Annotated in this window: 57 protein-coding genes, 2 pseudogenes and 1 riboswitch (1 of these 60 only partly in view); of the genes and pseudogenes, 25 read left to right on the forward strand and 34 right to left on the reverse strand. The window is 50.5% G+C overall.

Annotated features, from left to right (window positions below):
- A partial coding sequence (locus IMQ48_RS17265) for a GrpB family protein (protein WP_196209985.1) occupies positions 1 to 222 on the forward strand: 222 nt, incomplete at its 5' end.
- A gap of 4 nt (positions 223 to 226) precedes the next feature.
- Here IMQ48_RS17265 and IMQ48_RS17270 read toward each other — a convergent pair.
- Entirely contained in the window at positions 227 to 769 is a 543-nt protein-coding gene (locus IMQ48_RS17270; protein WP_196209986.1) for an AAA family ATPase, read from the reverse strand.
- Positions 770 to 944: 175 nt separating this feature from the next.
- Between IMQ48_RS17270 and IMQ48_RS17275 the strand changes: the two are divergent.
- Positions 945 to 1546, forward strand: a pseudogene (locus tag IMQ48_RS17275) (site-specific integrase).
- Positions 1547 to 1650: 104 nt separating this feature from the next.
- Here IMQ48_RS17275 and IMQ48_RS17280 read toward each other — a convergent pair.
- The 6 genes from IMQ48_RS17280 to IMQ48_RS17305 all read right to left on the reverse strand — a co-directional run bounded on the left by IMQ48_RS17280 (position 1651) and on the right by IMQ48_RS17305 (position 6517).
- Positions 1651 to 2856, reverse strand: a complete 1206-nt coding sequence (locus IMQ48_RS17280; protein WP_196209987.1) for an MFS transporter — start codon at positions 2854 to 2856, stop codon at positions 1651 to 1653.
- Positions 2857 to 2961: 105 nt separating this feature from the next.
- A complete protein-coding gene (locus tag IMQ48_RS17285) occupies positions 2962 to 3435 on the reverse strand; it encodes a DUF2938 family protein (protein WP_196209988.1) in 474 nt (157 codons plus the stop codon).
- 182 nt (positions 3436 to 3617) lie between these two features.
- Positions 3618 to 4271, reverse strand: a complete 654-nt coding sequence (locus tag IMQ48_RS17290; protein WP_196209989.1) for a metalloregulator ArsR/SmtB family transcription factor — start codon at positions 4269 to 4271, stop codon at positions 3618 to 3620.
- A 362-nt stretch (positions 4272 to 4633) separates the two neighbouring features.
- Complete coding sequence (locus IMQ48_RS17295; RefSeq protein WP_196209990.1) at positions 4634 to 5074, reverse strand: GNAT family N-acetyltransferase; 441 nt, start codon at positions 5072 to 5074, stop codon at positions 4634 to 4636.
- Positions 5075 to 5204: 130 nt separating this feature from the next.
- Entirely contained in the window at positions 5205 to 5909 is a 705-nt protein-coding gene (locus IMQ48_RS17300; RefSeq protein WP_196209991.1) for a class I SAM-dependent methyltransferase, read from the reverse strand.
- A gap of 155 nt (positions 5910 to 6064) precedes the next feature.
- The gene (locus tag IMQ48_RS17305) at positions 6065 to 6517 is read right to left on the reverse strand and encodes an NUDIX hydrolase (protein WP_196209992.1); all 453 of its coding nucleotides are present in this window, start codon (positions 6515 to 6517) and stop codon (positions 6065 to 6067) included.
- A gap of 654 nt (positions 6518 to 7171) precedes the next feature.
- Between IMQ48_RS17305 and IMQ48_RS17310 the strand changes: the two genes are divergently transcribed.
- The gene (locus IMQ48_RS17310; RefSeq protein ID WP_196209993.1) at positions 7172 to 8788 is read left to right on the forward strand and encodes an FAD-NAD(P)-binding protein; all 1617 of its coding nucleotides are present in this window, start codon (positions 7172 to 7174) and stop codon (positions 8786 to 8788) included.
- 73 nt (positions 8789 to 8861) lie between these two features.
- On the opposite strand, the gene IMQ48_RS17315 is transcribed toward IMQ48_RS17310, so the two are convergent.
- Positions 8862 to 9296 carry a DoxX family protein gene (locus tag IMQ48_RS17315; protein ID WP_196209994.1) on the reverse strand — a complete coding sequence of 145 codons (435 nt, stop codon included), beginning with the start codon at positions 9294 to 9296 and terminating at the stop codon, positions 8862 to 8864.
- Between the two features lie 151 nt (positions 9297 to 9447).
- Between IMQ48_RS17315 and poxB the strand changes: the two genes are divergently transcribed.
- From poxB to IMQ48_RS17335, 4 genes are all read left to right on the forward strand, one after another.
- Complete coding sequence (gene poxB / locus IMQ48_RS17320; protein WP_196209995.1) at positions 9448 to 11166, forward strand: ubiquinone-dependent pyruvate dehydrogenase; 1719 nt, start codon at positions 9448 to 9450, stop codon at positions 11164 to 11166.
- Positions 11167 to 11202: 36 nt separating this feature from the next.
- Positions 11203 to 12204, forward strand: a complete 1002-nt coding sequence (gene ltaE, locus IMQ48_RS17325; RefSeq protein WP_196209996.1) for a low-specificity L-threonine aldolase — start codon at positions 11203 to 11205, stop codon at positions 12202 to 12204.
- Positions 12205 to 12214: 10 nt separating this feature from the next.
- Positions 12215 to 13645 carry an SDR family oxidoreductase gene (locus tag IMQ48_RS17330; RefSeq protein WP_196209997.1) on the forward strand — a complete coding sequence of 477 codons (1431 nt, stop codon included), beginning with the start codon at positions 12215 to 12217 and terminating at the stop codon, positions 13643 to 13645.
- A 98-nt stretch (positions 13646 to 13743) separates the two neighbouring features.
- Entirely contained in the window at positions 13744 to 14757 is a 1014-nt protein-coding gene (locus IMQ48_RS17335; RefSeq protein WP_196209998.1) for an NAD(P)-dependent oxidoreductase, read from the forward strand.
- Positions 14758 to 14870: 113 nt separating this feature from the next.
- Here the strand turns inward: IMQ48_RS17335 and IMQ48_RS17340 are convergent, their stop codons facing one another.
- From IMQ48_RS17340 to IMQ48_RS17365, 6 genes are all read right to left on the reverse strand, one after another.
- A complete protein-coding gene (locus tag IMQ48_RS17340; protein ID WP_196209999.1) occupies positions 14871 to 15701 on the reverse strand; it encodes an N-acetylmuramoyl-L-alanine amidase in 831 nt (276 codons plus the stop codon).
- The gene (locus IMQ48_RS17345) at positions 15698 to 16021 is read right to left on the reverse strand and encodes a heavy metal-binding domain-containing protein (protein ID WP_001160725.1); all 324 of its coding nucleotides are present in this window, start codon (positions 16019 to 16021) and stop codon (positions 15698 to 15700) included. The genes IMQ48_RS17340 and IMQ48_RS17345 overlap by 4 nt, the downstream gene beginning before the upstream one ends.
- Before the next feature lie 120 nt (positions 16022 to 16141).
- Positions 16142 to 17440: an AppA family phytase/histidine-type acid phosphatase gene (locus IMQ48_RS17350; RefSeq protein ID WP_196210000.1), complete on the reverse strand. Its 1299-nt coding sequence runs from the start codon at positions 17438 to 17440 to the stop codon at positions 16142 to 16144.
- Between the two features lie 286 nt (positions 17441 to 17726).
- Complete coding sequence (locus IMQ48_RS17355; RefSeq protein WP_096756542.1) at positions 17727 to 17900, reverse strand: GnsA/GnsB family addiction module toxin; 174 nt, start codon at positions 17898 to 17900, stop codon at positions 17727 to 17729.
- 294 nt (positions 17901 to 18194) lie between these two features.
- Positions 18195 to 18383, reverse strand: a complete 189-nt coding sequence (locus IMQ48_RS17360; RefSeq protein WP_071888153.1) for a cold-shock protein — start codon at positions 18381 to 18383, stop codon at positions 18195 to 18197.
- A 10-nt stretch (positions 18384 to 18393) separates the two neighbouring features.
- On the reverse strand, positions 18394 to 18606 hold the full coding sequence (locus IMQ48_RS17365; protein ID WP_196210001.1) for a cold shock domain-containing protein: 213 nt from the start codon (positions 18604 to 18606) through the stop codon (positions 18394 to 18396).
- A 573-nt stretch (positions 18607 to 19179) separates the two neighbouring features.
- Here IMQ48_RS17365 and IMQ48_RS17370 point away from each other — a divergent pair.
- The 7 genes from IMQ48_RS17370 to yegS all read left to right on the forward strand — a co-directional run bounded on the left by IMQ48_RS17370 (position 19180) and on the right by yegS (position 24735).
- Positions 19180 to 19695 (forward strand): lipoprotein, encoded by a 516-nt coding sequence (locus IMQ48_RS17370; protein ID WP_115258065.1) that lies wholly within the window; start codon positions 19180 to 19182, stop codon positions 19693 to 19695.
- Positions 19696 to 19921: 226 nt separating this feature from the next.
- A complete protein-coding gene (gene artP, locus IMQ48_RS17375) occupies positions 19922 to 20650 on the forward strand; it encodes an arginine ABC transporter ATP-binding protein ArtP (RefSeq protein ID WP_196210002.1) in 729 nt (242 codons plus the stop codon).
- Positions 20651 to 20667: 17 nt separating this feature from the next.
- Positions 20668 to 21399 carry an arginine ABC transporter substrate-binding protein ArtI gene (artI, locus tag IMQ48_RS17380; protein WP_196210003.1) on the forward strand — a complete coding sequence of 244 codons (732 nt, stop codon included), beginning with the start codon at positions 20668 to 20670 and terminating at the stop codon, positions 21397 to 21399.
- A gap of 6 nt (positions 21400 to 21405) precedes the next feature.
- Positions 21406 to 22122, forward strand: coding sequence for an arginine ABC transporter permease ArtQ (gene artQ / locus IMQ48_RS17385; RefSeq protein WP_196210004.1), 717 nt, complete (start codon positions 21406 to 21408; stop codon positions 22120 to 22122).
- Complete coding sequence (artM, locus tag IMQ48_RS17390) at positions 22122 to 22790, forward strand: arginine ABC transporter permease ArtM (RefSeq protein ID WP_196210005.1); 669 nt, start codon at positions 22122 to 22124, stop codon at positions 22788 to 22790. The genes artQ and artM overlap by 1 nt, the downstream gene beginning before the upstream one ends.
- 179 nt (positions 22791 to 22969) lie before the next feature.
- Positions 22970 to 23701: an arginine ABC transporter substrate-binding protein ArtJ gene (artJ, locus tag IMQ48_RS17395; RefSeq protein ID WP_196210006.1), complete on the forward strand. Its 732-nt coding sequence runs from the start codon at positions 22970 to 22972 to the stop codon at positions 23699 to 23701.
- A gap of 134 nt (positions 23702 to 23835) precedes the next feature.
- Complete coding sequence (gene yegS, locus IMQ48_RS17400; RefSeq protein ID WP_196210007.1) at positions 23836 to 24735, forward strand: lipid kinase YegS; 900 nt, start codon at positions 23836 to 23838, stop codon at positions 24733 to 24735.
- Between the two features lie 21 nt (positions 24736 to 24756).
- Here yegS and fbaB read toward each other — a convergent pair whose 3' ends face one another.
- A complete protein-coding gene (fbaB, locus tag IMQ48_RS17405) occupies positions 24757 to 25809 on the reverse strand; it encodes a class I fructose-bisphosphate aldolase (protein WP_005129139.1) in 1053 nt (350 codons plus the stop codon).
- Between the two features lie 253 nt (positions 25810 to 26062).
- Between fbaB and IMQ48_RS17410 the strand changes: the two genes are divergently transcribed.
- The 3 genes from IMQ48_RS17410 to IMQ48_RS17420 are packed head-to-tail and all read left to right on the forward strand — an operon-like array spanning position 26063 to position 29303.
- A complete protein-coding gene (locus IMQ48_RS17410) occupies positions 26063 to 27340 on the forward strand; it encodes a nucleoside permease (protein WP_196210008.1) in 1278 nt (425 codons plus the stop codon).
- Positions 27337 to 28341, forward strand: a complete 1005-nt coding sequence (locus tag IMQ48_RS17415; RefSeq protein WP_196210009.1) for an ADP-ribosylglycohydrolase family protein — start codon at positions 27337 to 27339, stop codon at positions 28339 to 28341. Before IMQ48_RS17410 ends, IMQ48_RS17415 begins: the two co-directional genes overlap by 4 nt.
- Positions 28338 to 29303 carry a PfkB family carbohydrate kinase gene (locus IMQ48_RS17420; RefSeq protein ID WP_196210010.1) on the forward strand — a complete coding sequence of 322 codons (966 nt, stop codon included), beginning with the start codon at positions 28338 to 28340 and terminating at the stop codon, positions 29301 to 29303. The genes IMQ48_RS17415 and IMQ48_RS17420 overlap by 4 nt, the downstream gene beginning before the upstream one ends.
- Here the strand turns inward: IMQ48_RS17420 and IMQ48_RS17425 are convergent.
- Genes IMQ48_RS17425 through thiM form a run of 3 tightly spaced genes read right to left on the reverse strand, consistent with a single transcriptional unit; the run spans position 29277 to position 31661 of the window.
- Positions 29277 to 30023: a GntR family transcriptional regulator gene (locus tag IMQ48_RS17425; protein WP_196210011.1), complete on the reverse strand. Its 747-nt coding sequence runs from the start codon at positions 30021 to 30023 to the stop codon at positions 29277 to 29279. The two genes, IMQ48_RS17420 and IMQ48_RS17425, sit on opposite strands and share 27 nt — an antisense overlap.
- A gap of 52 nt (positions 30024 to 30075) precedes the next feature.
- Positions 30076 to 30876, reverse strand: coding sequence for a bifunctional hydroxymethylpyrimidine kinase/phosphomethylpyrimidine kinase (gene thiD / locus IMQ48_RS17430; RefSeq protein WP_196210012.1), 801 nt, complete (start codon positions 30874 to 30876; stop codon positions 30076 to 30078).
- Positions 30873 to 31661 carry a hydroxyethylthiazole kinase gene (thiM, locus tag IMQ48_RS17435; protein WP_196210013.1) on the reverse strand — a complete coding sequence of 263 codons (789 nt, stop codon included), beginning with the start codon at positions 31659 to 31661 and terminating at the stop codon, positions 30873 to 30875. Before thiM ends, thiD begins: the two co-directional genes overlap by 4 nt.
- A gap of 32 nt (positions 31662 to 31693) precedes the next feature.
- Positions 31694 to 31790, reverse strand: a riboswitch (TPP riboswitch).
- Between the two features lie 793 nt (positions 31791 to 32583).
- Between thiM and IMQ48_RS17440 the strand changes: the two genes are divergently transcribed.
- The 3 genes from IMQ48_RS17440 to IMQ48_RS17450 all read left to right on the forward strand — a co-directional run bounded on the left by IMQ48_RS17440 (position 32584) and on the right by IMQ48_RS17450 (position 33788).
- Complete coding sequence (locus tag IMQ48_RS17440) at positions 32584 to 32811, forward strand: hypothetical protein (RefSeq protein WP_196210014.1); 228 nt, start codon at positions 32584 to 32586, stop codon at positions 32809 to 32811.
- A gap of 8 nt (positions 32812 to 32819) precedes the next feature.
- Complete coding sequence (locus IMQ48_RS17445) at positions 32820 to 33179, forward strand: hypothetical protein (protein WP_196210047.1); 360 nt, start codon at positions 32820 to 32822, stop codon at positions 33177 to 33179.
- A 276-nt stretch (positions 33180 to 33455) separates the two neighbouring features.
- The gene (locus IMQ48_RS17450) at positions 33456 to 33788 is read left to right on the forward strand and encodes an RcnB family protein (protein ID WP_196210015.1); all 333 of its coding nucleotides are present in this window, start codon (positions 33456 to 33458) and stop codon (positions 33786 to 33788) included.
- Positions 33789 to 33859: 71 nt separating this feature from the next.
- On the opposite strand, the gene IMQ48_RS17455 is transcribed toward IMQ48_RS17450, so the two are convergent.
- The 6 genes and pseudogenes from IMQ48_RS17455 to apbC all read right to left on the reverse strand — a co-directional run bounded on the left by IMQ48_RS17455 (position 33860) and on the right by apbC (position 40615).
- The gene (locus tag IMQ48_RS17455) at positions 33860 to 34837 is read right to left on the reverse strand and encodes a fimbrial protein (protein ID WP_196210016.1); all 978 of its coding nucleotides are present in this window, start codon (positions 34835 to 34837) and stop codon (positions 33860 to 33862) included.
- Between the two features lie 8 nt (positions 34838 to 34845).
- Positions 34846 to 37326, reverse strand: a complete 2481-nt coding sequence (locus tag IMQ48_RS17460; protein ID WP_196210017.1) for a fimbrial biogenesis outer membrane usher protein — start codon at positions 37324 to 37326, stop codon at positions 34846 to 34848.
- Between the two features lie 12 nt (positions 37327 to 37338).
- Positions 37339 to 38021 (reverse strand): annotated as a pseudogene (locus IMQ48_RS17465) (fimbria/pilus periplasmic chaperone).
- 114 nt (positions 38022 to 38135) lie between these two features.
- Positions 38136 to 38678 carry a fimbrial protein gene (locus IMQ48_RS17470; protein ID WP_196210018.1) on the reverse strand — a complete coding sequence of 181 codons (543 nt, stop codon included), beginning with the start codon at positions 38676 to 38678 and terminating at the stop codon, positions 38136 to 38138.
- A gap of 280 nt (positions 38679 to 38958) precedes the next feature.
- Positions 38959 to 39240, reverse strand: coding sequence for a DUF2574 family protein (locus IMQ48_RS17475; protein WP_196210019.1), 282 nt, complete (start codon positions 39238 to 39240; stop codon positions 38959 to 38961).
- A gap of 265 nt (positions 39241 to 39505) precedes the next feature.
- Positions 39506 to 40615: an iron-sulfur cluster carrier protein ApbC gene (gene apbC, locus IMQ48_RS17480; protein ID WP_196210020.1), complete on the reverse strand. Its 1110-nt coding sequence runs from the start codon at positions 40613 to 40615 to the stop codon at positions 39506 to 39508.
- Positions 40616 to 40778: 163 nt separating this feature from the next.
- On the opposite strand from apbC, the gene metG reads away from it, so the two are divergent.
- The gene (metG, locus tag IMQ48_RS17485) at positions 40779 to 42812 is read left to right on the forward strand and encodes a methionine--tRNA ligase (RefSeq protein ID WP_196210021.1); all 2034 of its coding nucleotides are present in this window, start codon (positions 40779 to 40781) and stop codon (positions 42810 to 42812) included.
- 339 nt (positions 42813 to 43151) lie between these two features.
- Positions 43152 to 43613, forward strand: a complete 462-nt coding sequence (locus IMQ48_RS17490; RefSeq protein ID WP_196210022.1) for a YehR family lipoprotein — start codon at positions 43152 to 43154, stop codon at positions 43611 to 43613.
- Positions 43614 to 43656: 43 nt separating this feature from the next.
- Here the strand turns inward: IMQ48_RS17490 and IMQ48_RS17495 are convergent, their stop codons facing one another.
- Genes IMQ48_RS17495 through IMQ48_RS17505 form a run of 3 tightly spaced genes read right to left on the reverse strand, consistent with a single transcriptional unit; the run spans position 43657 to position 46575 of the window.
- Positions 43657 to 44127 carry a DUF1456 family protein gene (locus IMQ48_RS17495; RefSeq protein WP_196210023.1) on the reverse strand — a complete coding sequence of 157 codons (471 nt, stop codon included), beginning with the start codon at positions 44125 to 44127 and terminating at the stop codon, positions 43657 to 43659.
- Positions 44128 to 44173: 46 nt separating this feature from the next.
- The gene (gene btsR, locus IMQ48_RS17500) at positions 44174 to 44893 is read right to left on the reverse strand and encodes a two-component system response regulator BtsR (protein ID WP_115258047.1); all 720 of its coding nucleotides are present in this window, start codon (positions 44891 to 44893) and stop codon (positions 44174 to 44176) included.
- Positions 44890 to 46575: a sensor histidine kinase gene (locus IMQ48_RS17505; RefSeq protein WP_196210024.1), complete on the reverse strand. Its 1686-nt coding sequence runs from the start codon at positions 46573 to 46575 to the stop codon at positions 44890 to 44892. The genes btsR and IMQ48_RS17505 overlap by 4 nt, the downstream gene beginning before the upstream one ends.
- 226 nt (positions 46576 to 46801) lie before the next feature.
- Here IMQ48_RS17505 and mlrA point away from each other — a divergent pair, with 226 nt between their 5' ends.
- Positions 46802 to 47533 carry an HTH-type transcriptional regulator MlrA gene (gene mlrA, locus IMQ48_RS17510; RefSeq protein WP_196210025.1) on the forward strand — a complete coding sequence of 244 codons (732 nt, stop codon included), beginning with the start codon at positions 46802 to 46804 and terminating at the stop codon, positions 47531 to 47533.
- A gap of 52 nt (positions 47534 to 47585) precedes the next feature.
- A complete protein-coding gene (locus tag IMQ48_RS17515) occupies positions 47586 to 47693 on the forward strand; it encodes a protein YohO (protein WP_003027354.1) in 108 nt (35 codons plus the stop codon).
- Here IMQ48_RS17515 and IMQ48_RS17520 read toward each other — a convergent pair.
- The 5 genes from IMQ48_RS17520 to bglX form a co-directional block, all read right to left on the reverse strand.
- A complete protein-coding gene (locus IMQ48_RS17520; protein ID WP_196210026.1) occupies positions 47674 to 48405 on the reverse strand; it encodes an ABC transporter permease in 732 nt (243 codons plus the stop codon). The genes IMQ48_RS17515 and IMQ48_RS17520 overlap by 20 nt on opposite strands.
- A complete protein-coding gene (locus IMQ48_RS17525; RefSeq protein WP_196210027.1) occupies positions 48389 to 49336 on the reverse strand; it encodes an ABC transporter ATP-binding protein in 948 nt (315 codons plus the stop codon). Before IMQ48_RS17525 ends, IMQ48_RS17520 begins: the two co-directional genes overlap by 17 nt.
- Positions 49329 to 50477 carry an ABC transporter permease gene (locus IMQ48_RS17530; protein WP_196210045.1) on the reverse strand — a complete coding sequence of 383 codons (1149 nt, stop codon included), beginning with the start codon at positions 50475 to 50477 and terminating at the stop codon, positions 49329 to 49331. The genes IMQ48_RS17525 and IMQ48_RS17530 overlap by 8 nt, the downstream gene beginning before the upstream one ends.
- 33 nt (positions 50478 to 50510) lie before the next feature.
- Positions 50511 to 51428 carry an ABC transporter substrate-binding protein gene (locus tag IMQ48_RS17535; protein WP_196210028.1) on the reverse strand — a complete coding sequence of 306 codons (918 nt, stop codon included), beginning with the start codon at positions 51426 to 51428 and terminating at the stop codon, positions 50511 to 50513.
- Between the two features lie 230 nt (positions 51429 to 51658).
- The gene (gene bglX / locus IMQ48_RS17540) at positions 51659 to 53956 is read right to left on the reverse strand and encodes a beta-glucosidase BglX (RefSeq protein WP_196210029.1); all 2298 of its coding nucleotides are present in this window, start codon (positions 53954 to 53956) and stop codon (positions 51659 to 51661) included.
- A gap of 232 nt (positions 53957 to 54188) precedes the next feature.
- Between bglX and dld the strand changes: the two genes are divergently transcribed.
- Positions 54189 to 55901 carry a D-lactate dehydrogenase gene (dld, locus tag IMQ48_RS17545; RefSeq protein ID WP_196210030.1) on the forward strand — a complete coding sequence of 571 codons (1713 nt, stop codon included), beginning with the start codon at positions 54189 to 54191 and terminating at the stop codon, positions 55899 to 55901.
- Positions 55902 to 55964: 63 nt separating this feature from the next.
- Here dld and pbpG read toward each other — a convergent pair whose 3' ends face one another.
- Both pbpG and IMQ48_RS17555 read right to left on the reverse strand, forming a co-directional pair.
- Entirely contained in the window at positions 55965 to 56912 is a 948-nt protein-coding gene (gene pbpG, locus IMQ48_RS17550; RefSeq protein WP_196210031.1) for a D-alanyl-D-alanine endopeptidase, read from the reverse strand.
- A 180-nt stretch (positions 56913 to 57092) separates the two neighbouring features.
- A protein-coding gene (locus IMQ48_RS17555) for a Yip1 family protein (protein ID WP_196210032.1) crosses the window boundary here: on the reverse strand, positions 57093 to 57345 show its 3' end. It continues 335 nt past the right edge of the window; 253 of the gene's 588 nt are visible here — the last part of the coding sequence; the start codon falls outside the window, past its right edge; its stop codon occupies positions 57093 to 57095.

A 57345-nucleotide genomic window follows, 5' to 3' on the forward strand; every position in this document is an offset into this window, starting at 1 on the left:
GTTAACCTACATGTTTTTACTCGGGACACCCCTGAAACAGCTCGGCATTTGCTTTTTCGAGATTGGCTTAGACAGTCAGAAAAAGACTGTAAACTGTACGCTGATGCCAAATTTGAGGCAGTTAAAGGTTGCAGCTTTGACATTCAAAAATATCATGAAAATAAAAGTAAAGTGGTACACGATATCTATCAGAGAATTTTTAAACATTTAGGCTATATTTGATGTGCTATATATTGGAAAGGATAAAATCCACACGCTCCTCTACTGAAGCGCATGGTAATTCAATCAACTGATAGTCATACCTACGATAGGTTTTCACCATTGCGTGATATGTCGCGATGGCAACATCGAAAGATTGTTTGCGCTCTGTGTCCTGTACATATATGTCACGCCAGGGTGGTGCAATAAATACGATTCGGTTATAGCGAAATTTCTCGATGGCGTTCTCCAGATGCCTCGGTATGGTAAGCTCAGAAAGACGTAAATAACCCGCAACATCAGGAACACCACGATCAAAGAAGCAGGGTTGTGTTTGCCCCTCCGCTTCATGCCACGAACGCATTTCCCAGGATAGCATCAGCTCTGCAAATGCAGTCTGGTTGGCCCACGGTAATGCATCGCCGCCGATGTTAACCTGGTCTTGTATCACACCTCTTCCAGCTTCTTTAGAACACCAAAACCCTCGTTTTATAATCGTATCAATTATCGTACTTTTGCCTGACCCTGGGCCACCTGTAAGAATGAAACGATGTTGTAAAACTGATGACATTGACTTCTCCTGAATATTTATTGATGCGATGAAGCTGCAATATACCTGTGATGGTTTGAATAACTACATCTTATCCTGAATAACTAAAAAGTGTAATTATCAGGGTGCGAATGACTAAATTTCGCTCTTGAGGGACAACCATACTTAAATCTCCCACATTGCAGGAGATTTAAGTATGAATATGTCACCGTGGAACAAAGACCGTATTATCGGCCAAAAAAAACCACTTCAAATATCTCATATCTGGGGGATCCGAATCAGGCTGGAACTGGAAGGTAAAACGCGTGATTTGGCTCTGTTCAATATGGCCCTGGACAGTAAGCTGCGGGGCTGTGATCTGGTCAAACTCAAAGTATCTGATGTTGCATATGTTAGCTCTGTTTCAAACAGAGCAACGGGGTTGCAACAGAAAACCGGTAGCCCTGTGCAATTTGAGATAACCAAAGGAACAAGAGAAGCTGTTGCTGCATTGATAAAGCTTGGCAATTTGCACAGTAAAGACTTCTTGTTCCGGTCTCGGGTCGGAACTAATCAGCACATATCAACCCGACAATACAACCGTATCTTTCATGGGGGGTAGAAAAACTTGGTCTCGAAGATTCGCTTTACAGCACACATTCCATGAGAAGAACAAAACCTTACCTGATCTACAAGAAAACCAAGAATCTTCGGGTGATCCAACTTCTGTTGGGCCATAAGAAACTGGAAAGCACAGTCCGTTATCTGGGCATTGAAGTAGATGATGCGTTAGAGATCTCTGAATCGATTGAAGTCTAGGGTTGTCAGGGCTGCAACAGCAGCCCTGTGCCAAGAGCGGACAATGATTCAGAATAAAGAGAAATGAGAGTATCCATATATTGTGGATACTCTCCGAAAATGGCCTAAGAGGGTTCCTGACAGCTGTCACATGGAACGGAAGAGTTTGCGTAATTCCGTCTGTCCAGATAACCGCTTATCAGTACAAGAATAACGTTTATCGACACGATTATCCCGGCCACCTCGCCGACACTCCCAATCCCTGATTTCGCGACGACTATGCCGCCCAACCATGCCCCTGCAGCTATGCCAATATTAAAAGCCGAAATGTTCATGCTGGATGCAGCTTCTGTTGCATGAGGAAGGATTTTTTTCGCCTGCTGCATGACATACAGTTGCAAAACAGGAACGTTACCAAAGGCAAAAGCCCCCCATGCAATAATCACAGGGATGACCGCAACTTTACTCGAAGCCGTCAGCCCAAGAGTTAGCAGCGCCAGACTTAACATTACGTAAACCCACAGAAGCGCGGTAATTGCACCACGACGGTCTGCAAGCCGTGCAAAGTAATTATTGCCAAGCATAACCCCTGCACCGTAACAGACAAAAATGAGGCCCACAGAGGTAAGTGAATAGCCCGTTTGGCCCTGTAGTATTTCAGATAGAAAAGTGAAAGCCACAAACGATCCACAATGTCCAATCGTGGTGATTGCAAATACCAAAAGAAGCCTGGGTTTTATTAACACTTCAAACTGGGAGAGGAATGAGGAAGCCCCCGACGTTTTAAGATTTTTGGGCAGCCAGATAAGCATAGCAGCCATCGCAATTACTCCTGTCACCGCAATTCCAAGAAAAGCAGCTCGCCATCCGAATGCTTCACTTATCATTGTTCCTACAGGTCCGCCAGTAACCAGTGCGACTGTCAGACCTGTAAACATAATAGAAATTGCTCGACCCGCTTTTTCTTTTGCCACAAGACCAGAGGCGATGACAGAAGCAATGGAGAAAAATACGCCATGAGAAACCCCGGCAAGAACCCGTGAAATCAGAAGTACTGAGAAGCTGGGGGCGAGCCATGCAATGATATTGGAAAGTATAAAAAGACACATTAGCCCGGATGCAAGCAAACGCCGGTTTGCCTGACTGGTTACCGCAGTTAATACCGGAGCTGATATAGCAACACCCACTGCATAGAGAGTTACAAGCAGCCCTGCACTGGGGACATCAATATGAATATCATAGGCAATAGCTGGCAGGATCCCTACCACGATAAATTCTGCCATTCCCATCGCAAAGGCTGCAACAGCGAGGGCGTAAAGGCCAACAGGCATAATGACTCCCAATTATTTAATTACATTGAATGCCATCCCATTAGGGATATTTACGGCAAAAAATAGCGGGAAGCTGCTTTGTACTACAGCTTCACCAGGTAAACGTTAGAGCGGCATGGTGAAAAATTGAGAACCAAGCCATAGGCCTACCCCAAAAATGGTGTGCACGAAAAGTGAGGACAGACAGTTTTTTAAGGGTGTTGGTGTTTTACGTGCGAGAACACCCATACCCATTCCCGGCATGAGAATAAAAAACGGGGCTACAGCGGTCAGCACACCGAAGGTAACAGCGCTAACGAAGTTCGGTGGAGTTTTAATTAGAAGGCAAATACCGATGTACATGGCCCCATAAACAATGCCGGTCAAATAATGGAATCCCCAACCAAGCGCCACCTCGGAAGACACAGAGGGACTCTCGCTTATTTCAGTATTTATAAGTTTTCCATGGGGAATACCTGCAACCCATCGGCCAACCAAGTTCCAGTGGCTTTTACCGAAAACAAATTTTGATACCAGATCGCTGACAATTGTCGCAACAATACCGGCTCCCACCATGAGTGAAATCGCTTCAGATACCATTCAGAAAGTCCAAATTTAAGTAGTAATACAATTCGTACACCCAGAGTGCTCAGGGTCGTGCCAAGGCAATAACCACAACATCCATTATTCCATTGAACAATGGAATAATGGATGCGGTGATGAGCTAAACATAGAGCTATATACCCGAAATTAAATATATTACTGTTAATTAAGAAAAAATTTTACGCAAATGCCCCTTCAACAGGAAAACCTGCTCGTCGCCATTCACTGATACCTTGAGGGTAGATTGAACACGTAATCCCCTTGGCGGTAAGGCTTTGCATTGCCGCAATCGAGAGAAGGCAGTAAATGCCTCGGCAGTAAATGATCACTTCATGGTTATCATTAAAATTGAGTGCCCAGTCACTCACCTCCTCAACAGGAACAGATTGCGCTCCTGGAATATGGAAGGTTTCGAACTCATCTTTTGGGCGAACATCGACTAATACACAATTACCTGCATCTAACTTATTGATTAATTGATGAAGGGATATCGAATGCTCTGAAACCATATGCAGGGCGGTCTCCGTCTCGGGATAACCTATCTTTGCTGTAATATTCTTTACGTGATCGAGGAGCTGTGAAACCCCTTTATCAGCGATTGAATAGAATACTTTAACCCCGTCCTTGCGGGCGCGAACAACACCTGCATTTTTCAGGATCTGCAGGTGAGCAGAAACTGAAGTGATTCCGACATCGAGACTAATCGCCAGTCTTTCTACAGATTTTTCACCATGAGACAGCAATTCAAGTAACTGCATGCGTCTGCCATTGCCGAGTGATTTTGCGATATCAGAGGCTTTATCAAAAAAATGTGAATCTAATTCGCTAGTCATAGTTTCGCGTGCTCAGGTGTTAAGTAAGGAAATGATACCCATCAGCCTTCACTTCTGCTGGGAACTGATTGCTGAAAGGGTAGATAAGTGTCGTTTATTTAATGTCTGATTCTACATTAATCCATCACTCTATGGAATTATGTAGCATGAAACCTTAGAGACATTTGCTTGCTGCGTTGGCAGAAACAGTATGTTTTGAATAGGTCACTACACGCGTGAACGCATAAATTGCTACAAAATAGAAAGACAAATCCTCATTGAGGAGACAACTTTCGTCCGCTTCTCGCTCACAGCGGACCTTCAGCTCAGTCAGCAATGTCCGCTGCGTGCCAGGAGCGGATATTAAAGAAGAGGATCTTTGCTTAAACGCAGCGGAGTTTCTCCAATCTAATATCAGATTCACTAATATTTTCTTTTTTAACCCAGCCCAGTCGCATGTAAAATTTTGCCGCACGACTGTTTTTGTCGGTTTCAAGCCAGACTGCCTTATGGTGTTTGAATAATTCCTGCTCTGCGAGGTCAACAAGGCTGCGACCTACACCTCTGCCTTCATATTCAGGGAGAACAAAGACCGCAAAAAGACATCCTTCATCTGGCAAAATCATCGAGAAACCAATCACTTTTCCGTCATCTACGGCAACCCATGCGCAATGACTTTTCTCAATCATATCGGTGACAACGCTCTCGGTAATTCCCATCTGCTCCATTTCTTCTCGACTGAGATGATTTTCTTTAACCGAAGTTCTGACTTCAAAAATACCCTCTATATCAGTGGATAGAGCTAATCTTGTCCTTATATTCATTTGTCTTATTCCATGCTTGAGACAGTTTAATTTTGATGATCAGGCAGTGATATTCTCTGAGGATATAGAATCCTGAGTAAAATTGCCGCTGATGTCCGCCTCTTGCTCAAAGCGGATCCAAAGTCAGCTTTTAACCACTCGATACTTGTTGCAAATCACCGAGTGATGAGTTCACCGAACATACCAGTGTGGCATGATCCCACCACGCATTGTTATTCACTCTTATTGCAAGCACGTTAAATTGTGCTTTCTGTATCTCATCAATTAAAGCCGGGAGTGGTTTCAGAGTACGCCAGGGTTGACCATCTTTCACTAAATGGTGCCTGACCGGATCATAAGAGCTAATGTCAGCCGAATAACCGGGGGTTCCGCACATGGAACTGATCACAAAACGACCTCCGGGTTTGAGCAATCTCTTCACCTCTGCGAAAAAGAGAACCCGGTCATTATCTATCAGGCAATGCAAACAACTGCCGTCAATAATCAACTCAAACGTTGAGTCCTTACATTGATGTATACGGCAAACATTGCCAACAAAAAATTGTGCGGAGATACCAGCTTGCTGAAAACGCTTTTCTGCCCATCTGATAGCAGTCTCAGAAAAATCCACACCCCACACAGAATATCCTCGTTCAGCAAGGGACTGTGATGCCATAGCTCCGTTACCACACCCCATTTCAAGTACCGGCGCACCTGACCGGGGTAAATAGTGATGTAAATTGAGCCAATGAAAGATTTTTTCCTGCTGTTTTTTTGCCCTAATATAACCTTCGCCAGCCCAGGCGACAGCTCCGTTTGCTATCAGTTGCCTGTAATGTTTTTCATAGGGATTCATATTGAGACGCCTTTTTTACAACAATCCCCTTCACGTTTTACGCCATTTGTCGATGAAGTGAAGTTTATGGGCCTGGGTGCCAGTAATATCAGTAGACTTCACGACTCTTCAAGGGCCGCTTCATTCCAGAAGCGAAATCTAAGCCGTTCAGAGGGTTAAGTGCTGGGAAAGCCTTCAAGTATGTTAATTATCAAATCGAGTGGGAAGATGATTTCATTGGTCTGTCTGAGCTCTTCTAAGTTCCACCAGTAGTGTTCGCGAATGACTTCTTTTTCGTTGTTACTCCAACCTGATCGGTCAATATCTGATTTATCTGCACTAATAATAAAGAAACGTTCTTCAGCAAGAACGTTCTCACCACTTGGCAGCATCATAGGGAAGGTTCTGGAGGCTATTTGTGGTCCCGTAGTTCTTCTTGTCAGGCCCGTTTCTTCAAATAATTCACGTAACGCCGCCTGCTCAAAAGACTCGTTGTGCTCAAGTCCTCCCCCTGGCGTTGCCCAGTATGTTTTTCCTTCCAGAGCATCATCTTTATGGCAGAACCTGAAGAGCAGAACATGATTTTCAGGTGAAAGGACTATCAATCGAGAGGCTGGGCGAGTACGCATATCTTCCCTCTTAAATAAAATTTAAACTCTTATTTCGGATGTTCATCTAAACATAAATTGCAGTCTGCAAGTGCACATTGAGAATACTTTTTCTTGCCACGTCAACTGCGTTTATCGTCTTCTCTTTGCTCAAAGCAGACTGCCACCAATAACTCAATTTTTTGAAAAAATGGTACTCTTCGCAAAAGTATTCTCGAGTTCGACATTTTCCAACATCAACACCGCCCCCTAAAAAATCCAGCCTATCGCTGGGTTCAGATTGCTGACAAAAGTATCTTCGGGTAGCCCGGCTGGCCGAAGTGCCGCCGGGAACGTCCCCGGAGTCGGTACTGATGCACCTCGTCCGGGCTACTCGGGGATGAGCCCTGATACCGCCGCTTTCGCCGCCAACTCCGGTATCAAACCCGGCTTCCCGCCACCACTTGCCGCTCAAATTCAGCACAGGCGTGCTGGTACGCGGTTAGGTACATAACCCATGGCGTAAAGACTTTTATTTTTAACAGGTTACTGAGAAATTGGTGAATCTGTGTGGGAATCGTAGTCGCAAAAAGGCGAGCATAAACATTTCACCCCTCAATTTTTCAACCACAATTAACATTCACAAACTAATCAATATCCCCGACCATCCGTCGAGCTTTTCAAAAAAGGAGCCCCATGAAAAAAGTGGCTATCATCGGCGTTGGCCCCACAGGAATCTATACCTTCCATGCCCTGGTTGAACGCGGCGAACCGCTGACCGTGCAACTCTACGAGCAAGCGGAAGAAGCGGGTGTGGGCATGCCTTACAACAACGACAATAACGCGGACCATATGCTGGCGAATATTGCCAGCATTGAAATCCCGCCGATTTACATCACCTATCTGACGTGGCTACAGAATCAAAGCGATGACTACCTGACACAATTTGGTATTGAACGTACGTCGTTGCATGAGCGACAGTTTTTACCCCGTGTGATCCTTGGCGACTATTTTCGCGATCGCTTTTTAGCCATTGTCGATAAAGCCCGTGAGTCCGGTTTTGAGATTTGTGTTCATGAATCCAGCGAAGTCACCGATCTTCGCGCAAACCCACAGGGTGTTACGTTGTGGATCAACCACACACCACAGCCTGTCGAGGTTGATTTCGCGGTTATCGCCACCGGACATCTGTGGCCTGAGGGAGACGACACACCGCGAGAGTTTTTCCCCAGCCCGTGGACCGGCCTGATGAGCGCACAAATTAACGCCTGCAAAGTGGGCATTCTCGGTACGTCATTAAGCGCTATCGATGCGGCGGTTGCCGTGGTCACTCAACATGGCGCCTTCACCACCGATGCTGATAGCGTCATCCATTTTACGCGCAAACCCGGCAGCCAAAGCCTGAAGTTGACCCTGATGTCGCGCAGCGGTGTGCTGCCGGAGGCGGATTTTTACTGCCCTTTACCGTATGAACCATTGAATATCGCCACCGGGCAGGCGATTGAACACGTCATTGCACAGGGTCAGCGCGGATTACTGGACCGCCTCTTCCAGCTTATCGTCAAACAGTTGCAAAACGCAGCACCGCAGTGGAGCCAGCAGATAGCGCTTGAGACGCTGACGGCCGATACATTTTCCGACATCTATTTTGCCGACCGAATTCAGCACGGTCCTTTTGACTGGGCGAAACGCAACCTGCAGGAAGTGGAGCGCAACAAGCGGAAGCAACGCACCATCGCGTGGCGCTATACCCTGCTACGGCTGCATGAGGTTATCGAGCAGGTCGTGCCTCATCTTGACGATGGCGACAGAGAACGCTTCAAGCACGGTCTGGCTCGCGTATTTATCGATAACTATGCGGCGATCCCCTCAGAATCCATTCGCCGCCTGCTGGCGCTGTATGACGCAGGGTTGATTGAAATCCTCGCGCTTGGCTCGGATTACCAACGCAAAAATGAGCAAGGCATGACGGTTATCTATCACAACAATCAGCGCCGCGAATTTGATGTGTTTATTGATGCCAGAGGGCAGAAGGCGTTGAAGAGCAAAGATATCCCCTTCCCCACTTTGCGCCATCAACTGCTCGCCTGTGGTGATGAGATCCCGGATATCAGTGAAAATTACACGCTGCACGCGCCAAAAGACGCCGGTGGTCGCATCGCCTTTGGCGGGCTGCCATGGTTAATGCACGACCGTCCTTTTATTCAGGGTCTGGTCGTTAGCGCTGAAATCGGCGCAGCCATGGCAAATGTGCTAACGCAAGGCGCGGTGGGACGTCGAAGGAAACTGTGGAGCAGTGACGACATTGACTAACGGACCTCGTTGATGGGGAGGCAAGCATAAATTTAACCTGTTCTCGCCTCCGCATTTGTCGTCCTATGGCAAACTAGCGCCAGGCCGAATGACCGCCCAACGCGTATTTCCCGGCGCCCAAAAATGCCACCGCCAGTGCGCCAATAAAGAAATACACCAGACTTTCAATAGCCCATGCGCCGGTTTTATCCAACGACCAGGTTTCGCCCATTCCGACCATCAGCCACGCGACAACCATGGTGAATGCCAGCCCTAACGCGGCAGGTCGCGTCAGGATACCGAGAATAATCAGGCACGGTGCCAGCACCTCGCCGAGCAAAACGCCGTAGGCAATGAAACCCGGAAAACCTTTCGCTATCAGCATGCCGCTAATGCCATCAATCCCGGCGAACAGTTTATGCAGACCGTGGAACAGCATCAGTCCCCCCACAGCCAGGCGTAACAAAAACTTGCCAAAGTCCTCATGCGTCAGCATGCGATTTACTGCATTTAATAAATTCGTAACCATTTGAATTCGTTCCTTGTTTGCCATGCCCACAGTCAAGCTACGCGTTATCTTCGCCAAATGTAAGCTGCCGAAAATAAGGGGTAATGAGAAGCATAACTATTATCTTCATCTAAACTTGTAACCGGTATCACATTAAAGGAGATGGAAAACCATGAAACAAACGGTTGCCGCTTTTATTGCTAAAACGCTTGAACAGGCTGGTGTGAAACGTATTTGGGGCGTAACGGGTGACTCACTGAATGGTCTCAGTGACAGTCTCAATCGCATGGGAACGATCGACTGGATGCCAACCCGGCATGAAGAAGTTGCCGCCTTCGCCGCAGGTGCGGAAGCGCAACTGACCGGTGAACTGGCGGTGTGTGCCGGTTCATGCGGACCGGGAAACTTGCACCTGATTAACGGCCTGTTTGATTGCCACCGCAACCATGTCCCGGTGCTGGCGATTGCCGCGCATATTCCCTCCAGTGAAATTGGCAGCGGCTATTTTCAGGAGACCCACCCGCAAGAGTTGTTCCGCGAATGTAGCCACTATTGCGAGCTGGTTTCCAGCCCTGAGCAGATCCCACAGGTGCTGGCAATTGCCATGCGCAAAGCGGTGTTAAACCGCGGAGTTTCAGTTGTCGTGCTACCGGGCGATGTTGCACTGAAAGCCGCGCCGGAAAGCGCCAGCACACACTGGTATCACGCGCCGTTACCGGTGGTCACCCCGGCGGAAGAAGAGATGAGAAAACTGGCGCAACTGCTGCGCTATTCCAGCAATATCGCGCTGATGTGCGGCAGCGGGTGCGCGGGTGCACATAAAGAACTGGTGGAGTTTGCTGCCAAAATCAAAGCGCCGATTGTCCACGCCCTGCGCGGCAAAGAGCACGTCGAATACGACAACCCCTACGATGTAGGCATGACCGGACTGATCGGTTTTTCATCTGGTTTTCATACCATGATGAATGCCGACACGCTGCTTTTACTGGGCACCCAGTTCCCCTACCGTCCCTTCTACCCCACCGACGCCAAAATTATTCAGATTGATATCAATCCGGCAAGCATTGGCGCGCACAGTAAGGTTGATATGGCGCTGGTGGGGGATATCAAAGCCACGCTGCGTGCCCTGCTGCCGCTGGTGGAAGAAAAAACCGACCGTAAATTCCTCGATAAGGCCCTGAGTGATTATCGCGATGCGCGTAAAGGGCTGGATGATTTAGCCAAGCCCAGCGAAAAAGCCATTCACCCGCAGTATCTGGCGCAGCAAATCAGCCACTTCGCCACCGACGATGCCATCTTTACCTGCGATGTCGGCACCCCCACGGTGTGGGCCGCGCGCTATCTGAAAATGAACGGCAAGCGCCGCCTGCTCGGGTCGTTTAATCACGGCTCGATGGCGAACGCGATGCCGCAGGCGCTGGGTGCGCAGGCAACGGAACCTGCACGTCAGGTAATAGCCATGTGCGGCGACGGCGGCTTCAGCATGCTGATGGGCGATTTTCTTTCGGTGGTGCAGATGAAACTGCCGGTGAAAATCATCGTATTCAATAACAGCGTGCTGGGCTTCGTGGCAATGGAGATGAAAGCCGGTGGGTATCTGACCGACGGAACGGAACTGCACGACACCAACTTTGCCCGCATTGCCGAAGCCTGCGGCATCACCGGTATTCGCGTGGAGAAATCATCGGAAGTCGATGAGGCGTTGCAAAGAGCGCTGTCGATTGATGGCCCGGTGCTGGTCGACGTAGTGGTTGCAAAAGAAGAGCTCGCCATACCGCCGCAAATCAAACTCGAACAAGCGAAGGGTTTCAGCCTCTATATGCTGCGCGCTATCATCAGCGGACGCGGTGATGAAGTGATCGAACTGGCGAAAACCAACTGGCTAAGGTAAAACAGTGGGCATTACCTCACTTAAAAAGGAATGCCCGTGATCGACCTACGTAGTGATACTGTCACCCGCCCAAGCCGCGCCATGCTCGAAGAGATGATGGCGGCCCCGGTCGGGGACGACGTCTACGGCGACGACCCTACCGTCAACGCCCTTCAGCAGTATGCCGCTGAACTTTCTGGCAAAGAAGCGGCTATTTTCTTACCGACCGGCACCCAGGCAAATCTGGTGGCGCTGCTCAGCCATTGTCAGCGCGGCGAGGAATACATCGCAGGCCAGGGAGCACATAACTATTTATACGAAGCCGGTGGCGCCGCGGTGCTCGGCAGCATTCAGCCGCAGCCTATCGACGCCGCGCCAGACGGCACGCTGCCGCTGGACAAAGTCGCGGCTAAAATCAAAGCCGACGATATTCACTTTGCCCGTACCCGCCTGCTCAGCCTGGAAAACACCCATAACGGCAAAGTACTACCGCGTGAATATTTGAAGGATGCCTGGGAATTCACCCGCGAACGAAATCTGGCGCTGCACGTTGACGGCGCGCGTATTTTTAACGCCATCGTTGCCTACGGATGTGAGCTGAAGGACGTCACCCAATATTGTGACTCGTTCACCATTTGTCTCTCCAAAGGGCTCGGGACGCCGGTCGGGTCACTGCTGGTCGGAAGCCATGATTACATCAAACGCGCGATTCGCTGGCGTAAAATGACCGGCGGCGGTATGCGCCAGGCCGGTATTTTGGCGGCAGCCGGGCTGTATGCACTCAAAAATAACGTTACGCGTTTGCAAGACGATCACGACAACGCCGCCTGGATGGCAGAACAACTGCGTGAAGCGGGTGCCGATGTTATGCGTCACGACACCAATATGCTGTTTGTTCGCGTGGGTGAAGAACACGCCGCCGCGCTGGGCGAGTACATGAAGTCTAAAGACGTGCTGATTAACGCCTCGCCGATTGTACGTCTGGTGATGCACCTGGACGTCTCGCGTGAACAACTTGCTGAAGTCGCCGCCCACTGGCGTGCTTTCTTAAACCGCTAAGGAGACCGGCGTGCCGCAACGGATTTTGGTACTTGGCGCCAGTGGTTACATTGGTCAACATCTGGTACAAGCGCTCAGCCAGCAAGGACATCAGGTGCTGGCGGCGGCACGTCGCATCGAGCGACTGGACAAGCAGCAACTGCCTGGCGTCAGTTGTCATAAGGTTGATTTAAACGAACCAGATACCCTGACGCCGCTGCTGGCCGACGTTGACACGGTCTATTACCTGGTGCACGGGATGGGTGAAGGTGGTGATTTTATCGCCCACGAGCGTCAGGTAGCGCAGAATGTCCGCGATGCCCTGCGTCATACGCCGGTCAACCAGCTGATTTTCCTGAGCTCCTTACAGGCCCCCAAACATGAACAGTCCGATCACCTGCGCGCACGGCAGATAACAGCAGACACGCTGCGCGAATCCGGCGTATCGGTCACGGAATTACGGGCAGGTATTATCGTCGGAGCAGGCTCTGCGGCCTTTGAGGTGATGCGAGATATGGTCTACAACCTGCCGGTACTGACTCCGCCGCGCTGGGTACGATCGCGTACCACACCTATTGCGCTGGAGAATCTGCTGCACTATTTAGTTGCGCTGCTGGCGCACCCGGCAAGCAGCCACCGCGTACTCGAAGCTGCGGGGCCGCAGGTATTGAGTTATCAGGAACAATTCGAACATTTTATGGCGGTCAGCGGCAAGCATCGCCTGCTCATTCCTATCCCTTTCCCGACCCGCTGGATTTCAGTGTGGTTTTTAAATGTGATCACCTCGGTTCCGCCGACGACTGCCAAAGCGCTGATACAGGGCCTGAAACACGATCTGCTGGCCGATGACACCGAACTGAGGGCATTAATCCCCCAAAAGCTCATCGCCTTTGACGATGCGGTACGTAGCACGCTGAAAGAAGAAGAGAAACTGGTCGACTCCAGCGAGTGGGGCTACGACGCGCAGGCATTTGCCCGCTGGCGACCGGAATACGGCTATTTCGCCAAACAGGCCGGTTTTAGCGTCGAGACCCCCGCCAGCCTGAAGGCTTTGTGGCAGGTGGTGAATCGCCTCGGCGGCAAAGAGGGCTATTTCTTTGGCAATATTTTGTGGAAGACGCGCGCAACTATGGATCTGCTGGTGGGGCATAAACTGGCAAAAGGTCGGCCGGAGCGTCCGCTTTTACAGGTCGGCGATACCGTGGATAGCTGGAAGGTCATTATCGTCGAGCCGGAAAAACAGCTAACACTGTTATTTGGTATGAAGGCGCCTGGACTCGGTCGTCTGAGTTTTACCTTGGAAGATAAAGGCGATCGCCGACGCATTGACGTCCGCGCCTGGTGGCACCCGCACGGCATGCCCGGCCTGTTCTACTGGCTGCTGATGATCCCGGCACATCTGTTTATTTTCCGGGGGATGGCAAAGCGTATCGCCAAACTTGCAGAACAAATCACAGACTAAAGACAAAAAGAGGCTGTAATCTTTCATGTTTCCCATTGCATACAGGCGTAATTCACGGAAGAATGCGCACGAAGTTCTATTAAACACAGCGGAATGATATGAAGGTACTGGTTACCGGAGCCACCAGCGGCTTAGGCCGAAACGCGGTTGAGTTTTTACGCAAGAAAGGCATCAGCGTCAGAGCTACCGGTCGCAACGAAGCGATGGGTAAGCTACTGGAGAAAATGGGCGCAGAATTTGTGCATGCGGACTTGACCGAGCTGGTCTCTCCGCAAGCAAAAGTGATGCTCGCAGGTATCGACACGCTGTGGCACTGTTCCAGTTTTACCTCGCCGTGGGGAACACAGGAAGCCTTTGACCTGGCTAACGTCCGCGCTACCCGCCGACTGGGCGAATGGTCGGTTGCCTGGGGTGTGCGTAACTTTATTCATATCTCCTCCCCGTCGCTCTATTTTGATTATCACCACCATCGCGATATCAAAGAGGATTTCCGTCCGCACCGCTTCGCTAACGAATTCGCCCGCAGTAAAGCAGCCGGCGAAGACGTGATTGCGCTGTTAGCCCAGGCCAACCCGCAAACCCGGTTTACGGTACTACGTCCGCAGAGTCTGTTTGGCCCGCATGATAAAGTTTTTATCCCCCGCCTGGCGCACATGATGCACCACTATGGCAGCGTCCTGCTCCCGCACGGCGGCAGCGCACTGGTGGATATGACCTACTATGAAAATGCGATTCACGCCATGTGGCTGGCAAGTCAGGAAGCCTGTGACAATCTGCCATCAGGTCGCGTGTATAACATCACCAACGGTGAGCATCGCACGCTGCGCAGCATCGTGCAGAAGCTGATTGACGAACTGAATATTGATTGCCGCATCCGCTCTGTTCCCTATCCGATGCTGGACATGATTGCCCGCAGTATGGAGCGTCTGGGGAATAAATCGGCGAAAGAGCCTAAGCTCACGCACTACGGTGTCTCGAAGCTCAATTTTGACTTTACGCTGGACACCACCCGTGCCCAGGAAGAGCTAGGTTATCAGCCTGTCGTGACGCTGGATGAAGGGATTGAGCGTACTGCAGCCTGGCTGCGCGACCACGGTAAGCTGCCGCGTTAGGCTGATTGCCATTGCCGGATGGTGGCGCAGACGCCTTATCCGGCCGAGAAAAACCTGCCCGAATTAACTGTAGACCTGATAGGCGAAGCGCCATCAGACATTAGTGACCTGCGTTAACCTTGCCCGTATTTCTCCAGTAGCGCTTCGGCAATCGCCTGCGTTTGTGCATCCGCTACGCCGTTCCACAACGCCGGGCGGAAGTGCATCTGAAACGCCATAATCACCCGCTGCTGTTCACGCGGCGTCATGTCTGGTTTCACCTCGTAGCCGTAGCGCGATAGCAAATCAAGTAACGATGCGGTGTCCACCGGCGTATGGGGTTCACGTCCGCCAAGATAAAACGCGACGCGCTGTGCATCCGGCCAGGCACCTATGCCCTGTGCAGCCAGTTCACGCCACGGAAACAGCGGGCCGGGATCGTCTTTGCGCTGCGGAGCAATATCCGCATGCGCCACCACGTTCTGCGCCTTGATGTCGTAGCGGGCAATAATGTCCTTTGCCAGCGGAATCAACGCCTGGATCTGCGCGGCTTCAAATGGCGCAAAATATTTCACGCCCGCTGATTTCTGCCAGCCACGGTTTTCCAGCTCAATACCAATCGACGTGTCGTTAATCCGCGTGGCGCCCCGCCAGAAGCTGATCCCTGCATGCCAGGCCAGATCCTTTTCCGGGACCAACTGCCAGATCCGCGGCTTGCCACCGTGCAGCGGCGGAACTGCCGGGATCAGATAGTGCGAGCTGACGTTTTTATCCGTCAGCGTGGCCAGCGATGAGTCAAAATCATCAGCCGTGTAGTGAATAACCAGCACTTTAATGCGTGGATATGCCGCCTGAGCCTGACGTCGGGTATCCAGTTGATACCCGTTTTTATCGACAATCCCTTTCTCACTGGCACATCCCGTCAGTAGCACGGCGAATACCAGCAGCCATAACAGACGCTTCATCGGCGGGTTTTCACCGCGGTACCGCTGACGCTTACCATCAGCATGCTGCCGTCTTTGCCTACGGTTTCGTAATCAATATCGATACCAACGACCGCATCCGCACCCAGCGCTTTCGCTTGCTCGCCAAGTTCCTGAAAGGCAATTTCACGCGCTTTACGCAGCTCTTTTTCATACGCGCCGGAGCGTCCGCCGACAATGTCACGAATACCGGCAAAAAAATCGCGGAAGATATTGGCGCCTAAAATCGCTTCACCGGTTACCACACCGCAGTATTCCACGATGCTTTGCCCTTCCAGCGTAGGGGTGGTCGAAAACTGCATGGTATATCTCCTTATTGCGCTAACAACGCTACTTTAAAAGCATTATCGAACCGATACACTATCATTGAAAGGTTCCGATTGTTCAATTTTCCACACGACCGAAATGAGGCAATAAAAATATTATTGTTCAGCACATTCAGACACGCGAACGGAATCAATGAGTGCGGAAAAATTTTTTAATGAACACATTCCCTGCGTATTTTTCTCATCGCAGGCCGCTAAGGGCAGCACAATTTTTCCAGGGGGTGCTTGCAACGACAAAGGCTGCATGTCACGCATTTCCTGCAAGGTCTGATACATAAAAGAAACCTGCACCCAATCAGAATTATCACTGACTCGTTTCCACCTTTCAAAAACGAACTCCCCGCCCGGTGGCGTATTATCCGGCTGACCAGGCAGCGACACATTAAGGCCTAATGCCCCACTGAGATTGGCAAGATTGGTGTCATGTCCCGCAATAAACAACAAAGAAACGGGCAACTGAATTTCGTATTTATTCTCTATTGATCCCTGTGTTACGAGTGCTGTACGTATCAAATCAAGTAACGGCGTGGCCCTGCTACGGGCAACCTCCGGGGTTTTCTGCAGAAGGTCAAACTGCGCATTATGCAGACTTAATAATATACGCCATTCTTTATCGCCATTAATACGCCCCCAGGCCACCTGCGGCATCCCTTGCGCCTGTTGCAACAGAAAGATTTCCGTCAGGGTTGAAGCCAGTCCCCATGAGCCTGACAACGAAACATTCTCAGGAGAGACATTGAGTTCAGCAGGTAAGACGGCGGTTAACGAACACGGTGTAGACCGCCCGGATGCTTGACACATTTCTGACTGTGAGAAATTTAATACCCGTTCCAGCGCTTGAAATGCGGGTTGGTAGTGGCGCGTGTACTCATCAAGACTTCCGCCAGCCCGGGTCAGGATGGCCTCTTTCACCTGCGATGGGTTCAGCGAACACTGCCCCGCCTTGACGGGATTAAAAAGGGGATCAGATTTTGACTTATCTTGTTGATAATGAACCTGTATTTTACATTCCGGGGCCAGTCCAGTCAGAAACGCTTCGCCCGTTTTACGGGTACGTTGATCAATATCGGCAATGACTGCGATCTGCCCTGCCGTTGGACACGTTTTGTTATCAAGCAGGCCTTTGTCCACCAGACGTAAACGTTGATACCGCCCCAATTCAGCAACAAGCGCCCCGCCACGGGGGGTCAACCACCCCAGAGGAACATCCCATTGCGGCCAGTGATACGGAGTGACTTGCTGCATAAGGGGGGTGAATTTTGTCGGTGCTCTGACGCCGTGTCGACTCACGATGACAACACGCTCAAGCTTCATTCCGCTCTGTTCATCGGCGCGTAATGAAAGAGGGGCCAATATAAGCATTAAGAACAATAAACGAATAATAAGTGTACTCATTACCAGCACCACCTCGTCGTTAATGAATAATCAGAAGCCTGCACACGACAGGGCGAAGGTCTTACCTTGTCGAGAGCAGAATCATCCTACGCCTGTGATGATAAATATCCACCAGGATGGAATACTGGATTATCAGGTACCGCTGAAATTCTTACACTTTCGCCACCGCGACGTTAACACTCAGAAGAGATCGCACTCATAATTTCATCACGAAATTATTAAAATAAAAAAGCACCACCTCAGCTGGACGGCGATGCTCTAACGCATACTGGATTGTGTTTGAAAATTAGATTAGCTTAATTTTGATGTCATAACTTTCAAGCCCGGTCATTTTCTCACGAGCGATAAACTGAATATCAGAAACTTCTTTCCCGGTTTTTTTCTTCAGTTCGACAATTTTCTTTGTGATGAATTCAGATATATCCGCTTCAGTTTTATTTTTTAATTTTTCAACGTCCATTATGCACCTCTTCTGGTCTGTAACGGCATCAACGCGCCAGTAGATAGTATTATCTGTATAACCATGGATATCTATAAACCATACGATAAGAAGAATCAATAACCCAGGCGCAACTGTTCATTACGCACGCAGAAATTGTTTGCATATTAAACGACAAGAGAGGGACTGAAAGCAGGTTCAGAGTAAAAGATATTCTGACTTCACAACGACAACGTCAAGATGACGTTCTCACGACAAACAGGGAGAGTCATCTGTTAAGTCACTAAAAAAGGCCCCTTGAAGGGGCCTAAAAAATTATTTTCTGAAATCCAGCGGAGTCTGGCCGGACTGAATGTACATTGCAACATTATCAAATGTAATCATTTTAGATTTGCAAAAAATACATTTCGCGCCAAACGGATTTCCCTCAGTCACATCGAAGGTCGATGTTCTGTACTGAGAACCATGGCAACATGGGCAACGGAAGTGAATATGATTAGTAATAATAGTTACCTTAAAGCGCCACAACATTAACAGCGGATGGGCCTTTAGGTCCCTGCTCCACATTAAATTCGACTTCCTGGTTTTCATTCAGCGTTTTGAAGTCGTTACTCTGGATAGCAGAAAAATGCACAAACACATCTTTGCTACCATCTTTTGGCGTGATGAATCCAAAACCTTTCTCAGGATTAAACCACTTAACCAAACCAGTCATTTTATTAGACATATATTTTATTCCTTAATTTGAGCCTTTCGGCATATTTGGTTTTTTACAGAATCGACTAAGTGCTTAGCGGAGTGACTCAAAGAAGGGATAAATAGATAAACCTGAAAATGAGAACTGCGGGAGTAAACTACTTTGTAAATCGTCTGTTATTCAAACCGACGTTGCTATTAACGCATGGGGATAACAATTAATCAACTCTTATTTTAGCCATCCGGATACCCTGATAGCCGTTAAATATGAATAACGCTATCTTCAGTTAGCCTGATAAGCGCTCTCGCGACACCCTTAGGCATACCGACGCCATCCGTCGCCCCGCGTTTTATCGTCTCGTAAATAAGCATGCAGATACGTAGATGGTCTATACACTATAGGGAGCATCGTTGGCGACAACATCATGTCACAGTTTGATATACTGAACTGAGGTAAGCAGTCAGTACCCTCTGATGTCCGAAGCGGTGAACCCTGCGAATTTATGTAAGACAAAACAATGTGTTAATCGATTATACAATCATTGAAAGGATAGAATTGTTCATCGTAGAACACTATTAGTAGAAAGCTTATAAGGAAATCACTATGCGCTACTCGAAACTCTCTCTGCTGGTCCCCTGTGCACTTCTTCTCAGCGCCTGTACCACCGTTACTCCGGCTTATAAAGACAACGGCCCGCGTAGCGGCGCCTGCGTGGAAGGCGGGCCGGACAGTGTGGCACAACAGTTCTATGATTACCGTATTCAGCATCGTAGCAACGACATCACCGCCTTGCGCCCGTATTTAAGTGATAATCTGGCGAAATTGCTGACCGATGCCAGCCGCGATAACTCGCACCGCGAGCTGCTGACCAGCGATCCCTTCTCCAGCCGCACCACCTTACCGGACAGCGCCAGTGTCGCCAGCGCCTCGACCATTCCGAATAGTGATGCACGTAACATTCCGCTGCGCGTAGAGCTTAAGCAGGGTAATCAAACTTGGCGTGATGAAGTACTGATGATCCGTGAAGGCCAGTGCTGGGTAGTGGATGATGTACGCTATCTGGGTGGTAGCGTACACGCGCCAGCTGGGACGCTGCGCCAGTCCGTAGAAAACCGTTAACCTCGCCATTCAACCACTTAAATCATAAACCCCATAAATTGTCTGGCATTCTTCATAGAATGCCGACAATTATTCTTACCCTCTGGTGACCCCGCTATTTTGTGCTATGTTTAGTGAAGAATGCGGTTTGCATTTAACTTTTAACGCATAAATATTGCATAACTATTCTGTCAAAGGTAGTATCTGCGGCTTCAATAGCTATCAGACTGCCAGTATACGAGTGTCAATGAGTATTCAATTAAACGGCATTAACTGCTTCTACGGCGCACATCAGGCGCTGTTCGATATCACGCTGGATTGCCCTCAGGGCGAAACACTGGTGTTACTTGGCCCAAGTGGAGCCGGGAAAAGCTCGCTATTGCGCGTACTCAACCTGCTTGAGATGCCGCGTTCGGGCACGCTCTCTATTGCCGGTAACCGTTTCGACTTCACGAAAACACCTTCCGATAAGGCCATTCGTGAGCTGCGTCAGAACGTGGGCATGGTCTTTCAGCAATACAATCTTTGGCCGCATCTTACGGTGCAGCAGAATCTGATCGAAGCTCCCTGCCGCGTACTGGGACTGACAAAAGATCAGGCGCTGGCGCGCGCTGAAAAGTTACTGGAACGTCTGCGTCTGAAGCCCTACAGCGATCGTTATCCACTGCATCTTTCCGGCGGTCAGCAACAGCGCGTGGCCATTGCCCGTGCGTTGATGATGGAACCTCAAGTATTGCTGTTTGATGAACCCACCGCAGCGCTTGACCCGGAAATTACTGCACAAATCGTCAGCATCATTCGCGAGCTGGCGGAAACCAACATTACTCAGGTGATCGTCACCCACGAAGTGGAAGTCGCCCGTAAAACGGCCAGTCGTGTGGTGTATATGGAAAACGGTCATATCGTCGAGTTTGGGGATGCGAGCTGCTTTGCCAACCCGCAAACCGAAGCGTTTAAAAACTATCTCTCTCACTAAGATTCGGGACAATGACAATGAAAAAAGTTCTGATTGCCGCGCTAATCGCAGGTTTTAGCCTTTCCGCTACCGCAGCCCAAACCATCCGTTTCGCTACCGAAGCGTCTTATCCTCCGTTTGAATCCATCGATGCCAATAACAACATCGTAGGCTTTGACGTTGATCTGGCGAATGCGCTGTGTAAAGAGATCGACGCCACCTGTACGTTCACCAACCAAGCCTTCGACAGTCTAATCCCGAGCCTGAAATTCCGTCGTTTTGACGCGGTTATGGCCGGTATGGACATCACGCCTGAGCGTGAAAAGCAGGTGTTGTTCACTACGCCTTACTACGACAACTCGGCGTTGTTTGTTGGTCAACAGGGTAAATACACCAGCATTGACCAGCTGAAAGGCAAGAAAGTCGGCGTACAAAACGGGACCACACACCAGAAATTCATCATGGATAAACATCCGGAAGTCACCACCGTGCCGTATGACAGCTACCAGAATGCCAAACTCGACCTGCAAAACGGGCGTATTGATGGCGTCTTTGGTGATACCGCTGTCGTGACCGAATGGCTGAAAGACAATCCGAAACTGGCCGCTATCGGCGATAAAGTCACTGATAAAGATTACTTCGGTACCGGTCTGGGCATCGCGATGCGCCAGGGCAATACCGAGCTGCAGCAGAAATTCAACGCTGCACTGGAAAAAGTGAAGAAAGATGGGACGTACGAAACCATCTATAACAAATGGTTCCAGAAGTAATATTAGATGAATGAATTTTTTCCTTTAGCAAGCGCCGCCGGGATGACCGTCGGCCTTGCCGTTTGTGCGCTGATCATTGGCCTGGCACTCGCGATGTTGTTTGCCGTCTGGGAGTCAGCTAAATGGCGCCCAGTGGCATGGACAGGCTCGGCTGTGGTCACCCTTCTGCGCGGACTACCGGAAATCCTGGTGGTTCTGTTTATCTATTTCGGCTCCTCACAGCTGCTTCTGACGCTGGCGGATGGGTTTACGGTAAATCTTGGGTTCGTGCAGATCCCAATACAGATGCAGATCGAAAACTTCGACGTCAGTCCGTTCCTGTGCGGGGTTATCGCACTGTCATTGCTGTATGCGGCCTATGCGTCGCAAACGCTGCGTGGCGCGTTGAAAGCCGTCCCGCTCGGACAATGGGAGTCAGGTCAGGCGCTGGGGCTGTCCAAAACCGCGATCTTCTTTCGTCTGGTGATGCCGCAGATGTGGCGTCATGCCCTGCCCGGTCTGGGTAACCAGTGGCTGGTTCTGCTGAAAGATACCGCGTTGGTGAGCCTTATTAGCGTCAACGATCTGATGCTACAAACTAAAAGCATTGCGACGCGTACCCAGGAGCCGTTTACCTGGTACATCGTGGCGGCGGCCATTTACCTGGTGATTACGCTGGTGAGTCAGTACATCCTCAAACGCATTGACCTGCGCGCGACACGTTTTGAGCGGAGACCGGGCTGATGCTTGAGTATTTACCTGAACTGATGAAAGGGCTGCATACCAGCCTGACGCTGACGGTCGCCTCCATTGTGGTTGCGCTGGTTATGGCGCTAATTTTTACCATCATCCTGACGCTGAAGACGCCGGTGCTGGTGTGGCTGGTGCGCATCTACATCACGCTGTTTACCGGTACGCCGCTGCTGGTACAGATCTTCCTGATCTACTACGGTCCGGGCCAGTTTCCTGCGTTGCAGGAGTATCCGGTGCTCTGGCATCTGCTGTCTGAGCCATGGTTGTGCGCCTTGATTGCGCTGTCATTAAACAGTGCCGCGTATACGACACAGCTGTTTTACGGCGCTATTCGCGCAATCCCGGAAGGTCAGTGGCAATCCTGCGGCGCGCTGGGGATGAGCAAAAAGGACACACTGGCGATTCTATTGCCGTACGCCTTTAAACGCGCCCTCTCCTCATATTCCAACGAAGTGGTACTGGTGTTCAAGAGTACCTCTCTGGCCTATACCATCACGCTGATGGAAGTCATGGGTTACAGCCAGCTGTTGTATGGTCGCACTTATGACGTCATGGTCTTCGGCGCGGCGGGCGTGATTTATCTGATTGTTAACGGCCTACTGACGCTGATGATGCGCCTAATCGAGCGTAAAGCGCTGGCGTTTGAACACCGCAATTAAGTCAATAACTGCATAAAGCTGAATAGTAAAGGCGGGCATGTCTCTGGACTGTCCGCTTTTTTTTATTCAACAAAAAATACTTAATCATTTTTATTGCATACAAATTCATTAAATGGCATTGTAAATCAACGCCGCAGACACGGTGAATCATCATAAGATTGACAGACGGGAGTTCCACCATGAAAAAGTTAGTCCTGGCCGCATTACTTGCTACCTTCGCCGCTGGCGCCTCAGCTGCTGATAAAATCAATTTCGGTGTCTCAGCAACCTACCCGCCATTTGAATCGCTGGACGCCAGCAATAAAATTGTCGGTTTTGACATCGATCTGGCATCGGCATTATGCAAACAAATGCAGGCTGACTGTACTTTTACCAATCATGCTTTCGACAGCCTGATCCCCGCGCTGAAATTCAAAAAATACGATGCGGTAATTTCCGGTATGGATATCACGCCAGAGCGTAGTAAGCAGGTCTCTTTTACCCAGCCCTACTATGCCAACTCAGCGCTGGTGATTGCGAAAAAAGACACCTATAAAACCTTTGCCGATTTGAAAGGCAAACGTATCGGCATGGAAAACGGCACCACGCACCAGAAATATCTGCAGGACAAACATCCTGAAGTGAAAACAGTGGCATACGACAGCTACCAGAATGCGATCATTGACTTGAAAAACGGGCGTATTGATGGCGTATTTGGCGATACCGCCGTGGTTAATGAGTGGCTGAAAACCAACCCGCAGTTAGGCGTGGCAACGGACAAAGTCACCGATCCACAATACTTCGGCACCGGCCTTGGCATTGCAGTTCGCCCGGATAACAAAGTGCTGTTGGAAAAACTAAACACCGCGCTGGCCGCCATTAAAGCTGATGGTACCTATCAGAAAATCAGCGACCAGTGGTTCCCACAGTAATACTTTCACAGCCCTACCTGAAAAGCCGCAAACCGCGGCTTTTTACGTTTAACGTCCGCGCTTTCGGTTAGTTCTTACGCCATAAATACATTCCTGGCATACACTTGTTAAAACGATAAAAGTGAGGCCATAGGATGATAGCATTCCCTGCCAGCTTACTGATCCTGAATGGAAAAAGTGCTGATAATCTCTCCCTACGTGAGGCGATAGCGCTGCTGCGTGATGAAGGTGTAGAAATCCACGTGCGCGTCACCTGGGAAAAGGGTGACGCCCGGCGCTACGTGGATGAGGCGCGTCAGCTGGGTGTTGCCACCGTTATTGCGGGCGGCGGCGATGGCACCATCAACGAGGTTTCTACCGCGCTAATCCACTGCCAGGGGGACAATATTCCCGCACTGGGGATTTTACCGTTGGGAACCGCAAATGACTTTGCCACAAGTGCAGGTATTCCGGAGACGTTAGATAAAGCATTAAAGCTGGCCATTGCCGGCAATGCGACTGAGATCGATATGGTACAGGTCAACGATAAAACCTGTTTTATCAATATGGCAACCGGCGGCTTCGGCACACGCATCACCACCGAAACGCCAGAAAAACTCAAGGCCGCGCTGGGTGGCGTGTCATACTTTATCCATGGGCTCATGCGCATGGATACGCTGAAACCCGACAGCTGTGACATTCGCGGGGAAAACTTTCACTGGCAGGGTGACGCACTGGTGATCGGCATTGGTAATGGTCGACAAGCTGGCGGTGGGCAGCAGCTTTGCCCCACGGCGTTGATCAACGATGGTCTGTTACAACTGCGCATTTTTACCGGCGATGAGCTGCTTCCAGCGTTGCTTTCGGCACTCACCCAATCCGATGACAATCCCAATATTATTGACGGCGCATCATCGTGGTTTGATATCCGCGCCCCCCATGAAATCACCTTTAATCTCGATGGTGAACCGCTAAGCGGGCAGGAATTTCACATCGAAATCCTCCCCGCCGCGCTACGCTGCCGGTTACCGCCCGGTTGTCCGCTACTGCGCTAATACACGGCCACACGCGATGACTCAGGCAATAGTAACTTTGTTATCCAGATAAACATCCTGCACGGCGTTAATCAACTTAACGCCGTCAGCCATGGTTTTCTTGAATGCCTTACGTCCGAGGATCAGCCCCATACCACCAGCACGCTTATTAATCACCGCTGTGCGGACCGCATCGCTGAGATCGGTTTCTCCCCCTGCCGCGCCGCCCGAGTTAATCAGCCCCGCACGCCCCATATAGCAGTTAGCCAGTTGATAACGCACCAGATCAATCGGGTTGTCGCTGGTCAGCTTGCTGTAAACGCGATCGTCGGTATAGCCAAAATTAACAGCCTTATACCCGCCGTTATTTTCTGCCATTTTCTGCTTAACAATATCCGCCCCGATGGTGGCCGCCAGGTGGTTTGCCTGCCCGGTCAGGTCGGCGGAAACATGGTAATCCACCCCGTCTTTCTTGAATGCGGAGTTGCGTAGATAGGCCCACAGTACCGTCACCATACCCAACTCATGCGCGCGTTCAAACGCCGCAGAAATCTCTTCAATCTGACGACGAGATTCTTCTGAACCAAAATAGATTGTCGCCCCAACCGCCACCGCGCCCATATTGAACGCCTGCTCCACGCTGGCATACAGCGTTTGGTCAAAAGTATTCGGGTAGCTGAGCGTTTCATTGTGGTTAATTTTTACAAGGAACGGAATACGGTGCGCGTAGCGGCGGGAAACGGAAGCCAGTACGCCATAGGTCGACGCTACGCAGTTACAGCCCGCTTCGATAGCCAGCTCAACAATATTTTTTGGATCAAAGTACAGCGGATTGGCGGCAAAAGAGGCCCCAGCGGAGTGCTCCACACCCTGGTCTACCGGCAGAATCGACAAGTATCCTGTACCTGCGAGTCGGCCCGTGTTGTACAACGTCTGCATATTACGTAGCACGGCAGGCGGACGGTTATTATCTACCATCACGCGGTCGACGTAATCATGGCCTGGCAGGTAAAGTTGGTCAGAAGGAATGGTCATACAACGATGCTGTAAGAGGTTGTCGGCATCTTTGCCAAGCAACTGCGCAATATCAGTCATAGCTATGCTCCCGTAAGTTCCGGTTGGATACCGGAATGTGAAATATCCTGACCCGCCTTGTTGCGGGCAGCCATAAGCCTGGTACCGACTGCGCTTTTTTTCCATCTTTAGCGCACTTTTCAGTCCTTTCCGCTGGCTCGATTCAGGCATTAAAAAATGTTACGGCGGTCAAAATTAAAACACAAAGGTATTTCAAAGGTATTATCAAATGGTACTATCGCGACGTACCTTACCTGTCATGAAGGATTTAAAGATGAAAACTACAGCAAAGCTGTCGTTCATGATGTTTGTGGAGTGGTTTATCTGGGGCGCCTGGTTTGTACCGCTTTGGCTATGGCTGAGTAAAAGCGGATTTACCGCCGGTGAAATTGGCTGGTCCTACGCCTGTACAGCGATCGCCGCGATCCTGTCGCCAATTTTCGTCGGTTCACTCACCGACCGCTTTTTTTCCGCGCAAAAAGTCTTGGCGGTGTTGATGTTCGTTGGCGCCATTCTGATGTACTTCGCCGCGCAACAGACCACCTTCGGCGGCTTTTTCCCGCTATTGTTGGCGTATTCACTCACCTATATGCCCACCATTGCGCTGACCAACAGTATTGCCTTTGCCAACGTCCCGGACGTCGAGCGTGATTTCCCACGCATTCGCGTAATGGGTACCATTGGCTGGATTGCCTCCGGTTTAGCCTGCGGGTTCTTGCCGCAAATGCTGGGCTATAGCGACATATCGCCGACCAATATCCCGTTGCTGATCACTGCCGGGAGCTCCGCGCTGCTGGGGATCTTCGCCTTCTTCTTACCGGATACGCCGCCAAAAAGCACCGGCAAGATGGATATCAAAGTCATGCTGGGGCTGGATGCACTAATTCTGCTGCGCGATAAAAACTTCCTCGTCTTTTTCTTCTGTTCGTTCTTGTTTGCGATGCCGCTGGCGTTTTACTACATTTTCGCCAACGGCTACCTGACCGAAGTCGGGATGAAAAATGCCACCGGCTGGATGACGCTGGGTCAGTTCTCGGAAATCTTCTTTATGCTGGCGCTGCCGTTCTTCACTAAGCGCTTTGGCATTAAAAAGGTATTATTACTTGGTCTTATCACTGCTGCGATCCGCTATGGCTTTTTCGTTTACGGTGGCGCGGAAGAATATTTCACCTACGCGCTGCTGTTTCTCGGCATCCTGCTACACGGCGTCAGTTACGATTTCTACTACGTCACGGCCTATATCTATGTAGACAAAAAAGCGCCCGTGCATATGCGTACCGCCGCACAAGGTTTGATCACCCTCTGCTGTCAAGGATTCGGCAGCCTGCTGGGCTATCGTCTGGGCGGAGTGATGATGGAAAAAATGTTTGCTTATAAAGAGCCAGTCAACGGTCTCACCTTTAACTGGGCAGGCATGTGGGGCTTTGGCGCAGTCATGATTGCCGTCATTGCCGTGCTGTTTATGATTTTCTTTCGCGAATCCGACAAAGAAATCACCGCAATTAACGTGGACGACCGCGATCTGGCATTGAAAAAAGGGGAAGTAAAATGAAAGCAGAGCGTATTCTCGGTGCTCTTTATGGGCAGGCGTTAGGGGATGCGATGGGCATGCCGTCAGAGCTATGGCCCAGAACCCGCGTGAAAGCACACTTTGGCTGGATCGACCACTTTTTGCCCGGCCCCGCGGAAAATAACGCCGCCTGCTATTTTAATCAGGCGGAGTTCACAGACGACACAGCCATGGCGCTGTGCCTGGCTGACGCCCTGCTGGAATGCAACGGGGAAATTGTCCCCGACGTCATTGGCCGCAATATCCTGGCCTGGGCGGAAGATTTCGATGCCTTCAATAAAAACGTGCTAGGCCCCACCTCGAAGATTGCCCTTAAGGCCATCCGCGACGGCAAACCCGTTACTGAGCTGGAAAACAACGGTATCACCAACGGTGCGGCCATGCGCGTTTCACCGTTAGGATGCCTGCTACCCGCACACGATCTTGATGCCTTCATTGATGATGTGGCGCTGGCGTCCAGCCCGACGCATAAATCGGATCTGGCGGTGGCCGGGGCCGTGGTTATCGCGTGGGCAGTTTCGCGCGCGGTCGACGGCGAACAATGGTGCGATATTGTCGACGCGCTTCCCGCCATTGCCCGCCACGCCCAGCAAAAACGGATCACCACCTTTAGCGCCTCGCTCGCGGCTCGCCTCGAACTGGCACTGAAAATCGTTCGTGATGCCAACGGTACCGAGTCTGCCAGCGAGCAGCTATATCAGGTGGTGGGAGCGGGCACCAGCACTATTGAATCCGTGCCCTGCGCCATCGCCATGGTGGAACTGGCACAAACCGACCCTAAGCGATGCGCTATTTTGTGCGCAAATCTTGGCGGTGACACCGACACCATCGGTGCCATGGCTACGGCAATTTGTGGCGCACTGCACGGCGTCGGCGCGATTGACCCTGTGTTGAAACAGGAACTGGATGCGGTCAACCAACTGGACTTTACCCGCTACGCCAGCGGATTAATGCGCCTGCGTGAGCAACGGGAGGCACGATGAGTACCACGCGTTTGCAGGCACTTCTCCCGCAGTTGCGCACCCAGCGCCCGGTGACGGTAGTCGGTGCGGCGGTGATCGATGTGATTGCCGATGCTTATTCCCTGCCCTGGCGCGGCTGTGACATTGAACTCAAACAGCAAGGCGTTAACGTCGGCGGTTGTGCGCTGAACATTGCCGTCGCGCTTAAGCGTTTAGGAATCGATGCCAGCAATGCCTTGCCGTTAGGTCAGGGGGTATGGGCCGATATTATCCGCAACCGGATGGCAAAAGAGGGAATACACAGTCTGATCGACCATGCCGAAGGTGATAACGGCTGGTGTCTGGCGTTAGTCGAGCCGGATGGCGAGCGGACGTTTATGTCCTTCAGCGGCGTCGAAAATCAGTGGAACGCCGACTGGCTGGCGCGGTTGACAATCCCGCGCCACAGTCTGGTCTATCTTTCCGGCTATCAGCTGGCTTCACCGTGCGGCGAGTTGCTGGTGCAGTGGCTGGAGAGTCTGGATGATGTGACGCCGTTTATCGATTTTGGGCCGCGCATCGGCGACATCCCCAATGCTTTACTGGTGCGAATAATGGCCTGTCACCCGCTGGTGTCACTGAATAGGCAGGAAGCAGACATTGCCGCAGAGCGGTTCAGGTTAAGCGTGGATGTCGAGGGTTTTGGTGCTGAGTGGATGAAGCGCTTTGCCGCGCCGGTGGTAGTCCGCCATGATAAAGACGGCGCATGGTATTTCAGTGAAAATACATCCGGCTGCGTGCCTGCATTTCCAACGACCGTGGTTGACACCATTGGCGCAGGCGACAGTCACGCTGGCGGTATGCTGGCCGGGCTGGCATCTGGCTGGTCGCTGGCCGATGCCGTTCTGCTGGGCAACGCGGTGGCGTCGTGGGTGGTTGGGCATCGCGGTGGCGATTGCGCCCCCTCGCGTGACGCGTTACTCCTCGCACACAAAGACGTATAGGTCGCTGCGGCAATAGCTGATGCTGTATTCAATGGGCCGGTGCTGCTGGTCAAGCGCAACTTGCTTGATCACCAGTACCGGCACTTTGCTGTCCATCTGAATATGCGACTGGAACTCCGCATCCGGCATACGGGCGCTGACACGGGAGCGCGTGCGCTGCGGGAAAATATGCTGGCTGCGAAAATAGTCGTACAGCGAGACGCCGATAGCATCCACATCATGAATAAGATGCGCAGGGACCCAGGATTCTTCAATAGAAACGGCATCTTCATCCACATAGCGAATACGTTTAAGCAGGAAGACATCACCGCCGGCGGTGATCGCCAGTTGCTGCGCAACGTCTTCCGGACATGGTACCACGCGTTTATTGACCCACAGCGTATCCGGTTTTTTTCCGCGTAACACCACCTGCTGAGAAAAGCCGCGCGCTTCTTTTAGCGAATATTCAAAGATATTGTTGATTTGCGTTCCATAACCCCGCGCGCGGGTTACCACTCCCTCTTCCTCCAGCGCCTGCATCGCTTTACGCACCGTAATGCGAGAAACGCCGGTCAACTGGCTGAGATCGCGCTCGCCTGGCAGAATATTGCCATGCTCAAGAATGCCGCTGCGTACAGCATTTTTGACCGTTTGCGCGAATTTCAGATACAGCGGCGTGTTATCCGCCGCTGAAATACGTTCATTCAGTTGCGCGATAAGCTGGGTATGCGCTTGTTCCATTTATCTTTTTCCTGGCCGCTGAAACTTCCGCCAGTATACGCATTTCTGTTCGTCACCACCACGCATGGAAATGATGAACGGGACCTATCCCCTCGCCCACTTCCAGGGTATCCGCCTTAGCCAGTGCCGCCGAAAGCCACATTTTGGCCTCCTGCACCGTATCGGCCCAGTTAGCATGACGCGGACGCAGCGCCGCCAACGCCGCCGACAGCGTACAACCTGTACCATGGGTGTTTTTGGTCTTCACTCTTGGCGCGGTAAAACGCTGCTCGCCCTCGCGGGTAAATAGCCAGTCAGGGCTTTGCACGTCATCCAGATGACCGCCCTTCATCAACACGGCTTCGCAGCCCAGCGCCTGCAGAGCGCGCCCTTGCTCCAGCATTTCCCGCTCAGTTCGGGCATGCGTGGTTTCAAGCAACGCCGCGGCCTCCGGCAGGTTCGGGGTGATGATCGACACCTGCGGCAACAGGCGAATACGCAGGGTTTCTACTGCAGAGGGAGACAGCAGCGGATCGCCACTTTTCGCCAGCATCACCGTATCAAGCACCACATTTTGTACCTGATGACGGCGTAAACGCCCGGCGACCGCTTCAACAATATCCGTTTCTGCCAGCATACCGATTTTGGTGGTATCAATGCGCACATCGCTGAACACGGAGTCCAGCTGCGCAGCAACAAAATCAGGTTCAATCCGATACACCGACTGCACACCACGCGTATTTTGTGCCACCAGCGCCGTGATAACCGAGCAGCCATAGGCCCCGAGCGCCGAGAATGTTTTTAAATCCGCCTGAATACCTGCCCCACCGCTAGGATCGGTTCCGGCAATCGTTAATGCGTTAATCTGTTTCATGCCTGCTCCTGCGCGTTCAGGTTATATAAAGCATCAAGGAATGCGGGAATAAAGCTTCCCGGTCCTGTCGCGTGCTTAGTGGCGAATTCACCGGCCTGTTTCATCCAGCTACAGGCAGACGCGACGTTACTCAGCCGATCACCCTGCAGTGCGGTGCTGGCAGCCACCACCGCTGACAAAGCGCACCCGGTGCCGACCACACGCGTCATCAGCGGATCACCGCCATTAACGCTCACAGTTCGCTGGCCATCGGTGACGTAATCCACTTCTCCGGTTACCACCACGATGGTGGCAATCCGACGCGCCAGCGCCTGTGCCGCAGGCAGTGCCGCGGCCGCTGAGTCAGTGGTATCCACACCGCGCCCGCCCCGTTTCATTCCCGCCAGAGCGAGTATTTCAGAGGCGTTACCGCGAACAGCAGCAGGCTGGAGCGAAAGTAACTCCAGGCAAAAACGACGGCGAAACTCCAGTGCACCAACGGCGACGGGATCAAGCGTCCAGGGCGTATTCACCCGCTGCGCCTGCGCGACCGCCGCACGCATAGCAACCGCGCGGCTCTCGGTCAGCGTACCGACATTAATCAGCACAGCATGGGCAACAGTCGCGAACTGGCTGGCTTCTTCAGGCTCGATCACCATGGCAGGTGACGCGCCCAATGCCAGAAGCGTATTGGCGGTAAAGCTCTGCACGACCTCATTGGTCATACAATGCGTGAGCGGAGAAAGGGTTCTAAATTGGTGTAAGGCGTGGGCCGCGAGCACGCGGCTGTGCAGGTCAGGCTGCATAGTTCAGCTCCTGCCCGCGTGAAAGAAGGGACACGAGCAGTGTCAGACTTCCCTACGCTGGCATTATCCAGATCAGGTGGTACGGGTATTTCTCAGCCTTCACAAAGAAGGGCACCCCGAGTCATTGTTACTTGTAAAACAATAAGTTACACATAAATGTGTACTACGATAGTGTAACCGGGTGCACAGACGTGGTGCAAGGAGTTTCAATCAATTTCACAATTCGCACGCTCTATTTCTCCCCGATGACGAAGAGACAATTTATATAGCTGTAATAAATAAAAGTCTGATAACGAAATTAACTAATAAAATGAAGGTGAAAATATTTCAATTTTTATTTTGTCATAATTACATTTTAAATAACTCAGCCAATAGATTTTTACAAATAATTAAAAACGGGTCGAAAAAATTTGTTAACTCATTTTGAAGCCATCCCCCTTTATAACAATATTCATTCCTCTTTTCGGACAAGTCAATCGTTAGCTTGCTATTTAATGTGGATGGATAAAACACCTATTTAAAGTTAACTTATCTACATGTAAACATTAAATAAAACAAATACACACACCCTAAATCCGTAGCCCTGGATGTTTTTTGTGATCTATGTCGACATTTAAATCCTTGGTCTATCAGATAGTTATTTCACTTCACTAAAAAAGATCGTGATTTAAAGATTAATCTATATTGATTTATACCGACAACCGCGGTTAGGCTTTGTATCAATCAAACACTATTGATGTTTCATATGGATAAAATTTTTTTGTCTATACCTCTTAAGGCTAATAGCATAACCAAAGGGGTGATTGTTTCCGCAATCGTTTCTTTATGCTTTGTAGTTCCAGGTATATTTATCAGGTGGTGTACACATCGCCATTTTAAATATAACTAGTTATTGTGACAATAGTTAATTATAGGTTTGGAAATGAAGTATAATAAATTAATGATGATAGCTATCGTGGCAGGTGCTTTTTCACTTTCCGGTTGTAATCTGGAAAAACAATATCTTGATGATTGTGAAGCTAACGGCATTGATCGTACCGCATGCTTTGAGCAATATCATGCCGATAATCGCGCCAACGCCGATCGTTACCAGGCTTACACGGAGAATAGCCGTAAGCTGGACGCGAAAAAACATTCTCATCATAACTAAGGTGTATTATGAAAACTAAATTAGCCCTGATTGCTCTTGTATGCTCTTTCGCCGTTATGCCTGCCCATGCGATTAATGCACATTATCGCGCTCAATTAGAGCGTTCTGGTTGTACACAAGTTAGTGATAGTGATGGGACTTGTGATATTCACAAAACCAAAGCGCAAAATGCGAAGGCTAAATCAGGCTCTAACACATTTACTGCTGATGCCGATCACGTACTAAATCAGCCAATTTCTACCAGTGCTGAATATCTCCTTGCTAAAGGATGGAAACCTAATAACGGTTTATGGAAGAAACAAGGTTATGTACTCTCGCTTAAAGTTGAAGCCGATACAGTCGTAAAAGCCCAACTTTCCAGAGGGTAAACCATCATAAGGCGGCTTAGGTCGCCTTTATTGATTGAAGATAATAACAATGTTGAAATCTTGCGATGTCGTCCTGTGACTACATCACAACAAACTGATGCAAATTGCAGAAGAGCAGCGGTATTGCTGAATTGCGGTTCAACGTTGCCGCCAGCCTGTACTTCACTTACACTTTTTACGAAATAACTGGAGTTCTCACAAAATAGTGCTTGTCAGATATCCTGTAAGCCCGGAATGATACACGACTGTTGTTGACGACCCGAATGAGTAGAGAGGATGGGTATGAAGAATAAAATGTTGCTGGGTGCACTACTGCTCGTAACCAGCGCAGTCTGGGCAGCGCCTGCTGCCACCGCAGCCCCTAAAGGCATCGATAAATATGAGCTGAGCAGCTTTATTGCTGACTTTACCCATTTCAAACCCGGTGACAAAGTTCCACCACTGTATCTCACCGAAGAATACACCATTAAGCAGTGGAACCTGCGTAACCTGCCCGCACCGACGGCAGGCACCCACTGGACCTACATGGGCGGCGCGTATGTGCTGGTCAATGATGCCGATGCTAAGATCATTAAAGCCTACGACGGCGAGATTTTTTATCATCGGTGAAGGTATTTAATTAAAATGAAGAACACGTACTGTCCAATGGGCAATTCGTGTTCTATTTTTTATATATAAAATCAATCATATGCAATAGTAAAAACAACCTTGCTTTGCACTTTCCCTGTTCGTAATGATTCACCATTAATTCGTGCATACCTTGCACTAACTATAAAATTATAATATTTATCAACAACCCCCATCTTTTTTATTCTTTTTAAAACAGAGCCATTTTTTATGGGGATACTAGTATCTGAACCACTGTAGATATTAAACCCCACACCTTGCGCACCATCAGCCAAAGTATTTTTTAGTGTAAGTTCATCATCCGACCAATCGCCAGAAGAAATTTTAAGTGTTACCGGGTTTGTTGCTACATTATTAACACCATTACATTCTAGCTTTAATGTATCAGAAACATTTCCTCCATATCTACCTGCCTGTAAATCATTTATAGAAATGTTAGGTAATGTAATAGAATAATCAGACTGTAGGAATTTACAAGTTGTTGGTTGGTGCGTTACATTAAAGGTTATACTTTGTGCAAATGAAGCATTAAGCCCAAAGCATGCAAGAATATTTTGCCAACTGCAGCTAGAATTTGATGAAAATATAATCGCATCAGAAACAGTAAAGGTGTTCATATTAGAAGACCTCAGATTTACATTACCAGGAGCATCGACATACTCCATCTTAAGTACAATATTTTTTGTATTAAATAAACTTGCCGCCGAATATTGCTTTCCGAATATAGATGAACTTGACGTATCTATCGGGAAATCACCTTCAACAGATGCATTTAACTTTATGTAGATAGATTTCTCACCTGAAATATCATATAGCTCAACTATGTAATTTTGTAACGCATTGACCATATACATTTTATCAGTAGGTAAGTGACAAGTAAAATTACCAGCGAAATTCGTATTGAAGTTTTGAGAACTCGCTCCATCTGTTAAGGTAACACTAATATTATTACTATTTTTTTGTGAACCATTGCAAGTTGCATAAGCCATCATAGGAAATAACATGGTCAATATTATAAGATATTTTTTCATCTACCACCTCACCGACAAATATAAACTTTACTTTCATCAATCGTTTTGCCGAAAGTGATTGAACATGAAAGTCCCTGTTGTTTATCAACCGCCACTTTTATCTCTGATGGCACGTCGTTGGTACGAATAAAGACCTGGCTTCCCTGGCCGACCACACCAATATTGTGTCCATGATTGTCTTCTACTTCATAACCAAACGTCAGCGGTGAGCCATCAGGACGTAGCGCCCGGATGTACCACGGTTTACGTTGGTCGGTCTCAAACGTTGTCAGTACCACCGCCCCACGATACGGCGCGGTGCTGCGGCGGTTGCCCTGCAGGTCGGTTTCACTCCGGGTATTAGACACATCCAGCATCAGGTGGTTTTCGCGGTAAGGCGTCAGTCCATCGTAGACCACCACGCCATTGCGATTGGTGGTGCGGTATTTTTGCCCATTCACATACGCCCCTTCCAGACCCGGTGCATGCATCACGGCAAAGGTTTCTGACAGCCGGTTGGCCAAGTTCACCCCACCGGACCAGGCCACAAGGCCACCGGAAATACTGCCGCCTGCTTGCGTATATTTAGACGACTGGCTGTAGTTGCCGTTTAACGTCGCTATCGGCGCATTCCAGGTCAGATTGCCGCCTGCCGTTGTTTCGCTGTCCTGCCGTTGATGACTGAGATTCACCCCATAGTTAAACTGATCGCGACTGCCTGCGGTGCCGGAAAGTCCGGTATTGTTAGAAGCAAAGCCATCATCATCAAAGGTGGTCGAGTTCGATACATATAGATGCCGGCGCGGAGCGCTAATATCATCTCCCCAATCGAACGGAATAGAGATAAAGACGTTAAAACGCTTATCTTCGTGATGATCCTCGTTGTAAGTCTGACTGGCTGAAAAAGTATAGCTAATCCGTTGCCAGCTATTAGAATAACTCAACTGATAATCTTTACTGTTACCGCTACGCCCCCAGTAATCGCGCCACAGCGTACTGAGCGAAAACGAGCCCCACCCCTGCGGCAAAGACTGGCTGACGTTAGCCGAAAAACTGTTCTTACGACCAAAATCATTCTGATAATAGTCCGCGATGTCGTACACATCATTTTCATCACGATGGTAACTGTTTTTATTATTTGCCCAAACGTGATCGTTAAAAGTGCGATAGTCTTTGGAAGAGTAGCGATACGCCGCCAGGCCAAAACGGGTGGCGGTTTGCGTCAAATATTTATTATAAGCAATCTGGTAGCTCTGCCCGTCAAACACGTCACCGCTGTCCTGCTTACTGTGGGACTTTGTGGCATCGACAGAAATGGCGCCGATACGCGTGTTCCAGCCGGTGCCCAGGGTGAACGCGTTGTAGTTATCCGCCAGCATGGTGCCGCCATACAGCGTTAACAGATTATTCAGCCCGTACTGATAACTCATTTGTGCAAAGTCGGTCTGATTACTGGCCCCTTCAATATGGCTACGCCCGGCGGCAAAATCATATTTTGACACCCCAGGTTGCAGCATATTGGGCACCGCAGCGTACGGCACAAGATAAGTTGTTACCGATCCGTCAGCCTCTTTGATACTGACGTCAAGATCAGCACCACCGCCTGCAAGCTGCAAATCAGCAATAGAGAACGGGCCAGGTGGAACCTCTTTCTGGTAAACGACAAAACCGTTCTGTTCGATGGTGACCAGCGCGTTGCTTTGCGCAATCCCCTGAACCAGCGGCGTAAAATTCTGCTTTGAGTTTGGCAGCATCTGCATATCGCGATACAACCGTACGCCACTAAAGCGCACCGCATCAAAAATATCCGATGAGGTATACATATCCCCGGCACGCAGAGTGCCCAAAAGTTGCGGAATGCCGCGTTCCAGATACAGGGTATTACTTTTCCATTCACCGCTGCTGTCATCGGTTTTGTTATAGCTGGCATCGGAATGCAACTGCCAGCCCAGCAGATTTAACCCACTGGTAAAACGCGCATAGGTACTTTTACTGTTACCAGAATCCTTATAGTCGCTGTAATACTGGCTGGCATAGTACGAGGTATAGAAGGCATTGATGCCACGATCCCAGTTTTCCGGAGGAACATAGCCATTCTCAAGCTCATCGACATAGGCCTGCGGGACGCTGAGGTCCAGACGAAACGTGCCGATATCCCAGGCATAACTGCCTCCTTGCACCGCCTGCTTCAAGGTTGGGCATTCATTCTGCTTGTCCAACGCTTGCATATTTATACCCAGACGCGTTAATGCGTCGCGAGATAAACAGGTGTCATCCGGATTATCCTTAACGGTAATGTCATACTTACCACGCCACTGCTTATTGACGTAGATATCGATGTCATATTGTCCGGGTAGCGGTTGATTATCATCGAGGCGGAAATCGGAAACCTTCTCGCCCTTCATACCACCCATCATAAAGTTAGTGTCGAACGTTTCTTCTGCGGCGTGGGCGTCGATACCGAGCAGCAACAGTAATACCGCCGAAGCAATCGGAGTCATCCTTAACATAATCAACTCCTGTTATTTTAGGCTGACGTTATCGCTAATATAATTACCGTGGTCGTCAATAATGGTCATTTCATACTGATTAGCATTAGCGCCTTTTAGTGCCACATCCGAACTCGAAAGCGGGGCAAGCATAATGCTTTCGTTGTTTATTTTGACATTACCAGCTTTAACTTCCGTCACCGTAATCCAGTTAGCGGCATCATTCTTAATGGAATAAATACTGCCGCTACGTTTCATAGATAGTTTTTGAAACGTATACTTATTAACTGGTGAGATACCTTTAGGTCGATAAAATAGTTTATCCTATTCTGCATCGCGAACTTGAGTACATTCTTTCCTGCGCTGTCAGGATTGTTTGGAGGAATATCCAGAACATTGAGAAAAAATAGACTTTCTTTGTTGTTTGGCAGCATATTCGGTATTTTTTTGATTTTAATCTGCTGGCCTGAATCCCCAGCAACTTTAACAACTGGAGGCGTCAACAAAAACGGAACCTTAATCTTTTCTGGTGGTAGCGATGTATCACCATCATCAATCCATGACTGTACCAGCGATGAACGTTCTCCTTGGTTCATCAGCTGTACCAGTACTTCATTTTTTTCTGCCGGATAGATAATGCGAGTACCGTAGATCACAATGCCCGCATGCGCGGGCAGGACTATCGATGCAATGAGTATGACTGCGAGTCCTTTCATTTTGATGCCTCTTATACTTAAGTTTATTCTCTACAGTCGGTGAGCTGCGTAAGGGGAATCGTCATCCTTAGCGAAGAGATGAAAAACGTCGGCGGCAATGCCGCCGACCTGAAATTAATCCTCAGAAACACGCAAAACCAAATTTGAAATGACATCGCCTGCAGCCACATCATTGCTGGTTAATTTCAAATATTTCGCACTAAAAGGAATTGAATAATCTCCTGCAGCGTTTTTATAGTTTGAAATATCTAATGGTTTGGATACATCAAGTTCTGTAGCTTCTGACCCTAAATATAAATAATAGCCTACAGTGTCATTACCGCTTTTAATTGCTTTGTCATTACCAGGGATTTTACCTCCACTGATTAATGAGAGTTTAATTTTTGATGAATCTCCAGAGCACTTAATTTTAAGTACGTTACTGGTTACACCTACTGCATCATTATACGTGGTATATATGTCTTTTTGTGAAAAAACACTGGTTGGTACAGTAGGCATATTAATGCTTACAGAATCCCCACCAACGTCAAATGTGCATGGTGCATTTGTTACTTTCCCAGTAATGGTCAACTGTCCAGTTTCTACCTCTGCAGCAAAAGCCCCAGCGCTCATAAATACAGCAGACAGTACAGCAGCAGAAATAATTGAACGTTTCATAGTATCTTCCTTAATGAATTAATTTCTATTTGTTAAGAGGGTTCAACTCTTGAAATTAAATTCTCACACCAGAAACGTTACCGCAATGTAAACGCGTTGTTTTGTTGATTTAAAACAAATTACGAATTGCAATATAATTACAACAAATAAATGAAGATAAACATTATTTTTACATTTAATAAATCAGCGTTATTAACTGTTTTTTTAATTATTATCATAAATAAAAAAAGCACTCATCATTCATTGAAATGATGAGTGCCTAATGTCAATGCTGAAATTTTTAGTCGTAACGATTTAACACTATCTGTCGCAAAGCGTTCCCAGGTACAGAAATGACCTCAGTCACGACACCCTTCGCTGGAACAGGATCCACATGACTGACATTGGAAAGATGAAGAGATTGACCACATTTCTGTTGAACGTTGTTATTCACTATGTCAGCACTACAGGTTGGTTCAACGACTCGTCCACTGATTGTTAAGGTCGCCGTATCGGAAGCGAACGTAGAAGAACTCATTCCATAAGCCAGGGCTATAATTCCCATCAGTAAACTTTTTTTCATTTTAATCGTTATTCCTGTGGTTAACATCAAATAACATACAGAGGACCTGTTCAGTAGATTATGGGCAAAACAGCCTGTTTGAACCAATTGAAATTGTAGATTAATGGGATAGGTTTGATCAATTCAAATGATGCATTGAGGTGATTTATTCGGAAAAAGACATGAATTATAAACGCAGAGTGAACAATACCGTAAATTTATTTAAATCTATATATTCACCGCATCAATAATGCATTGATGCGGTGAATATCTGTAACACTATAAATTACACCGCGCGGAAGGCAATTTCGCCCGGAATAACTTCCCCCTGCCAGTACAGCTGCGCTGCCACGCGCCCTGCAAGGTCACGGTAAATGGCGGTAAATTCGCTGTCTGGGCGGCTGATAACCGTTGGCGTACCGCGATCGAGGTCTTCACGCAGAGAAATATGCAGCGGCATTTGTCCCAGCAGTTGGGTGTGGTACTGCTCGGCCAGTTTCTGCGCACCACCGGTGCCAAAGATTGGCTCATGATGACCGCAGTTGCTGCAAATATGCATACTCATATTCTCAACAATACCCAACACCGGCACTTCGACTTTTTCGAACATCACAATGCCTTTTTTCGCATCGATAAGCGCAATGTCCTGCGGCGTGGTGACCACCACCGCCCCCGTGACCGGAATGTTCTGTGCCAGCGTCAGCTGAATGTCACCGGTGCCCGGCGGCATATCCAGGACCAGATAATCCAGATCCGGCCATAATGTTTCTTGCAGCATCTGCAGCAGCGCTTTACTGGCCATCGGGCCGCGCCACACCATGGCGTTATCGTCAGTGACCAGATAACCAATGGAGTTGGTTGCCAGGCCATGAGACATAATCGGTGCCATATGGGTGCCGTCCGGTGAGGTCGGACGCTGATTTTCCGCGCCGAGCATCGTCGGGATAGACGGGCCATAAATATCGGCATCGAGAATACCGACCTTAGCCCCTTCCGCGGCAAGCGCCAGCGCCAGGTTAACGGCGGTTGAGGATTTACCTACCCCACCTTTACCAGAACTGACGGCAATGATGTTCTTCACACCGTTGATGCCTGGCTGGTTTTTCACGCGTTTCAGCGTCGCGATGTTGTGCGACAGCTTCCAGTCAATGGCTTTCGCGCCGGTGATGCGCAGTAGATCGGCACTGCATTGCTCTTTTAATACATCAAACGCGCTGTGCCAGACGAACGGCATCACCAGCTCAACGTGCAGCGTGTCATCCATCCAGGCGACATGGTGCAACGCTTTTAGCGTCGTCAGATTATGCTTCAGGGTTGAATGCTGAAAATTCGCCAGCGTCCCGGCGACCATTGCGCGCAGGGTTTCTGGTGATTTGGCCTGGGATTGTGCGTTCATCCCGACTCCTTTTTGTTGTTCTGAAAGACGATTGTCACCTGCTAGTTTACTCTAACCGCGACAATTATTCATTTACGGATAAATGCCCTTATCACTTGGCGCAGTAATTACCATTTTGGTACTATCAAAGCCCTTTTCACTACAAAAGAAGTAATTGCCCACTATGACTCAAGTCGCGAAGAAAATTCTGGTAACGTGCGCGCTGCCGTACGCCAACGGCTCAATCCACCTCGGCCATATGCTGGAGCACATCCAGGCTGATGTCTGGGTCCGTTACCAGCGAATGCGCGGCCACCAGGTAAACTTCATCTGCGCGGACGACGCACACGGTACGCCAATCATGCTGAAGGCTCAGCAGCTTGGCATTACACCTGAGCAGATGATCGGTGAAATGAGCCAGGAGCATCAGACTGATTTTGCAGGGTTTGACATCAGCTACGACAACTACCACTCCACACACAGCGATGAAAACAGGGAGTTGTCCGAGCTTATTTACACGCGCCTGAAAGAAAACGGTTTTATTAAAAACCGCACTATCTCCCAGCTGTACGACCCGGAAAAAGGCATGTTCCTGCCGGACCGTTTCGTTAAAGGCACCTGCCCGAAATGTAAGGCTGCGGATCAGTACGGCGATAACTGCGAAGTGTGCGGTGCGACCTACAGCCCAACCGAACTCATCGAGCCGAAGTCCGTGGTTTCTGGCGCGACGCCGATCATGCGTGACTCCGAACACTTCTTCTTCGACCTGCCATCATTCAGCGAAATGCTGCAGGCATGGACGCGCAGCGGCGCGCTACAGGAGCAAGTGGCGAACAAAATGCAGGAATGGTTTGAATCCGGCCTGCAGCAGTGGGATATTTCCCGCGACTCACCGTACTTCGGTTTTGAAATTCCGAATGCGCCGGGCAAGTACTTCTATGTCTGGCTGGATGCGCCGATTGGCTACATGGGGTCGTTCAAAAACCTGTGCGACAAGCGCGGCGATACCACCAGCTTCGATGAATACTGGAAGAAAGACTCTGACGCCGAGCTGTATCACTTCATCGGCAAAGATATCGTCTACTTCCACAGCCTGTTCTGGCCTGCCATGCTGGAAGGAAGCAACTTCCGTAAACCGACTAACCTGTTCGTCCACGGATATGTGACGGTGAACGGCGCGAAGATGTCAAAATCTCGCGGCACCTTCATTAAAGCCAGCACCTGGCTGAAGCACTTTGATGCCGACAGCCTGCGCTACTACTACACAGCGAAGCTTTCTTCACGTATTGATGACATCGACCTGAACCTGGAAGATTTTGTCCAGCGTGTTAACGCCGACATCGTCAACAAAGTGGTCAACCTGGCATCCCGTAACGCGGGCTTTATCAGTAAGCGTTTTGACGGTGTACTGGCAGCTGAACTGGTCGATCCCGCACTGTACAAAACCTTTACAGACGCCGCAGCAGTGATTGGCGAAGCGTGGGAAAGCCGCGAGTTCGGTAAAGCCATTCGTGAAATCATGGCGCTGGCCGACATGGCTAACCGCTACGTTGACGAACAAGCTCCGTGGGTTGTCGCCAAACAGGAAGGTCGTGACGCCGACCTGCAGGCAATTTGCTCCATGGGTATCAACCTGTTCCGCGTCCTGATGACCTACCTGAAGCCGGTTCTGCCAACGTTGAGCGAGCGTGTCGAAGCGTTCCTGAACAGCGAACTGACCTGGGATGCCATCCAGCAACCGCTTCTCGGCCACAAGGTCAATACCTTCAAAGCACTGTACAACCGCATCGACATGAAACAGGTTGAAGCCCTGGTGGAATCATCGAAAGAAGAAGTGAAAGCGGCTGCTGCACCGGTTACCGGCCCGCTGGCGGACGACCCGATTCAGGAAACCATCACCTTTGACGATTTTGCCAAAGTGGACCTGCGCGTGGCGCTGATCGAAAACGCCGAGTTCGTTGACGGCTCCGACAAACTGCTGCGCCTGACCCTGGATCTGGGCGGCGAAAAGCGTAATGTCTTCTCCGGCATCCGTTCTGCCTACCCGGACCCGCAGGTGCTGATTGGTCGCCAGACCGTTATGGTGGCTAACCTGGCACCACGAAAAATGCGCTTCGGGATCTCAGAGGGAATGGTAATGGCCGCAGGCCCTGGCGGGAAAGATATCTTCCTGCTAAGTCCTGACGAGGGCGCCAAACCTGGCCAACAGGTGAAGTAATCCTCACATCAAGCGCTGCAACTGCAGCGCTTTTTTTTGATAACCTGTGTTACCTATACCCTAAATAATTCGAGTTGCTTAAAGGCGGCAAGGGAGTGAGTCCCCAGGAGCATAGATAACTATGTGACTGGGGTGAGCGAGCGTAGCCAACACATAAGCAACTTGAAGTATGACGGGTATATACCTTTAATCTGAAATACCCCTCTCACTCCATTTTCGGACTGCCTGATTCCGCATAAACCTCTTATTCTGTATCCCCTCTGGCGCTCAGGAGTATTGAGAACACCAGATTCCCGGGGATTATTTTCGGCATCAAATATTCATAAAATGGAGTTTTACATGAACATGTTTAAGAAATTATTTACGCTGGCCATTGCGTCTGTGCTGGCTTTTTCTCTGGCAGGCTGCGGTGATAAAGAAGGAAGCAAAAAATACAGTGCTAATCTGAACGGCGTGGAAATTTCCATTACCTACACCTATAAAGGCGATAAGGTTCTGAAACAAACGTCAGAGAGCAAAATTAACTATGCTTCTATCGGCGCAACCGACAAAGAGAGTGCGGCAAAAGTGCTGGATGCTCTGAGTGCGAAATATAAAAACATCGCAGGTATAGAAGAAAAACTGACATATTCCGATACCTACGCGCAGGAAAATGTCACTATCGATATGGAAAAGGTTGATTTTAAAGCCTTGCAAGGTATTTCCGGGATCAACATTTCTGCGGACGATGCAGCGAAAGGCATCACCATGAAACAAATGGAAACCATCATGACGGCGGCAGGCTTTAAAGAAGTCAAATAATCGCACCGGCGACCCGGTTTTAACCGTGGTCGCCAGTCTATTTTTACGCTTTCGTGCTGTGCACCCGCTTGGTCAAACCACGCAGGAAATAGCGTAAAAACTGGTCTCCGCACTCGCGGTAGTTTTTATGGTCCGGCGCACGCATCATGGCGGTGATTTCCGGCATCGACACGCGGAATTTCTGCTCAGTCATAATGGCCAGAATATCATCGGTTTTCAGTGAAAAGGCGATACGCAGCTTTTTCAACACCGTATTGTTGTTCACCCGACGCTCAAGCGCCAGCTCAGGCGCCGAATCATCTTTGCCACGCAGATGGTAGATCAGACCGTTTAAAAAACCGGAGAGAATAATGTCCGGGCAGCGAACAAACCCGTCTTCATCTTCTTTCGTCATCCAGGTGTCGAAACCTGCAGAGGTGGATTCCATGTCAGCAAGCGCAAGGATCCGCACCATGTCGTTATTGTTCGCTTTCAGGGTGTAGCGCAGGCTACGAAGAATGTCGTTACTTAGCATAGAGCCTTCAACTGTCGATGATGCAATGGCGCGCAGTGTATCAGTTTTACAGGCCAATCGCCTCTTTTAGGCTTTTAAGATAACGGCGGCTCACCGGCACAGTCAGACCGTTACGTAAAATCAACTCGGCCTGGCCGTTATCCTCCAGACGAATCTCCTGCAGCTGCGCCATGTTCACCAGGTATTGTCGATGGCAGCGCAACAGCGGCGTGCGGCTCTCCAGCGTTCTCAACGTAAGCTCGGTAAAACCTTCTTTGCCATCGCTGCTGGTGACAAAGACGCCGCTCATGCGGCTGCTGACAAAAGCGACATCATCCATTTGCAGCAGATAAATGCGACTATGCCCGGAGCACGGAATAAATTTTAACGCCTGCTGGTTTTCCGGCAGCACCGACACATCCTGCTTCGTGCGCTCCTGGCGTAAACGGATCAGCGTTTTCTCCAGCCGGGTTTCTTCAATCGGCTTGAGCAAATAATCAAAGGCATGTTCTTCAAAAGCTTTCACCGCGTACTCATCAAACGCAGTCAGAAAAACAATATACGGACGATGCTCCGGATCGAGCATGCCGACCATTTCCAGACCGCTAATACGTGGCATCTGGATATCGAGAAACAGCACATCCGGGCGTAATTTATGCACTGCACCGATGGCCTCAACCGCATTTGAACATTCCCCCACAATCTCAATGTCGCTTTGCTCCTGCAACAGGATCCGCAGATTTTCCCGCGCTAACGGTTCGTCATCCACAATCAACACTTTGATCATGCCAGTTCCTCCAGAGGAAGTCGTAAAGTGATTCGGGTAAAGAGGTCAGGTTCACACACTACGCTGATGCCAAAATCATCGCCAAACCGCTCACGCAGTCGCTTATCCACCAGATTCATCCCCAGCCCGCTGGCCTCGGTTGTCGGCAGATACAGGCCGGCATTATCTTCGATATCCAGCATCAGATACTGCCCTTCTCGCCGGGCTGTAATGGAGACTTCACCAGTATCAAGTAGCTGAGAGGTGCCGTGCTTAATCGCATTCTCGACAATGGGCTGCAACGTAAATGCCGGCAATTGCTGATGCGAAAGTTCATCCGGTACTGTTAAGGTGACCTGCAGGCGCGACTGAAAGCGCGCCTTTTCAATTTGCAGGTAGGCGTTAACGTGTTCAATTTCATCGGCCAACGTCACAATCTCTGACGGTCGTTTGAGGTTTTTGCGAAAGAAGGTCGACAGATATTGCACCAGCTGACTGGCCTGCTCGCTATCGCGGCGGACCACCGCTTTAATGGTATTGAGCGCATTAAACAAAAAATGGGGATTCACCTGCGCATGCAGGAGCTTAATTTCTGACTGCGTGAGCATTGCTTTTTGGCGCTCATATTGCCCGGCGAGGATCTGCGCAGACAGCAGTTGCGCAATCCCTTCGCCCAGCGTGCGGTTAATCGAACTAAACAGGCGGTTTTTGGCTTCGTACAGTTTGATGGTCCCCATCACCCGCTGGTTTTCACCACGCAAAGGGATCACCAGCGTCGAACCTAATTTGCAGTGCGGATGCAGCGAACAACGGTAAGGCACCTCGTTGCCGTCGGCATACACCACCTCTCCGGTTTCAATCGCTTTTTGGGTATAAGAGGATGAAATCGGCCTGCCGGGCAGATGATGGTCGTCGCCAATTCCGGTAAAGGCCAGCAACTTATCACGATCGGTGATCGCCACCGCACCGATGTCCAGCTCCTCGTAAAGCACCTGGGCGACCTTCATGCTGTTAACCTCATTGAACCCCTGGCGCAATATGCCTTCCGTTGAGGCGGCAACTTTTAGCGCAGTAGCAGAAAACGCCGAGGTGTATTTTTCAAACATCGCCCGTTTGTCGAGCAAAATACGCATAAACAACGCCGCACCCACGGTATTGGTGACCATCATCGGCGCGGCAATATTACTCACCAGGTGCAGCGCATTATCAAAGGGACGCGCAATCAATAAAATGATCAGCATCTGCACCAGTTCGGCAAAAAAGGTGATGGCGCCCGCCGTCAGCGGGCTAAAGACTTTATCTGTACGACCGCGACGGGTCAGCACGCTGTGAACCAGCCCGCCAAGCAGCCCTTCGACAATGGTCGAGATCATGCAGCTCAGAGCCGTCATGCCGCCCATCGAATAGCGATGCAGACCGCCGGTCAGCCCGACCAGCCCGCCAACCACCGGGCCGCCAAGCAAGCCACCCATCACCGCGCCAATTGCGCGGGTGTTGGCAATGGAGTCTTCAATATGCAGCCCCAGGTAGGTGCCCAGGATACAAAAGATGGAAAAGGTGACGTAGCAAAGGAGTTTGTGCGGCAGTCGGATAGTCACCTGCATCAGCGGGATAAACAAACGCGTTTTGCTCATTAACCACGCAATAACGAGAAACACGCACATCTGCTGTAGCAGCAGCAACACCAGATTAAACTCGTACATACCCGCCAACCACAGTCTTCTTAAAAGCGCGTAACATACATGGGCTGCGCGTAACTTTCTTTGAACTGTTGCAAAAAATGAGGAATTTGTGAGAACGGTCACTCAAAAGCGTGGGTATGACTACAAAATCACCCGTTATCTGAGCAAAAAACAGACAAAACTACCTGGTTCGCAAAAGAGCGTCTAAAGTAAAACTGGGACCTCGCGAGCAAGAGTGAGACAACAAATGGCGCTTTACACCATCGGTGAAGTGGCTTTGCTTTGTGATATCAACCCTGTCACTTTACGTGCGTGGCAGAGGCGTTATGGATTGCTGAAACCGCAGCGCACAGACGGCGGTCATCGTCTGTTTAACGATGCGGATATCGACAGGATCCGTGAGATTAAACGCTGGATAAACAACGGAGTGCAGGTCAGTAAAGTTAAAATGTTACTCAGCAATGAGAACATCGATATACACAACGGCTGGCGTGAGCAACAAGAAACGCTGCTCAGCTATTTGCAAAGTAATAATTTGCATAGCCTGCGGATGTGGATCAAAGAGCGTGGCCAGGATTATCCCGCTCAGACGCTTAACACCCATCTGTTCATTCCGTTGCGGCGACGCCTGCAATGTCAGCAACCCATCCTTCAGGCGCTGCTCGGCATTCTTGACGGCGTGCTGATTAACTACATTGCGATTTGCCTCGCCTCTGCCCGCAAAAAGCAGGGTAAAGATGCGCTGGTTGTCGGCTGGAATATTCACGATACCACCCGACTATGGCTGGAAGGTTGGGTTGCCAGCCAGCAGGGGTGGCGAGTTGACGTGCTGGCTCACTCGCTCAATCAACTGCGACCGGAACTGTTTGAAGGTCGGACATTACTGGTGTGGTGCGGCGATAACCAGACGGTAGCTCAACACCAACAATTAACCGAGTGGCGTGCGCTAGGGCACGATATTTATCCACTCGGTATTTAATATTCCATTAACAAACGTGTACAATCCTTTTATATACCATAAGGAGTACATCATGAGCGCAGCTAAAATCGGCGTGATCACCCTCTTCCTGCTGATGGCCATCGGTGGTATCGGCGGTGTGATGCTTGCAGGTTATACCTTTATTTTACGTGCCGGATAAGGTAGCGCGCTAGTCGCTCAAACCCGCGATCGACAATGATCGCAGCCAACGCGACCAGCAGCGCCCCCTGTATCACATAGGCGGTATTAAACCCGCTCAGCCCAATGATAATTGGCGTGCCCAGCGTGTTTGCCCCCACGGTTGAGGCGATCGTTGCGGTGCCAATGTTAATAATCACCGACGTGCGAATGCCAGCCAGAATAACCGGCGCGGCCAACGGCAGCTCCACTTTGCGCAACCGTTGTCCGTTACTCATCCCCATCCCACTCGCAACGTCCAACACGCTGGCCGATACCCCACCCAGCCCTGCCAGCGTAGCTTGTAAAATCGGTAACACACCGTACAAGATCAGCGCGATGATAGCCGGCTGTGGGCCAAAACCCATCACCGGAACAGCGATAGCCAGCACGGCGACCGGAGGAAAAGTTTGCCCCGCGGCGGCAATGGTTTCTACCAGCGGCCTGAACTCGGTTCCCCATGAACGGGTGACCGCAACCCCCGCCCCCATGCCAATGATCACCGCCACCAGACTCGAGATCCCGACCAGGCTAAAATGGGCCAGAGCCAGCGCCAGAAAACTCTCCTGCTGATAAACCGGACGCGGCAGTTGCGGAAATAACGCGCTAAACAGCGCCTGACTATGAGGCAAACCCGTCAGCAATAGCAGAAAACAGATAACCAGCCACAGCAGCGGATCAGACAGACATTTCACGGTGCGGCCTCGGTGAGAGTAGATCCTGAAAATGGAGCGTCCCGCAGGGGCCGCCCTGTGCGTCAACCACCGGCAGGACATCACAACCTCGCGCCACAAAAGCAGAGAGCGCATCACGCAGCGTCATCTCTTCTACCAACGGCTCACCGCTGAGCTGCTCATGGCGGCGGGTAAAATCACCCACGGTACGCAACGCCAGCAGCCGAACGCCCAATTCGCTGCGACCAAAAAAAGTTTGTACAAATTCGTTAGCCGGTGCTGTAAGCATCGATAGCGGCGTGCCTTGTTGCACCACCTGGCCTGCGTCCATCAGCACCAGATGCTCCGCCAGCCTCAGCGCCTCGTCAATATCATGGGTAACCAGCACAATGGTACGCCCCAGCAGACGGTGAATACGGGTCATCTCCTGTTGCAACGCGCTACGCGTTACCGGATCCAGTGCACCAAAAGGTTCATCCATCAACAGCACCTGGGGATCGGCGGCGAGCGCACGCGCAACCCCGACACGTTGCTGTTGGCCACCGGAGAGCTGATGAGGATAACGACGACGCAATCCCTCTTCCAGCCCCAGCAGCGCCATCAGTTCATCTGTTCGCTCGTCAATACGTGAACGCGACCACTTCTGCAGCTGCAACACGGTGGCTATGTTCTGTGCAACGGTCCAGTGCGGAAACAGCCCAATAGACTGAATGGCGTACCCCATCCGCCGTCTTAGTTCCAGAACAGGCAGACTGCGGATCTCCTCCCCAGCAAAGCGTATCGTCCCACTGTCATGCTCCACCAGGCGGTTAATCATTTTAAGCGTGGTAGACTTCCCCGACCCCGACGTACCAATCAAGACGGAAAAGCTGCCTTCGCGAAAATGCAGATTGAGATCGTTGACCGCATTTTGTTGGCCAAAAGTTTTACTGACATGGCTAAATTCAATCATTAACAGTCACCTTCAGCAGAGCTAAGCCTAAATCGAACAGGGCATCGAGCAGCACCGCCAGCACCACCACCGGGACGACACCCAGTAGCACTAAATCGACGGCACTGCTGAGCAATCCCTGAAAAACCAGCGCGCCAAATCCTCCCGCGCCAATCAGCGCGGCAATGACGGCCATCCCCACCGTCTGCACCATCACCACACGTAAACTGCGCAAAAAGACCGGTAACGCCAGCGGGAGTTGTACCGCACAAAAACGCTGACGCGAGCTCATCCCCATTGCCCGGGCGCTTTCCAGCACATCGCGCGGAACCTGACTCAGCCCAGCCACCACGCCGCGCACCAGCGGCAGTAGCGCATACAGCACCAACGCAATCAGCGCAGGGGCCAGCCCGGTACCGGCAATGCCCAACGCGCCTAACCAGGGAAAATGCTGAACCAGCCCGGCAAGCGGGGCAATCAACAGGCCAAACAGCGCCACGGAAGGAATAGTCTGGATGATATTCAGCACGGCAAATACCGGCCCCTGGCGCGACGTAGAGAATGCGCACCAGATGCCAAGCGGGATGCCAATCACCAGCGCAGGTAGTACCGTTCCAAACAGGATAGTCAGATGTTGCACCAGCGCAGCGTCGAAGACATCCTGACGATTGGCATACTCTTTGAGCAAAGAAAGGTCGTTGAACATCCCGGTCAGCAGTAGCGCAACGGGGACGACGGCAAGGTGCATATGCAGTAACCAACGCCACAGTGGCCTTGCGGTTAGACGACGAATCACGTCGCTGAGCGCCAGCAGCATCAGTCCCAGCCCAAGCCAGAATCCGCTACCCAGGCTGGTTCTCGCCAGCGGACTTCCCGTCTGCGCCAGCCCGCTAGCCGTTTTACCAGCGGCAACCAATGCCGCTATTAGCAGCAGTTGCACCACGATCAGGGTTAACACGTTGCCGGCGCGACCAGGGATAAAACACAGCGCCACCAGTAGCAGAAACACCGCCGCCAGCCCCCACACAAAACCGGGCCAGAGTTCCCAGAGTTGTCGACCCTCGCCAGAGACCAGACGATTAGGGGCATAACTGATGAAAGGCAGCGCGGCGGCCGCCATTAGCAGAAATACCAGCAGCAACAGCACTCGATTAACAAACATCGTTGATACAACACTCACCTGATGCAAACTCCGTTACTTCACCCATCCTTTTTGCTTCAGGTAATCTGCTGCGACTTTTTTCGCATCCAGCCCTTCAACGGCAATACTGGCATTAAGTTGTTGCAGCGTTTTTTCATCCAGACTGGCAAAGACCGGCTGCAGCCACTCCGCCATTTGTGGATAGGCTTGCAATACCGATTCACGCACCACCGGCGCAGGAGCATAGATTGGCTGGACACCTTTTGGATCGCTGAGCGTTTGCAGCCCCAGCGCTGCAACAGGGCCGTCGGTCCCGTAGGCCATCGCGGCATTAACGCCTGAGGTTTGCTGCGCGGCGGCTTTAATGGTCACCGCCGTGTCTCCCCCTGCCAGCGATAAAAGCTGATTCTGAGTGAGCGTAAAGTCATAGGCTTTTTCAAATGCAGGCAACGCATCCGCACGTTCGATAAACTCCGCCGAAGCGGCCAGTTTGAACGTACCGCCATCTTTCAGGTAGCGTGCCAGGTCAGCCAGCGAAACGAGCTTATTCTTTTCGGCGACATCCTGACGGAGGGCAATGGTCCAGGTATTATTGGCGGGCGCTGGCGTTAGCCAGATCAGTTTGTTCTGTTCCGCATCCAGTTTTTTGACTTTTTCATAACCGGCCTGCGCATTTTTCCACGCGGGGTCATTTTCATCTTTAAAGAAGAAAGCTCCATTTCCGGTATATTCCGGATAAATATCCAGCTCGCCGGAGGTGATAGCCCCGCGCACCACTGGTGTGGTTCCCAACTGGACTTTGTTGACGGTTTTCACGCCATGGCTTTCGAGCACCTGCAAAATAATATTGCCGAGCAGCGCCCCTTCCGTATCAATTTTTGATCCCACTGTGACGGGTGATGCGGCCTGTAGGGGTAAGCTCATCGCGGCAAACAGCGCCAGCGAACCCACCCAGACCTTTGAGATTATCATGCTGCTCTCCTCATCCTTTTACTGCCCTTTTCAGGACATAGAGGGAAAAGCATAGTTGAAAAATCTGACATTAACCTGGCAATTGAGTGGTAACGGGGGAAATTATAAGCAGTAAGTTGGTGATAAATAAAAAAAGACCGGCAAAACCTGGGTTGGCTTTGCCGGAGGGAATGAGTCTGTAGGCCTGACAAGCGTAGCGACATCAGGCCTGACGCGGACTTGCCAGGCGATTACAGCAGTTCAAACTCGCCCTGCTTCACTCTGGCGGAATCTACGCCGATAAAGACGTTGAATTTGCCCGGCTCCACATCGTATTGCATACGCTGGTTCCAGTATTTCAGCGCCTCAATATCAATCGGGAAACTGACGGTTTGCGTCTCGCCCGGTTTGAGATTGATCTTCTCAAATCCTTTCAGCTGTTTGACAGGGCGACTCATGGAGGCGGTCACATCCTGTAAATACATCTGAATCACCGTCGCCCCTTCGCGTTTGCCGGTGTTAGTTACCTGCACGCTGGCAGTGACCGTTCCATCACGCTTCATCGTCGGTGCAGAAAGCTTCACATCAGAAACCGTAAACGTGGTGTAGCTCAGGCCGTAGCCAAAGGGATACAGCGGACCGTTAGCTTCATCAAAGTAGCGTGAGGTGTATTTGTTCGGCTTATCGGCATTATACGGACGACCAGTATTCAGGTGGCTGTAATAGACCGGGATCTGCCCGACAGAGCGCGGGAAAGACATCGGCAGTTTACCTGACGGGTTGTAATCGCCAAACAGTACATCGGCAATGGCGTTACCACCTTCCGTCCCGGCAAACCAGGTTTCCAGAATCGCATCAGCCTGCTGGTCTTCTTTCACCAGAGCCAGGGGACGACCGTTCATCAGCACCAGTACCAGCGGCTTGCCGGTGGCTTTTAGCGCGGTAATCAGGTCACGCTGGCTTTGCGGAATCGTGATATCGGTCCGACTCGAGGCTTCATGCGCCATACCCTGTGCTTCACCGACCACAGCAACCACCACATCTGACTGCTGCGCGGCCTTGACGGCTTCATCAATCATGGCCTGCGGCGAGCGCGGATCAACTTTCACCGCCTCTTCATACAGATTGAGGAAATCGACAATGCCTTTATCGTTAGTGATATTCGCCCCTTTGGCGTACACCACTTTGCCCTTATCGCCGAGCGCATTTTTAATGCCCGTCAGCACCGTCACCGACTGTTCGGCAACGCCTGCTGCCGACCAGCTACCCATCACATCACGCTTGCTGTCCGCCAGTGGGCCGACGACTGCCACGGTCCCCGATTTCTTCAGCGGCAACGTTTCCAGACGGTTCTTCAGCAGCACCAGACTTTCGCGGGCAACGTCACGCGCGTCTTTACGGTGTAAACGGCTTTCCGCGTTGGTGTCCTGCGGGTCAGTCTCTTTGGCCCCCAGATGGCTGTACGGATCGTTAAACAGCCCCATATCATATTTGACGTTCAGCACATGACGCGCGGCATCGTCCAGTTCAGCCATCGTCACTTTACCTGACTTAATCAGGCCCGGCAGATACTTACTGTAATACTCATCGCTCATGCTCATGTTGATGCCGGATTTGATCGCTACACGCACCGCATCTTCCGGATCGGAGGCAGTGCCGTGCTTGATCAGCTCTTTAATCGCGCCGTGATCGGAAACGGTGATCCCTTTAAAGCCCCACTCATCGCGCAGCACGTCTTTCAACAGCCAGGCATCAGAGGTAGCAGGCGTGCCGTTCAGCGAGTTAAGACCCACCATCACCGCCCCGCTCCCGGCATCCAGCCCGGCTTTGTACGGCGGCATATAATCGTTAAACAACCGCTGCGGACTCATATCCACGGTGTTGTACTCTTTCCCGCCTTCTACTGCACCATAGGCGGCGAAGTGTTTGACGCTGGTCATCACTGAATAGCGATCGGCCGGGCTTTTACCCTGCATCGCTTCCACCATGGTTTTGCCCATCGTGGCAGTCAAATAAGTATCTTCCCCGAAACCTTCTGAGGCGCGTCCCCAACGCGGATCGCGCGAGACATCAACCATGGGTGCCCAGGTCATGTTCAGGCCATCGTCTGCGGCTTCATACGCTGAAACACGACCGACCGTTCTGACCGCATCCAGATTAAACGACGACGCCAGACCGAGGCTTATCGGGAACACGGTGCGCTGACCGTGCAGCACGTCATAAGCGAAGAAGAGAGGAATTTTCAGGCGACTGAGTTCCATCACCTGATCCTGCATTTTACGGATATCCTCACGGGTAACGGTGTTAAAAATCGCCCCGACCTGCCCGTCTTTGATCATCTCACGGATGGCTTCTTTCGGGTTATCCGGCCCGACGCTTATCAAACGTAATTGGCCGATCTTCTCATCGACGGTCATCTGTTTGAGTAAATCGGTCACAAATGCATCCCGCGCTTCAGGGGTCAGCGGATGGTTACCAAACAAGGAGTCCGCCAGCGCTGGCTGCAACGCCAGGCTCACCGCAATACCTACAGAACAAAGCCATTTCATGTTGATTCTCTCTTTATTTTTTCCCGACGATGCAGCGAAAATATAACAAAAACCGCAGTTTGCCGTAAGCCTAAACGGGAGAGATAAAGAAAGCTAAGGTTATTCTCCTAATTTTCAAAACCGGGATGAATGAAGCACAGTCAATTCAGAGACAACCTGAATGAGAAAGCGTATTGTCATACAAAGCGCTATGCTTGTTTCTGATATTTTTGCCCACCACAAGGAGTGGAGAATGTCTTCCATTACAACAACCGATAATAAAGCGTTGCTTAACGAACTGGCCCGTCTGGTGGGTCATTCGCACCTGCTCACCGAACCGTCTAAAACGGCCCGCTATCGCAAGGGCTTCCGCTCAGGTCAGGGCGAGGCACTAGCTGTCGTCTTTCCTGGCTCATTGCTGGAACTATGGCGTGTCCTGAACGCCTGCGTCATAGCCGACAAAATTATCCTGATGCAGGCCGCCAATACCGGGCTAACCGAAGGATCTACGCCGAGCGGCAATGACTACGATCGCGAGATTGTTATTATCAGCACCCTGCGCCTCGACAAGTTGCACGTCATCGACAAAGGCGAACAGGTTCTGGCCTACCCCGGCACCACGCTCTACTCCCTGGAGAAAGCACTCAAACCATTTGGTCGCGAACCGCATTCGGTGATCGGCTCTTCGTGCATTGGCGCATCGGTAATTGGTGGGATTTGCAACAACTCCGGCGGCTCGCTGGTGCAGCGCGGCCCGGCATACACCGAGATGTCGCTGTTTGCACGTATTGATGAACAGGGCAAATTACAGCTGGTCAACCATTTGGGCATCGAACTGGGTCAGACGCCGGAACAGATCCTCAGCAAACTTGATGACGAACGCATTAAAGATGACGATGTGCATCACGACGGGCGTCACGCGCACGACCACGATTACATTACCCGCGTCAGAGATATCGACGCTGATACCCCCGCACGCTATAACGCCGACCCGGATCGGCTGTTTGAATCTTCCGGCTGCGCGGGCAAGCTTGCGGTGTTTGCAGTGCGCCTCGACACCTTTGAAGCCGAGAAAAACCAGCAGGTGTTTTATATCGGTACTAATCAGCCAGAGGTGCTGACAGAGATCCGCCGCCATATTCTGGCAAAGTTTGAGCACCTGCCGGTCGCCGGTGAATATATGCACCGTGATATCTACGATATCGCCGAGCAGTACGGCAAAGATACATTTCTGATGATCGACAAGCTCGGCACCGACAAAATGCCGTTCTTCTTTACCCTGAAAGGCCGTACCGACGCGATGCTGGAAAAAGTGAAAATTTTCCGCCCGCACTTTACCGACCGTGCCATGCAGAAATTTGGGCATTTATTCCCCAGCCATTTACCGGCACGGATGAAAAGTTGGCGCGATAAATACGAACACCATCTGCTGTTAAAAATGGCCGGTGGCGGCGTGGCCGAAGCACAAAGCTGGCTGACTGAGTTTTTCAAAGCCGCCGAGGGCGATTTCTTTGCCTGTACGCCGGAAGAAGGTAGCAAAGCCTTTTTACACCGCTTTGCTGCAGCCGGGGCGGCGATTCGCTATCAGGCCGTCCATGCCGATGAAGTCGAAGATATTCTGGCGCTGGATATTGCGCTGCGCCGTAACGACACCGAATGGTACGAGCATCTGCCGCCCGAAATCGATAGTAAGCTGGTGCATAAGCTCTATTACGGGCACTTTATGTGCTACGTCTTCCATCAGGATTACATTGTAAAGAAAGGCGTAGATGCACATGCGCTGAAAGAGCAGATGCTGGAACTGTTGCAGGCTCGTGGGGCGCAGTACCCGGCAGAGCACAACGTGGGACACCTGTACAAAGCCCCGGAAACCTTGACGCGTTTTTATCGCGAAAATGATCCGACCAACAGCATGAACCCAGGGATCGGTAAAACCAGTAAGCAGAAATTCTGGAAAGAATCGTAAGCCCGATAAGCGTAAGCGCCATCGGGCACGTTGCCGGGGCGCTTCGCTTGCCTGCACTATGATTTAATCATTCTGCGCGGTTTGTTCACCGGTCGCCGAACCCGCCGCCGCCATCTGTGCGGCTTTTTGCTTTTTATAGCTCAGTGCCGCCGCAGGAACAGGCATCACTTTGCCGGTTTCTATCCAGGTACGTAAACGGCTGGCATCAGCAAAGTGGGTGTATTTACCAAAGGCGTCCATTACCACCAGCGCCACCGGTTTATTGTTGATGACCGTGCGCATCACCAGGCAGTGACCCGCCGCGTTGGTAAAGCCGGTTTTGGTAAGCTGAATATTCCAGTTATCGCGGTACACCAGATGGTTGGTGTTACGGAACGGCAGCGTATACGCAGGATTAGCAAAGGTGGCCATATCTTCACGCGTGGTACTTAACTGACCAATCAGCGGATACTGTTTGCTGGCAATCAGCAATTTGGTGAGATCACGGGCGGTCGACACGTTATGAATGGATAACCCTGTCGGTTCCACAAAGCGGGTCTGAGTCATCCCCAGTGATTTCGCTTTGGCATTCATCGCTTTGATAAACGCGTTATAACCGCCAGGATAATGATGCGCCAGGCTTGCCGCCGCGCGGTTTTCCGATGACATCAGCGCCAACAGCAGCATATCTTTGCGGCTGATTTCACTGTTCAGCCGCACACGAGAATAGATGCCTTTCATTTCCGGCGTCTGGCTGATATCCACTTTCAGCTTTTCGTTCAGCGGCAGTCGTGCATCCAGCACCACCATCGCCGTCATTAATTTGGTGATCGACGCAATCGGACGCACAAGGTCCGGATGGTTCGAATAGATGACCTTGTTGGTATTCAAATCAACAATCATCGCACTACCAGACGCAATCTCGGGTTGAGAAGCTGCTGCTGTAACCGCCGTTTTTGCCACGGCTTGGGGTGCAAATGGGACTGCCAGCACCAGGGCAAGGCTTAATAATGAAACTCGGAATTTAAGCATGATGAGATTTCTGATAATGGTTCACGCACGTCACAACGCACACCGCCCGAGATAGAGAATAATCTCAAGCTAGCTCAGGCATGATAACCACCCGACAGCATTGCCGCCACCGGAGAATCATCTCGAAATGCTGCGTTGCTGGCTTTTACACCAGCAACACGACGTAGACAGATGGTTACCTTAGAACAATCGGTATCCATACCCCCACAGGATCACCGTAATCGCCAGCAGCACCTCGAGCACCAGGACACCGATTGCCAGCGTTGAACTGGAAAAGCTGAGCCCTTCCTCTCTGCTGATATTCAGGAATGTCGGGATGCCGAGATACAGCAAATAGCCGGTGTAAAACAGCGCGACGGTTCCGACTAAGGCACACAGCCAGACCAGCGGATACAGCGCCACCAGCCCGCTTAAAAACAGCGGCGTGGCGACA

The organism is Citrobacter sp. Res13-Sevr-PEB04-36, from assembly GCF_015672735.1.
Lineage (GTDB): Bacteria > Pseudomonadota > Gammaproteobacteria > Enterobacterales > Enterobacteriaceae > Citrobacter.

Bases quoted from the DNA above. Each gene is read 5' to 3' on its own strand.
- IMQ48_RS17270 (WP_196209986.1), bottom strand. From the start codon at position 769: ATGTCATCAGTTTTACAACATCGTTTCATTCTTACAGGTGGCCCAGGG.
- IMQ48_RS17280 (WP_196209987.1), bottom strand. From the start codon at position 2,856: ATGCCTGTTGGCCTTTACGCCCTCGCTGTTGCAGCCTTTGCGATGGGA.
- IMQ48_RS17285 (WP_196209988.1), bottom strand. From the start codon at position 3,435: ATGGTATCTGAAGCGATTTCACTCATGGTGGGAGCCGGTATTGTTGCG.
- IMQ48_RS17290 (WP_196209989.1), bottom strand. From the start codon at position 4,271: ATGACTAGCGAATTAGATTCACATTTTTTTGATAAAGCCTCTGATATC.
- IMQ48_RS17295 (WP_196209990.1), bottom strand. From the start codon at position 5,074: ATGAATATAAGGACAAGATTAGCTCTATCCACTGATATAGAGGGTATT.
- IMQ48_RS17300 (WP_196209991.1), bottom strand. From the start codon at position 5,909: ATGAATCCCTATGAAAAACATTACAGGCAACTGATAGCAAACGGAGCT.
- IMQ48_RS17305 (WP_196209992.1), bottom strand. From the start codon at position 6,517: ATGCGTACTCGCCCAGCCTCTCGATTGATAGTCCTTTCACCTGAAAAT.
- IMQ48_RS17310 (WP_196209993.1), top strand. From the start codon at position 7,172: ATGAAAAAAGTGGCTATCATCGGCGTTGGCCCCACAGGAATCTATACC.
- IMQ48_RS17315 (WP_196209994.1), bottom strand. From the start codon at position 9,296: ATGGTTACGAATTTATTAAATGCAGTAAATCGCATGCTGACGCATGAG.
- poxB (WP_196209995.1), top strand. From the start codon at position 9,448: ATGAAACAAACGGTTGCCGCTTTTATTGCTAAAACGCTTGAACAGGCT.
- IMQ48_RS17335 (WP_196209998.1), top strand. From the start codon at position 13,744: ATGAAGGTACTGGTTACCGGAGCCACCAGCGGCTTAGGCCGAAACGCG.
- IMQ48_RS17340 (WP_196209999.1), bottom strand. From the start codon at position 15,701: ATGAAGCGTCTGTTATGGCTGCTGGTATTCGCCGTGCTACTGACGGGA.
- IMQ48_RS17345 (WP_001160725.1), bottom strand. From the start codon at position 16,021: ATGCAGTTTTCGACCACCCCTACGCTGGAAGGGCAAAGCATCGTGGAA.
- IMQ48_RS17350 (WP_196210000.1), bottom strand. From the start codon at position 17,440: ATGAGTACACTTATTATTCGTTTATTGTTCTTAATGCTTATATTGGCC.
- IMQ48_RS17355 (WP_096756542.1), bottom strand. From the start codon at position 17,900: ATGGACGTTGAAAAATTAAAAAATAAAACTGAAGCGGATATATCTGAA.
- IMQ48_RS17365 (WP_196210001.1), bottom strand. From the start codon at position 18,606: ATGTCTAATAAAATGACTGGTTTGGTTAAGTGGTTTAATCCTGAGAAA.
- IMQ48_RS17370 (WP_115258065.1), top strand. From the start codon at position 19,180: ATGCGCTACTCGAAACTCTCTCTGCTGGTCCCCTGTGCACTTCTTCTC.
- artP (WP_196210002.1), top strand. From the start codon at position 19,922: ATGAGTATTCAATTAAACGGCATTAACTGCTTCTACGGCGCACATCAG.
- artI (WP_196210003.1), top strand. From the start codon at position 20,668: ATGAAAAAAGTTCTGATTGCCGCGCTAATCGCAGGTTTTAGCCTTTCC.
- artQ (WP_196210004.1), top strand. From the start codon at position 21,406: ATGAATGAATTTTTTCCTTTAGCAAGCGCCGCCGGGATGACCGTCGGC.
- artM (WP_196210005.1), top strand. From the start codon at position 22,122: ATGCTTGAGTATTTACCTGAACTGATGAAAGGGCTGCATACCAGCCTG.
- artJ (WP_196210006.1), top strand. From the start codon at position 22,970: ATGAAAAAGTTAGTCCTGGCCGCATTACTTGCTACCTTCGCCGCTGGC.
- yegS (WP_196210007.1), top strand. From the start codon at position 23,836: ATGATAGCATTCCCTGCCAGCTTACTGATCCTGAATGGAAAAAGTGCT.
- fbaB (WP_005129139.1), bottom strand. From the start codon at position 25,809: ATGACTGATATTGCGCAGTTGCTTGGCAAAGATGCCGACAACCTCTTA.
- IMQ48_RS17410 (WP_196210008.1), top strand. From the start codon at position 26,063: ATGAAAACTACAGCAAAGCTGTCGTTCATGATGTTTGTGGAGTGGTTT.
- IMQ48_RS17415 (WP_196210009.1), top strand. From the start codon at position 27,337: ATGAAAGCAGAGCGTATTCTCGGTGCTCTTTATGGGCAGGCGTTAGGG.
- IMQ48_RS17420 (WP_196210010.1), top strand. From the start codon at position 28,338: ATGAGTACCACGCGTTTGCAGGCACTTCTCCCGCAGTTGCGCACCCAG.
- IMQ48_RS17425 (WP_196210011.1), bottom strand. From the start codon at position 30,023: ATGGAACAAGCGCATACCCAGCTTATCGCGCAACTGAATGAACGTATT.
- thiD (WP_196210012.1), bottom strand. From the start codon at position 30,876: ATGAAACAGATTAACGCATTAACGATTGCCGGAACCGATCCTAGCGGT.
- thiM (WP_196210013.1), bottom strand. From the start codon at position 31,661: ATGCAGCCTGACCTGCACAGCCGCGTGCTCGCGGCCCACGCCTTACAC.
- IMQ48_RS17440 (WP_196210014.1), top strand. From the start codon at position 32,584: ATGAAGTATAATAAATTAATGATGATAGCTATCGTGGCAGGTGCTTTT.
- IMQ48_RS17445 (WP_196210047.1), top strand. From the start codon at position 32,820: ATGAAAACTAAATTAGCCCTGATTGCTCTTGTATGCTCTTTCGCCGTT.
- IMQ48_RS17450 (WP_196210015.1), top strand. From the start codon at position 33,456: ATGGGTATGAAGAATAAAATGTTGCTGGGTGCACTACTGCTCGTAACC.
- IMQ48_RS17455 (WP_196210016.1), bottom strand. From the start codon at position 34,837: ATGAAAAAATATCTTATAATATTGACCATGTTATTTCCTATGATGGCT.
- IMQ48_RS17460 (WP_196210017.1), bottom strand. From the start codon at position 37,326: ATGTTAAGGATGACTCCGATTGCTTCGGCGGTATTACTGTTGCTGCTC.
- IMQ48_RS17470 (WP_196210018.1), bottom strand. From the start codon at position 38,678: ATGAAACGTTCAATTATTTCTGCTGCTGTACTGTCTGCTGTATTTATG.
- IMQ48_RS17475 (WP_196210019.1), bottom strand. From the start codon at position 39,240: ATGAAAAAAAGTTTACTGATGGGAATTATAGCCCTGGCTTATGGAATG.
- apbC (WP_196210020.1), bottom strand. From the start codon at position 40,615: ATGAACGCACAATCCCAGGCCAAATCACCAGAAACCCTGCGCGCAATG.
- metG (WP_196210021.1), top strand. From the start codon at position 40,779: ATGACTCAAGTCGCGAAGAAAATTCTGGTAACGTGCGCGCTGCCGTAC.
- IMQ48_RS17490 (WP_196210022.1), top strand. From the start codon at position 43,152: ATGAACATGTTTAAGAAATTATTTACGCTGGCCATTGCGTCTGTGCTG.
- IMQ48_RS17495 (WP_196210023.1), bottom strand. From the start codon at position 44,127: ATGCTAAGTAACGACATTCTTCGTAGCCTGCGCTACACCCTGAAAGCG.
- btsR (WP_115258047.1), bottom strand. From the start codon at position 44,893: ATGATCAAAGTGTTGATTGTGGATGACGAACCGTTAGCGCGGGAAAAT.
- IMQ48_RS17505 (WP_196210024.1), bottom strand. From the start codon at position 46,575: ATGTACGAGTTTAATCTGGTGTTGCTGCTGCTACAGCAGATGTGCGTG.
- mlrA (WP_196210025.1), top strand. From the start codon at position 46,802: ATGGCGCTTTACACCATCGGTGAAGTGGCTTTGCTTTGTGATATCAAC.
- IMQ48_RS17515 (WP_003027354.1), top strand. From the start codon at position 47,586: ATGAGCGCAGCTAAAATCGGCGTGATCACCCTCTTCCTGCTGATGGCC.
- IMQ48_RS17525 (WP_196210027.1), bottom strand. From the start codon at position 49,336: ATGATTGAATTTAGCCATGTCAGTAAAACTTTTGGCCAACAAAATGCG.
- IMQ48_RS17530 (WP_196210045.1), bottom strand. From the start codon at position 50,477: ATGTTTGTTAATCGAGTGCTGTTGCTGCTGGTATTTCTGCTAATGGCG.
- IMQ48_RS17535 (WP_196210028.1), bottom strand. From the start codon at position 51,428: ATGATAATCTCAAAGGTCTGGGTGGGTTCGCTGGCGCTGTTTGCCGCG.
- bglX (WP_196210029.1), bottom strand. From the start codon at position 53,956: ATGAAATGGCTTTGTTCTGTAGGTATTGCGGTGAGCCTGGCGTTGCAG.
- dld (WP_196210030.1), top strand. From the start codon at position 54,189: ATGTCTTCCATTACAACAACCGATAATAAAGCGTTGCTTAACGAACTG.
- pbpG (WP_196210031.1), bottom strand. From the start codon at position 56,912: ATGCTTAAATTCCGAGTTTCATTATTAAGCCTTGCCCTGGTGCTGGCA.